Source organism: Aurantimonas sp. DM33-3, from assembly GCF_014334315.1.
GTDB lineage: Bacteria > Pseudomonadota > Alphaproteobacteria > Rhizobiales > Rhizobiaceae > Aurantimonas > Aurantimonas coralicida.
This window is the reverse complement of the sequence record NZ_JACSGS010000012.1, coordinates 57,464-113,228: the sequence shown is the minus strand read 5'-3', so window position 1 is coordinate 113,228 and position 55,765 is coordinate 57,464. Positions and strand designations below refer to the sequence as shown.

The window sequence follows — 55,765 nt, the reverse complement described above, 5'->3', positions numbered from 1 at the left end:
CCGAAGATGAAGCCGAGCGTGCGGTCGAGCGCACCGATGCGGCTGTCGATGATGAAGTCGGCGATGCGCAGGGTGATGAAAGAGACGATGATCAGGACGACGAGGAAGATCGCTGCGGCAGCCGCCACCATGGCGACGGTGTCGGAGGCGATGTACTCGGCTGCATAGGGGGTCAGCGGCTTGTAGAAGAAGAAGGCCGCGGCTGCCGCGACAAGCCACGAGACGACCGACAGGATCTCCCGCGAGAAGCCGCGGACCATGGCGAGCAGCGCCGAGACCAGCATGATCGCGAAGAGAATCGCATCGAGAAGCGTGACGGTCATGAAGGATGGCCCCGTAGGCATATGGATCGTGCGGGCGGGCGCGGGATCGTCCGGGCTGCCCCGCTCGCCCACGCTGTAGCGCTTTTCATGACAGTTTTACACTAGGGACTTGCCGGAAAATCAAGCCTCGCTCCCATTGCCGCCCGCCGCGACCCGCGCGACAAGATCGGGCAGGGCCTCGATCTCGTTGGCAACCATGTCGCGGGTGCGCGGCAGGTCGGGGCTGCCCGACGGCAGGACGGCCTGCCGGAAGCCCAGCTTTTCCGCCTCCTTCAGCCGCTGCGCCGCCTGGCCGACCGGGCGCACCGAGCCGGACAGGCTGATCTCGCCGAAATAGACGCAATCGGCGGGCAGGGGCGCGCCGCTGAGCGAGGAGACCAGCGCCGCGGCGACGGCCAGATCGGCCGCCGGCTCGGAAATGCGGAAACCGCCGGCGACGTTGAGATAGACGTCATGCTGGCCAAGGCGCACGCCACAATGGGCCTCCAGCACCGCCAGCACCATGGCCAGCCGCGGCTGGTCCCAGCCGAGGACGGCACGGCGCGGCGTGCCGAGGGCCGACGGCGCGACGAGGGCCTGGATCTCCACGAGCACCGGCCGGGTGCCCTCCATGCCGGCGAAGACGGCGGCCCCGGCGGCCTTCTCGTTGCGCTCGCCGAGGAACAGCTCGGACGGGTTCTGCACCTCGCGCAGGCCGAGATCGCCCATCTCGAAGACTCCGATCTCGTCGGTCGGGCCGAAGCGGTTCTTGACGGTGCGCAGGATGCGGTAGTGGTGCCCGCCTTCGCCTTCGAAATAGAGGACGGCATCGACCATGTGCTCGACCACCCGCGGGCCGGCGATCTGGCCTTCCTTGGTAACGTGGCCGACGAGGATGACGGCGGCGCCGCTCGCCTTTGCAAAGCGGATCATCGCCTGCACGCCGACCCGCACCTGGGTCACCGTGCCCGGCGCCGATTCGGCGAGGTCGCTCCACAGGGTCTGGATCGAATCGATGATGACGAGGTCAGGACGCCGCGCTTCGGCAAGGGTCGCCAGAATGTCCTCGACATTGGTCTCGGCCATGAGCTGAACGTCGGTATCGGCCGCGTTGAGCCGCTGGGCGCGCAGCCGCACCTGCGCCACCGCTTCCTCGCCCGAGACGTAGACGACGCTGTGCCCGCGCCGTGACAGGGCGGCGGCGGTCTGCATCAGGAGCGTCGACTTGCCGATGCCGGGATCGCCGCCGATCAGGAGGGCCGAGCCGCGCACGATGCCGCCGCCGGTCGCCCGGTCGAGCTCATCGATGCCGGAGACGATGCGCGGCGCCTCTTCGAGTTCGCCCGACAGCGGCAGCAGCGCCGAGGGCGTGCCCTTGCGGCGACCGCGCTGGGGCCCGCCGCCGATGCCGCCGGAGGCGTTCTCCTCGACGACGGTGTTCCATTCGCCGCAGGATTCGCACTTGCCCTGCCAGCGCGTATAGACCGCGCCGCAGCTCTGGCAGATGAAGGAAGGTTTCGCTTTGGCCATGGCGCCTTCTTGGTTTCCAGGCCCCCGTCAGTCAAGAACAAAACAAAAACAAGCCCACGGTCGACCCGGCATCGAGCCGCGATTTTGGTGCCGGCCAGCGATCGTCGGCACGGCAAGGGTTCGGCAATCTCGTGGTGCGATGATGGCCGCAACCTGAGCGCGAGGCGACGATGCTGATCATCGGTTTCTATCTCGTGGCGGTGAATATCGCCGCCTACTGGGCCTTCGTGTTCGACAAGACCAAGGCGCGGGCCGGGGTGCGCCGGACGCCGGAGAGCACGCTTCTGCGCTACGCGCTGATGGGCGGCAGCGTCGGAGCCATCGCGGCGCAGCAGATCATCCGCCACAAGACCCGCAAGGAACCGTTCCGCACGCAGCTCTGGGCGATCGCCGCCATGCAGGTGCTTCTGATCGTGGGGTTCGGCATGGCGGCTCTCACGCTGGGGGCCGATACGGTGCAGCAGTGGATCGTGGGGCAGATCGGCTAGAGCCAGCGGCGCTCGACCCTCGTGCCGAGGCCGGTCAGCAGTTCATAGGCGATCGTACCGGCCGCATTTGCCACCGCGTCGATCGACAGGTTCGGGCCGAAGAACTCGGCCCGATCGCCGGGCGCGAGTGCGTCGTCCGGGACATCGGTGACATCGAGAAGGGTCAGATCCATCGAGACGCGTCCCAGGACGGGCACGCGCTGCCCGGCGACGACGGCCTGGGGTCCGGGCCGCACGTCGCGCACCACCACCCCTGCGCCCGAGGCGGCGCGGTGGTAGCCATCGGCATAGCCGAGGCCGACCGTCGCGATCCGTGTGTCGCGGGGGAGCGGCGCAGCGGCGCCATAGCCGGCGGCCTCGCCGGCATTGGCGGTGCGGATCTGCAGGATGGCCGCGGTGAGGCGCGCGACCGGCCGCAGGACGCCGCGCGAAGCCGGCCCCGCCTCGCCGCCATAAAGGGCGATGCCGGGGCGGGTGAGGTCAAAGCCGAATTCGCTGCCGAGGAACACTGCGGCGGAATTGGCCAGCGATCGCGGCACGCCGGGAAACAGCGCGGCCAGTTCCAGAAACCGGGCCTGCTGCCGCGCGCTCTGGTCCGTCGGCTCGTCGGCCGAGGCGAGGTGGCTCATCACCAGGGCCAGATCGAGTTCACCGGATGCGGCGAGGTCAGCTGCGGCTTCGGCATCGGCGCGGTCGAGCCCCAGCCGGTTCATGCCGGTCTCGAGCTGGATCGCCGCCGGGGCACGCCGGCCGGCCAACTTCAAACCGTCACGCCAGACAGCGATGTCGCCGGGCGTCGAGAGGACCGGGGTCAGACCGGCGTCGAGATGCAAGGGAACGCCGGCGGGTTCGAGCCCCTGCAGGACGAAGATGCGCGTCGGCGCGGTGCCGTCATCGGGACGCGTCAGGGCATCGAGCGCGGCCCGGACGATCCGGCCCTCCTCGGCCCAGGCGACGAAGAAGTCGCGGCAGCCCGCAGCCTGGAGCGTGCGGGCGGTCTCGGCGGCGCCGAGACCATAGCCGTCGGCCTTGACCGCGGCGCCGGTGCGCGCGCCGGGATTGCGTGCGGCCAGCAGGGCCCAGTTGGCGGCCAGCGCCGCGCGGTCGATCTCGACCACGGGCATGCGCCCAAAATGGTGCGGAGCAGTCACGGCCGCACCGGCTATTCGAACCGTTCCGGCAGATAGCTGTCGTCGGCGAGATCGGTGAAGCGGGTGTATTCGGCCTGGAAGGCGAGGGGCACCGTTGCGGTCGGGCCGTGACGCTGCTTGGCGATGATCACCTCGGCCTTGCCGCGGGTCTCGTTCAGCGCCTGCTCCCATTTCAGATGGTCGTCCGTGCCCGGCTTGGGCTCGCGGTTGGCGAGGTAATATTCCTCGCGATACACGAACATCACCACGTCGGCGTCCTGCTCGATCGAGCCCGACTCACGCAGATCGGCGAGCTGCGGTCGCTTGTCGTCGCGGTTTTCCACCTGACGCGAGAGCTGCGACAGGGCGATGATCGGGACGGCCAGCTCCTTTGCCAGCGCCTTGAGGCCGGTGGTGATCTCGGTGATCTCCTGCACGCGGTTACCCTGGGTGCGGCTCGAGCCCTGCATCAGCTGGACATAGTCGATGACCATGACGTCGAGGCCGCGCTGGCGTTTCAGGCGCCGTGCCCGCGCCGAGAGCTGGGCGATCGAGATACCACCGGTCTGGTCGATATAGAGCGGGATCCGCTGCATGGTCTCGGAGCAGCCGACGAGCTTGACCAGTTCCTGATCGTTGATGTTGCCGCGCCGGATCTTCGAGGAGGAGATCTCCGTCTGCTCGGAGATGATGCGGGTGGCGAGCTGCTCGGCCGACATTTCCAGGCTGAAGAAGCCGACGACGCCGCCGTTCTTGGCCTTGAAGGAGCCGTCTGCCTGCTCGGCCGGCTCGTAGGCGGCGGCGATGTTGAAGGCGATGTTGGTGGCAAGCGAGGTCTTGCCCATGGCCGGCCGGCCGGCAAGGATGATCAGATCCGACGCCTGCAGGCCGCCCATGCTGCGGTCGAGGGCGCTGATGCCGGACGAGACGCCCGACAGGCCGCCGTCGCGGTCCTTGGCGGCGGTCGCCATCTCGACGGCGAGGGTCACGGCTTCGGTGAAGGACTGGAAACCGCCATCGTAGCGGCCGGTCTCGGCCAGTTCGAACAGCCGGCGCTCCGCGTCCTCGATCTGCGCCTTGGGCTCCATATCCAGCGGCGCGTCGAAGGCGATGTTGACGACATCCTCGCCGATGCGGATCAGCGAGCGCCGGATGGCGAGGTCGTAGATCGCCCGGCCGTAGTCGGAGGCGTTGATGATCGTCGTCGCTTCGGCGGCCAGACGGGCGAGATACTGCGCCACGGTGAGGTCGCCGACCTTGTCGCCGGCGGCCAGGAACGTCTTGATCGTCACTGGATTGGCGATCTTGCCCATCCGGATCATCTCGGATGTCTTGGCGAAAATCTCCCGGTGCAGGGGCTCGAAGAAATGGTCGGGCTTCAGGAAATCGTGGACGACGTAATAGGCGTCGTTGTTGACCAGCATGGCGCCCAGCAGCGCCTGCTCGGCCTCGATATTGCTCGGAGCCTCGCGATAGAGCGCCGCCGCGTCGTCGTCCATCTTGCGCGCTGCATCCGCCATGCCGCGTCACCTCTGCCATCGCTTCAGGAAGCGTTCTGACTACACCACAGGGCCGTCCGCTGCCAGCGATTCGCACCGCCCGCGACGCCGATCCGGCGGCGAGCGATCCGCATCGGCGAAACCGCCACGATGGGCGGCGTGACGGTGGATAAGATCGGGGATAACCGGCGCAGCTGTTGACGGGTGCGCCGGCTGTCTCTTCGGCGGGGATGGCTATTCCGCGGCCTGCCGGTCCATTTCGGTCCGCTCGGCGGCGATGGGTCGGACGGTGCCCCGCCGCTCCAGTTCGCGCAGCCTGGCTTCGGCTTCCAGCATGTAGTCCCGGGTAATCGGCAGGGTGTCGACCTTCCTCGTCAGCTGGACCTGGAAGACGACGCAATCCTGCCAGCGGAACGCGGTTTCGGAGGCGGCGAGGTAGAACTCCCACATCCGGCAGAAGCGCTCGTCATACAGCGCCTTGGCCTCGTCGCGGCGCGCAGCGAAGCGGTCGCGCCAGTGGCGGATCGTCTCGGCGTAGTGCAGCCGCAGCACCTCGACATCGCTGATGATCAGGCCGGCGCGCTCGACGGAATGGGCGATCTGCGACAGGGACGGCAGATAGCCCCCGGGGAAGATGTACTTGTTGATGAAGGCATTGGTGTTGGCCGGCTCGTCCCAGCGCCCGATCGTGTGCAGCAGTATCACCCCGTCCTCGTCCAGGAGGCGGGCGCACTGGCGGAAATAGTCGTCGTAGAAGTCGACCCCGACATGCTCGAACATGCCCACCGAGACGATCCGGTCGAAGGGGCCGGCGGTGTCGCGGTAATCGGCGATCTCGAAGCGCAGATGGTCGGAGAGCCCGGCCTCGTCGGCCCGCGACCGGGCGATGCCCAATTGCTCGTCGGAAAGGGTGATGCCGGTGACGTCGGCGTCCAGATGGCGCGCGAGATACAGGCCCATGCCGCCCCAGCCGCAGCCGATGTCCAGCGTCTTCAGTCCCGGCCGGTCGAAGGCCAGCTTGGCGGCGATATGGCGCTTCTTGGCGAGCTGGGCCTCGTCGAGCCCGGCGCCGGGCCGGTCGAAATAGGCGCAGGAATATTGCCGGTCCACGTCGAGGAACAGGTCGTAGAGCTCCGACGACAGATCGTAGTGGTGCTTGACGTTCCGGCGCGCGCGCTGCGGGGTGTTGTTCTGGATCACCCGGCGATAGATCAGGCGCAGCCGGGCGATCGCCCGCATCCAGGGCTCGTTCTGGGCCTTGTTGCCGGCGTTGCGGAACACCAGCGCCAGCATGTCGAAGATCGTGCCCTCGGTGATGTCGACGCCGCCGTTCATGTAGGCTTCGCCGAATTTCAGGCCGGGATTGATCGCCACGCCGCGTTCGGCGGCGGCCGTGTTGAAGCGCAGATGCACCGGATCGCCGGTGCCGTCGCCCCAACGGGTCACGCCGCCGTCACTGTCGGTCACGGTGAGATCGCCGAAGACGAGAAGATGCTTCAGATACGTCGCGAGTATGCGGTTCATGTCACCACTCCTGCGTCGGCCTGAGCCTGACGGCTCGCGGCGTCACGGGAACTTATCGCTTGGTATGCACTGCCTTCCTTATCTTATGAGCCTGCAGCGCGATGGGAAGAGGGCCCGATCCCAACGCAAGAGGGGCCTGCAATCAATGCCGGCCCCTCTCGTTACGTGTCGCTGCGAATCGCCGGCGCGGGCAGGGCCCGCCGGCGACTGCCGATCAGTTGGTCTCGTCGGACTCTGCGGTCGCTTCGTCGGTCTCGCCGGCTTCGACTTCCTCGCCGTCCAGCTCGTCCTCGTCCAGCTCTTCCTCTTCCTCGTCGATGCCGTAGATCGCATCGGCGGAGGTCAGGTCTTCACCGCGCGCCTGGCGCTCGGCTTCGTCCTGCGAACGGGCGACATTGATCGAGATGCTGACGTCGACCTCGGGATGCAGCGCGATCGTGATCGGGTGCACGCCGATGGTCTTGATCGGCTGGTTGAGCTGGATGTCGTTGCGGTTGACCTTGAAGTCGGCCGCTGCGAGCAGGTCGGCGATGTCGCGGGTGGAGACCGAACCGTAGAGCTGACCGGTCTCACCGGCCTGGCGCACGACGATGAAGCTCTTGCCGTTGAGCGAGGAGGCTACGCCCTGTGCTTCGGCCTTGCGCTCTTCGTTGCGCGCGATGAGCTGGTCCTTCTGCGCTTCGAAGCGCGCCGCATTGGCTTCGTTGGCGCGCAGCGCACGGCCCGACGGCAGCAGGAAGTTGCGGGCGAAGCCGTCGCGAACCTTCACGGTCTCGCCCATCTGGCCGAGCTTGGCGATGCGTTCGAGAAGAATGACGTCCATTGGTCTGTCCTTTCAGGAGGTTTGGTTCTTGGATCAGTTGCGACCGGTCGGTGCCGGATCGTCCGGGCGCCGCCAGGTTTCGTAGATCCCCATCGCCAGAAACAGGACGATCGGGAAGGAAAGCAGGATCAACGCCGCATAGCTGGAGAACAGGACCAGAAAACGGCCCTGGCGTCCGCGGGTTCGGCGATGCAGTGCCGCGAGCCCGACCAGCGTGAAGGCGGCGGCGAAGCCACCGAGGAGCACGTCGCCGAGGAGGCCGATCGTGCCGCCCGCGAAAGCGGCGCCGGCGGCCACCGCGAAGATGACGAGGCTGATCTGCGGCAGCTGCGCGCTTGTCGGAATGTCGTCCTTCGGCCGCGGCAGGCGGCCCGACACGCGCACGATGGCGGCGCCGAGATACAGCCCGACGATCAGCGAGATCGCCAGGACGGCCGGCTGGACGAAGGGAACGAGGCCGATGATCAGCTGCGCGATGGCGCGGCGCTCGTCGTCGGTCGCCGTGTCCATGGCGCCGCCGCTCTGGCGCAGGGCGTCGACGACAGCCGGGATGAAGTCCTCGGGGTCGAAGCCGAGATACCAGCCGAGAAAGATGCAGGAGCCGACCGCCATCAGCGTGATCGCCATGAGCACGCGCGACAGCGGATACCAGTCGAGGGGCGGGGCGGCGTTCGCGGCACCCAGCGGGCGCGGCGCATCGTCGGCCAGCGGGCGGGCCAGCCCGACGAGATGACCGGCGACGGCCGTCGGCAGCGCCATGGAGGCGAGCAGCGTCAGCGCGCTCGGCACGGACTGGGCGATGGCATAGATCGCCGCGGTGGCGACGGCGGCGGAGACGAAACCGGCGGTCGATCCCCAGCCGAGGCTGGCAATGGCGATGGGAATGGGGGCGGCCAGCGCAAGGCTGACGGCGGAGCTCGACTGCAGCACGATACCGGCGAACAGCAGCGCGCTGGCAAGGCCGGATATGATCGCGATGATGATGGCGGTGGGCTGCATGAACTCGTTCGCTGTCCTGCTCGTGGCAGTTAGAGGCCAGATGCCCCAACTCGGCTTGGCGGACGGTCGCGGCACCATGCCGGCTGTCGTCCCGTCATTCCGGCGCCGCCTGATGCGTCCGGAAAGCCGGCGGCGCCATGAGCGCCGCCGGAGATGTGGTCGGTCCTACTTCAGGACGTAGGGCAGAAGGCCGAGGAAGCGCGCACGCTTGATGGCCTGGGCAAGAGCCCGCTGGTTCTTCTGCGACACGGCCGTGATGCGCGACGGCACGATCTTGCCACGCTCGGAAATGTAGCGCTGCAGGAGACGTACGTCCTTGTAGTCGATCTTCGGCGAATCGGTGCCGGCGAACGGGTCGGACTTGCGACGGCGATGGAAGGGCCGGCGGGTGGGAAGCTGGGCGATATCGACCATCTTGGCTTACTCCGAATCGGTGTCGCGGGGGCGGCGGGGACGGTCGTCGTCGCGGTCGCGGCGCGGGCCGTCTTCGCGGTCACGACGCGGGCGGTCGCCACGATCGCCACGGCGCGGACGATCGTCGCGCTTCTGCATCATGGCCGACTGGCCTTCCTCGTGCTCTTCCACGCGGATCGTCATGTAGCGCAGGATGTCTTCGTTGAAGCGCATCTGGCGCTCCATCTCCTGCACCGCCGCCGACGGGGCGTCGATGTTCATCAGCGTGTAATACGCCTTGCGGTTCTTCTTGATGCGGAAGGTGAGGGTCTTCAGACCCCAGTTTTCCACCTTGCCGATCTTGCCGCCATTGGTCTCGAGAATGCCGCGGAGCTGCTCGACGAGCTGCTCGACCTGCTGGTTCGAGATATCCTGGCGCGCGAGAAATACGTGCTCGTACAGAGCCATGCGCTATCGCCTTTCCGTTTCACGTTCGCATTCGCCCGGGTACAGCGGCTAAGCCTCAACGACTTTCGTGCGAAACCCGCGGGAAGCAGGACGATCGGAAAGGCGTCAGTACAAGAACGGTCGAGAGCGGAGACACGGGAAACCGATACCTTTTGGCATCTGTTGTCGACGACATCGACAGCTTTCCGTTCAGCCCCCAGCTGAGACCCGGACAATGAGGAGGGTGCCACTACCCGCTTGCGCGGCGTTTGGCAAGTCCCGGCGGACATTTGCCACGCGGGCGCCGCGCGTCGGCCGGGCTTTCGCGCCCGGGCTCCAGCACGGATCGGGCCGCCTGCTTGACAGGACGGGCTTGACCAAACCATTGCCTGCACTCGTTTTGCAACCAGCAACACAAGGGAGAGCCGCATGACCACCGCACTGGTCTTTCCGGGACAGGGCAGTCAGAGCGTCGGCATGGGCCGCACTCTCTATGACAGCTTCGAGGCCAGCCGTGCCGTCTTCGACGAGGTCGACGAGGCGCTCGGCGAAAAGCTGTCGGAGCTGATCTTCGAGGGACCCGAGGACCGGCTGACGCTGACCGAGAATGCCCAGCCGGCCCTGATGGCGGTGTCGATGGCGGCGATCCGCGCCCTGGAGGCCGAAGGCTTCTCGGTAGAGACGGCGGCTTATGTCGCCGGCCACTCGCTCGGCGAATATTCGGCACACGCCGCGGTCGGCGCGCTGTCGATCGGACAGACGGCGAAGCTGCTGCGCATCCGCGGCAATGCCATGCAGGAGGCCGTGCCGAGCGGTGCGGGCTCGATGGCGGCGATCATCGGCCTCGACGCCGAGGCGGTCGCCAAGCTCTGCGAGGACGCCGCCGAGGGCGAAGTCTGCGAGCCGGCCAACGACAATGGCGGCGGCCAGATCGTCATTTCCGGCAATGCTGCGGCGATCGACCGTGCGATTGCGCTGGCGCAGGAGCGGGGCGCCAAGCGTGCGCTGCCGCTGTCGGTGTCCGCGCCTTTCCACTGCCGGCTGATGCAGCCGGCGGCCGATCGCATGGCAGAGGCGCTGGCCGATGCCGAGATCCTGGTTCCGCGCGTTCCCGTCGTGACCAACGTGACGGCCGGACCGACTTCCGACCCCGCCGAGATCCGCGAGCGGCTGGTGCGGCAGGTGACGGGCCAGGTGCGCTGGCGCGAAAGCATCGAATGGCTGGCGGCCAACGGCGTGAATTCGCTGGTCGAGATCGGCAGCGGCAAGGTCCTGACCGGGCTCGCGCGCCGAATCGATCGCAGCCTCGAAGGGCGCGCCATCGGCACCGCGGACGATGTCCGCGCTTTCACCGCCGGCTGATCATCCTATCTAGAGAGAGCCGCAGGCGCCTGGCGCTGCGGAGCAGACCATAACGGAGGGAATCCGACATGTTCGATCTGACCGGGCGCAAGGCGCTCGTGACCGGCGCCAGCGGCGGCATCGGCGAGGCGATCGCCCGCGCCCTGCACGGCGCCGGTGCGACCGTGGGCCTGCACGGCACCCGACGCGAGAAGCTGGACAACCTGGCCGCTTCGCTGGGCGAGCGAGCGATGGTGTTTCCCGCCGATCTGTCCGACCGGGCCGAGCAGAAGCGGTTGGCCGAAACCGCCGAGGCCGAGATGCAGGGCGTCGATATCCTGGTCAACAATGCCGGCATCACCCGCGACGGGCTGTTCGTGCGCATGTCGGACGAGGACTGGGACGCGGTGCTGGAGGTCGATCTGACGGCGGCGTTCCGCCTGACGCGCGGCGTGACCCATCCGATGATGCGCCGCCGCTTCGGGCGAATCATCAACATCACCTCGATCGTCGGCGTCACCGGCAATCCCGGCCAGGCGAATTATTGTGCGGCGAAGGCGGGCATGATCGGCCTGTCGAAATCGCTTGCCCAGGAAATCGCCTCGCGCTCGGTGACGGTGAACTGCATCGCGCCGGGCTTCATCGCCAGCGCCATGACCGAGAAGCTGAACGACAAGCAGAAGGACGCGATCATGGGGGCGATCCCGATGAAGCGCATGGGCGAAGCCGACGAAATCGCCGCATCGGCGGTGTATCTGGCGTCCAACGAGGCCGGCTACGTCACCGGCCAGACCCTGCACGTCAACGGCGGCATGGCCATGATCTGAGGGCACGGCTGCCCCGCCGCTGGCCGCTTGGCCACCGCGGCAGGGCATGCTATGCGCCGGCACTTCGAATTTTCCGCTGTCGTTGCCTGCGGACTGGCCGCGACGAGGATGACCACAACGCTTGATAATGCGTCGTGCCACGTCTAACGAAAGCGGCGAAACCAATCGCAATAGAGGACTGACAATGAGCGATACCGCTGAGCGAGTGAAGAAGATCGTCGTCGAACACCTGGGCGTCGAGCAGGAGAAGGTCACGGACAACGCGAGCTTCATCGACGATCTGGGCGCCGACAGCCTCGATACGGTCGAGCTCGTCATGGCTTTCGAGGAAGAGTTTGGCGTCGAGATTCCCGATGATGCCGCCGAGACCATCCTGACGGTCGGCGACGCGGTCAAGTTCATCGAGAAGAACCAGGCCTGACCCAATCGGGCGGCCTAACCGCCTGGGCGAAGAGCGATTGATGAGACGAGTAGTCATTACAGGCGTCGGCATGGTCACGCCCCTCGGGGCGGGTGCCGGCGTCACATGGAAACGTCTGCTGAACGGCGAAAGCGGCCTGAAGCGTGTCGACAACTTCCAGGTCGACGACCTGGCGTGTCAGATCGCCGGGCAGATTCCGCGCGGCGACGGCCAGGACGGCACCTTCGATCCGGACCACTGGATGGAGCCGAAGGAGCAGCGCAAGGTCGATGACTTCATCATCTACGCTGTCGCAGCTGCGTCCGAGGCCCTCGACGATGCCAACTGGCATCCCGAGACCTACGAGGACCAGATCGCTTCCGGCGTTCTGATCGGTTCGGGGATCGGCGGCCTCCAGGGGATCGAGCGCACGTCGCTGATCCTGGCCGAGAAGGGCCCCCGGCGCATCAGCCCGTTCTTCATTCCCGGCAGCCTGATCAACCTGGCCTCAGGCCATGTGTCGATCCGCAATGGATTGAAGGGCCCGAATCATTCGGTGGTCACGGCCTGCTCGACCGGCGCGCATGCGATCGGCGACGCGTCGCGACTGATCGCGCTCGGCGACGCCGACGTGATGGTGGCGGGCGGTGCGGAATCACCGGTCGGCCGCCTCGCAATGGCCGGCTTTGCCGCCTGCAAGGCGCTGTCCACCCACTTCAACGACAACCCGACGGCCGGTTCCCGGCCCTATGACCGCGACCGTGACGGCTTCGTCATGGGCGAGGGTGCCGGTGTGGTCGTTCTGGAAGAATACGAGCACGCCAAGGCGCGCGGCGCGAAAATCTACGCCGAGGTCATTGGCTACGGCATGTCGGGCGACGCCTATCACATCACGGCTCCGGCCTCCGACGGCGACGGCGCGTTCCGCTGCATGTCGGCGGCGATGAAGCGGGCCGGCGTGCAGCCGTCCGAGCTCGACTATGTCAACGCGCACGGCACCTCGACGCCGCTGGGCGACGAGATCGAGCTCAGGGCGATCGAGCGGGTGGTCGGCGATGCCGCCAGCGGCATCACGATGTCGTCCACCAAATCCGCGATCGGGCATCTGCTCGGTGCGGCGGGCTCCGTCGAGGCGATCTTCTCGGCGCTGGCGATCCGCGACAATGTCGCACCGCCGACGCTGAATCTCGACAATCCGTCGGTGGAGACCAAGATCGATCTCGTTCCGCACGAGAAGCGCGAAAAGCGCATCGACGTGGCGCTGTCGAACTCCTTCGGCTTCGGCGGCACCAATGCTTCGCTCGTGCTGCGACGCGTGGCCGACTGACAACGATGGCGGCGGCGCATGATGCCGCCGCTGCCGTTCGGGCTTTCGCCACAATCCGATGGTGCTTCGGCAGCCACGAGGCAATTTCATTCGGGGGTATGCGGTGACCGACGAACGCGGCGAGGGCGCTCGCTCAGGCAAGGGCCGTCGTGGCCGGGGTCCGGCTCCGGCGCGCAAACGCTCGCGGGCTTCCCGCAACCAGCTCGTCATCTTCCTGAATTTCTGCCTGTCGGCCGCGCTCTTCGTGATGCTCGCGGCCGGTGCGCTGATCTATTGGGGCGTCGGCCAGTTCGAGGGCGCCGGCCCGCTGCAGGCCGAGACCACCTATGTCGTGCCGCGCAACAGCGGCTTGCAGACGATTGCCAGCGGGCTCGAGCGGGAAGGCGTCATCAGCGACGCCACCGTCTTCGAATACGGGGTGCGCTTCGCCGGGACTGCGGGTGACCTGAAGGCCGGCGAATACGCCTTCGCCCCGGGCACCTCGATGCGCGAGGTAATGGAGAAGCTCCGCGAGGGACGCTCCATCATGCATTCGGTGACCATTCCGGAAGGTTGGACGGCGGAACGGGCCTTCGAGCGGATTGCCGCCGAGCCGTCCCTGACCGGCGACATGCCGGAGATGGTGCCGGAAGGCACGCTGATGCCCGACACCTACCTGTTCCAGCGCGGCCTGACCCGCAAGGAAATCGTCAGGCGGATGCGCGAGGCGCAGAACAAGCTCGTCGCAGAGATCTGGGAGACCCGGGCCGACGACCTGCCGATCGACGATATCGGCCAGTTCCTGACCCTCGCCTCGATCGTCGAGCGCGAGACCGGCATCGCCGGCGAGCGTCCGCATGTCGCCTCGGTGTTCGTCAACCGGCTGCGCAAGGGCATGCGCCTGCAGTCGGACCCGACATTCCTCTATGGCGTCTATGGCGGCGCGGGCAAACCGTCCGGCAAGCCGGTGACCCAGTCCGACATCGACAGCGACACGCCCTACAACACCTACAAGATCAAGGGTCTGCCACCCGGTCCGATCGCGCTGCCCGGCAGGGCCGCGCTGGAGGCGGTCGCCAATCCGCTGGAGACCAAGGACATCTACTTCGTGGCCGACGGCACCGGCGGCCATGTCTTCGCCGAGACGCTGGACGAGCACAATCGCAACGTCCGCGACTACCGTGCGCTGGAGCGCCAGAACCGGGCCGAGCAGTAGCAACGCCGCCGTTCCCGGCGGCGCGAGGGGGAGAACCGCGATGCCGGTGCAGAGCATGACGGGTTTTGCCCGCCACGAGTCGACGCAGGCCGGCGCCGAGTTCGTCTGGGAGCTGCGTTCGGTCAACGGCAAGGGGCTCGACCTGCGGCTGCGTTTGCCGCAGGGCTTCGAGGCGATCGAGGCGGATCTGAAGCGCGCAGCCGCCACCTGGCTGAGCCGCGGCAACATCCAGGCCAATCTCCAGATCCGGCGCGACGAGACGGCGCCGGCCTTTACCATCAACGATGCGATGCTCGGCCAGCTTCTGGCGCTGTCCAGCCGGCTGGTCGCCGATGGTCACGCCGGCCCGCCGAGCGCCGACGGCATCCTGGCGATCAAGGGGATCGTCGAGGTCGCCGAGAGCCGCCTCGACCCCGAGGAGCGCGAGGCGCAGCTCGCTGCCGCCAGGACGACCTTTGACGCCGCTGTCGAGAGCCTTGTGGCCGCGCGGCAGGCCGAGGGCGCGGCCCTTGCCGATATTCTCTCCGAACGGCTCGCCGAGATCGAACGGCTGGCCAATGCGGCCGAGGCCGACCCGTCCCGCAGCATCGAGGCCTGCCGGGAGCGACTGCGCGCGCAGGTGGCCGAACTGATGGGCGCCGACGAGCGGCTCGACGAACAGCGCCTGCACCAGGAGGCGGCGATGATCGCCGCCCGCGCCGATATCCGCGAGGAGATCGACCGGCTGCAGACCCATGTGGCCGCGGCGCGGGCGCTGCTGTCTGCCGGCGGGCCGATCGGCCGGCGCCTCGATTTTTTGTCGCAGGAATTGAACCGCGAATCGAATACGGTCTGCTCCAAGTCGAATGCGACTTCGCTGACCGCCATCGGACTGGAACTGAAGGTGGCGGTCGATCAATTCCGTGAGCAGGTGCAGAACATAGAATGACGTCGATTTTCGAAACGGAATCGGGGGCGCCGATCGCACGCCGTGGGCTGATGCTGGTGCTGTCGTCACCGTCCGGCGCCGGCAAGTCGACCATCGCGCGCAATCTCCTGGAGTCCGATCCCGGCTTCCAGCTCTCGGTCAGCGTGACCACGCGCAAGCGGCGGGCCAGCGAGATCGACGGCGTGCATTATCGCTTCATCGACCGCGCCGAGTTCGAGCGGCTGCGTGACGGGGGCGCGCTCTTGGAATGGGCCGAGGTCCACGGCAATTTCTACGGCACGCCCCGGGCGGCGGCCGAAAAGGCCATGCGCGACGGTCGCGACATGCTGTTCGACATCGACTATCAGGGCGCGCTGCAACTGCAGGAGCAGGCCAAGGCGGACGTCGTCTCGGTGTTCATCCTGCCGCCGTCCATGACCGAACTGAAGACCCGCCTCCTGCGGCGCGCCGAGGATTCCGGCGAGACCATCGCGGTCCGTCTGAAGAACGCCAAGGTCGAAATCGAGCGCTGGCGCGACTATGACTACGTCGTCGTCAACGAGGATTTGGACAAGGCGTTCTCGGCCGTGCGGTCGATCATCAACGCCGAGCGGCTGCGCCGCGACCGGCGGCCCGGCCTGTTCGACTTCACCGCCGAACTTCTCTCCCAGACCGTCTGCTGAGACCGGCGCTTGCGCCCGTCACCGGCTGACAATCCGAGTCAGCCGGCTAGTCCAACCTGTTGGCAAGGCGAACGAATTCGCTGATCGAAAGGGTTTCGGCCCGGCGCTGCGGATCGATGTCCGCCGCCACGAGAAGCGCTTCGCCGCCAAGGCTCTTCAGGCTCTGACGCAGCATCTTGCGGCGCTGGCCGAAGGCGGCTGCGGTCACGCGTTCGAGGGCTGCCAGGCTCGCCGCCTCCGGCTCGGCGCGCGGCCGGAGCTGGATCACCGAGGAGGTGACCTTGGGCGGCGGCGTGAAGGCTTCCGGCGGCACGTCGAAGAGGATCTTGGCCTGCGTCCGCCACCCGGCGAGCACGCCGAGACGGCCGTAATGCTTCGAGCCGGGCACCGCGACGATGCGTTCGGCCACCTCGCGCTGGAACATTAGGGTCAGGCTCGACCAGATCGGCGGCCATTGCGGCGTCGCGATCCAGTTGAGCAGCAGCTGCGTTCCGACATTGTAGGGCAGGTTCGCGACGATCTTCAGCGCGTCGGCGCCGGCGGGGCGTGCAACCTCCGCCAGATCGAAGTCCAGCGCATCGGCGCGGCGGATCTCCAGCCGGCCGGGATAGTGCGCCGCGATGGCCTCGAGCGCCAGAATGCAGCGGCTGTCCTTCTCGATGACCACGACACGCGACGCACCTTCGGCGAGCAGCGCACGGGTCAGGCCGCCGGGACCGGGGCCGACCTCGACGATTGTCGCCCCCTCCAGCGGCAGTGCCTGGCGAGCGATCCGACCGGTGAGGTTCAGATCGAGAAGGAAGTTCTGGCCGAGGCTGCGCTTGGGATCGAGACCATGCTCTTCCAGGACCGCACGCAGGGGCGGCAGGCTGTCGATGGGGCTCACGCGTTGGCCGTCGCGGCGCTGCCTGCACCCGTGCCGACCTCGGCCATGCGACCGGCCAGCCGGATCGCCGCGAGGAAGCTGTCGGGTCGGGCGTCGCCCGAGCCGGCAATGTCGGCGGCCGTGCCGTGATCGGGAGATGTCCGGATGATCGGCAGGCCGAGGGTGGCGTTCACCGTCTGGTCGAAGGCCAGCGTCTTGGCCGGGATCAGCGCCTGGTCGTGATACATGCAGACGGCGACGTCGTAGCGGGCCCGGGCCTCGGGATGAAACATCGTGTCAGCGGGCAGCGGCCCGACCGCGTCGATGCCGGCGGCGCGCAGGCGCGCGACGGCCGGGCGGATCACCGTCTCGTCCTCGGTGCCGATCGCACCCTTCTCGCCGGCATGCGGGTTCAGACCGGCGATCGCCAGGCGAGGGCGCGCAATGCCGAGGCGGGCGCTGTAGTCCGCGGCGACGATCCGGCAGGTCGTCTCGATCAGCTCCGCAGTGAGCTGTGCCGGCACGTCGGCGATGGGGATATGGATGGTCACGGGGACGCAGGAGAGGTCCGGACCGGTCAGCAGCATGACCGGCGTGAAGGGACGTCCGAGCCGCAACTGGCACAGATGCGCCAGATATTCGGTATGGCCCGGATGGTGGAAGCCGGCGTCGTAGAGCGCCTTCTTGTCGATCGGTCCGGTCACGACCGCAGCGGCGCTCCCCTCCAGCACCAGTGCCGTCGCCCGGTCGATCGCCTCGATCGTTCCGGCGGCATTGGCCGGATCGGTCTTGCCGGGCGCATCGGTCTGGCGGTTGACCAGCGGCAGGACGGGCAGGGCGCCGGCAGGCACATCATGCGCTTCCGCCGGATTGTGGATCATCGCGATGGCCAGCTCCCGGCCGAAACGGCGGGCTCGCGCGGCGAGGACGTCGGGATCGCCGATCACGAAGAAGGGCGGCAGATCGGCCCGGTGGTCGCCATGGATGGCGATCACGATGTCCGGGCCGACGCCCGACGGATCGCCGAGCGTCACCGCGATCGGTGCATCCATCGCAAAATCCCGCATGAGCTGCCCCTTAGCGGCGAACGATCTGAGCCCTGTCGCGCAGCTTCTTCAGATAGGCTGCGTCGGGTTCGGCCTGTTCGCCTAGTTTTTCCATCTCGCGTGCCTGGAAGACGAGAGCCGCGGCCTTGTCGTCGGAGATGTTGCGGGTGTTGCACACGGCGATGAACTCGACACCGCGCTCGGTGGCCTGGGCGGGGGTGGCGCGCCCGACGGAGGTCGCCTGAATGTCCTTTTTCCAGCGCGGCGGCAGTTCCGGCTGGGCGACGCGGCCGAGGTCGCGGACGGTCACGTCACGCAGGCCCTTGGCGAATTCGTAGGTGGAATCGCAGGAGCGGAAGCGCGAACGCATGCTCTCGGCCTCGCGCTTGCGCTGCGCCATGAGGGCCGAACGCTGGGCGTCGGGGATGACGAAGATCACCTGCTGGAGCGTGTATTCGGTGGTGCTCGGCTTTTCGCCGCCCTGGGCCAGCATGCGCTGGACCACGTCCTGCTCGCTCAACCGCTCGGTGCTGCGCATGTTGGCTTGGACGGCCTGGCCCCAGCCCATCTGCACGCGGATGTAGTCCTTGAAGCCATCCGACGAGAAACCGGCGCGCGACAGCACCTGTCCGAGCTGCTCGCGGGTCAGCTTGTTCTCGGCGGCGAAGCGGCCGAAGGCCTCGTCAACCGCCTCGTCCGGAATGGCGATGCCGCGGCGCCCGATCTCCTGCTTCTTCAGCGCCTCGTCGATCAGCTCGTCGGTCGCCTTCTGCGTGGCATTGCCGCCGACGCGGCGCAGCTTCAGGAAGGCGGCCCGCTGGCGGATCTGGTAGCTGGTGATCGGCATGCCGTTCACCACCGCCTTGATCTCGCTGGCGGCCTGTACCGATACGGTGGTGGCGGGCAGCGTGGCCGCGGCCGACCCGGCAAGGACGAATGCGAGGGCCGCGCGTCTGGCGACGTTTCCAACGATCATGACTGCTTCAACTCCCTGAATGGTGGCGCGTCCCGCTCCCGCGCCCTGTCCTTCGCCCGCTCATGGCGACCATCCGCCCGGATGTCGCACAGGGCAAGGCTCCCGCAAAGCCGTTTCGCCTGCAAGTCCGGACTGCTCGTAGCGTGCAGCTTTGGCGAAACCGTGATCTGGTCGGCCGTTCACCCGGCGGCGGGGCGAACGGATGTCAGCCGTCGTCGCCGAGATCGTAGGAATAGCCGAAATCGGAAATCGTGCGGAGCCCGATGGTGAACATCAGCCGCGAGGAATCCGATTCCTGCGAATAGCGGTTCACCGTATCCTGGTAGGAGACGAGCAGGCTGAAGCACTCGTCGGCATAGCCGATGCCGAAGGTCTTCTCGACCACCGACTGGTTCTTGATGTCGTAGCCGACCGAACCGAAGGCGCTCCAGTTCTCTGCGAATTTCAGGGTGCCCGAACCGGTGATCTGGCTGCGATCCTCGATCGAGCCATAGATCGGCTGGGCGTCGATGTTGGTGTAGGTCACCGTCGCGGTGGCGTCGGACGAGCCGTAGGTTCCGAAGACGTCGGTGCGCCGGACCGCGAAGCTCTCTTCGTCGAATCGCGCCTGGGTGCCGAAGGTGATGCCGATCGGCGTGCCGACGGCGATCGAGCCGACATAGTCGGAACGGTCGGTCTCCAGACCGGAATCGTAGCCGACCAGCGCCAGATCGGTCTGCGCGAAGGAGTTCACGCCGCCCAGATGGTAGGACTGGCCGAACACCGCGTTGACCGAGTAGCCGCCGTCGAAACTGCCGGCGTATTTGACGCCGACATTGGCGCGCGAGCCGCCCTCGATCCGGTCGTAGCCGGAGAATTTGTCGAGCGCGAACAGATTGGCGGTGTTGAACACCAGCGTCTGCGCGTCCTCGTTGGGCAGAAGGCCGATCTTCTGCTCGTCCGGCCGCAGGATGACCTGGCCGATCGGCTCGATCACATGCGAGGAATCGGCGGTCTCGATCAGATAGGGGTAGCGCGCTTCCATCGCCGCGGTCGCCATGCCGCGCGTGCCGGTATCGTCCAGCGACAGGACGCCCTGAGGACCGTAGGTATTATTAAAGCCGCTCGCATACATGTCGGCAGCATAAAAATCGCCGCGAGCCGACGCCATTGGAGTCAGTACCAAACCGGATTGCATCGTATATGCGTTACGCCACGCCATATCCGTCGATACCCGTGTGTAATCTCCCTCTAATGCGTTGTAGCGCAGGAGATCCGTCCGATACTGGCTCTGACCGGCGGAAGGTGCCCGGCAGGCCTCGTACATGTCGTTGACGAGGTAGAGCGAGGTCGCACAGATCGGGTTGACGGAACCGTCGTCGCGGTGCAGCGACGCGACGTTCATCTCCAGCTTCACTTCGCCGCCGAGAACGCTTTCCTGCTCGATGCGCTCATAGTCGAAGCTCGGCGCCACCAGCGGTTGGGTGTCGGCGGCATCCGGGTCGACCGACTGGTACTGGAACTTCTGGCCGCGCAGGTCGAAATAGCTCTGGTCGCCGAGACCGGTCAGATAGATCTCCGACGTCTTCACGGTGTCGCCGTAGCCGGGGATCTCGTAGGTCGCGGAGAAGTTCTCGTCCGACTGCACCATGACGTCCCAGCCGAGCGTCCAGCGCTCGCTGAGGGCGAACTGCGCCTTCGAGCCGATCATGCCGCGTTCGGTGTTGTCGAAGTCGGGGGAGGCTCTGGTGAGTTCGCCGGTCGTCGTGTTGTAGACGTTGTCGCCGGCAAAGGCGTCCGGGTCGTTCTGGCTGATGCCGGCGGCCTGCAGCGTGAAGAAGCCGTTCTCGAAGGCCTGGCGGTACTCGGCCTCGGCCAGGAAACCCTGCTTGGTGTAGTAGGTGCCGGACAGGGTCACGTCCTTGTCGTCGGCAATGTCGATGAAATACGGGGTGCGCAGGCCGTAGCCGAGATTGCTCGACGACTTGAAGGTCGGGGTCAGGAAACCGGTCTTGCGCTTGACCGTCGGGTCCGGCGACTGGAAGTACGGCATGTAGGCTATCGGCACGCCGAGCAGCTCGAACTTGGCGCCGTAGTAGCGCACTTCCTTCTCGGTCTGGTCCCAGACGATCCTGCGGGCCTTCACCTGCCAGAGCGGCGCCCGATCCGGGTTTTCGCGGCAGGTTTCGCAGGCCGTGTAGACGCCCTGCTGGAAGGTGGTGACGCTGCCGTCCTGACGCACGGCGTCACGGGCGGCGAAACGGGTGTTGTCCGGGGTCTCGATCCGCAGCGCCTTGACGAAGCCATCGCGGAAATCATCGGTGATGTCGATGCTGTCCGCGTAGACCTTATTTCCGTCGGGCTGTTGCAATTCCACATCGCCCGAAGCCACCAGGCGACGGGTGTTCTGGTCATAGGTGACGTTCCGGGCGACCAGCTTGTAGCTGCCATAGTCGATCCGCACACCGCCGGAAGCGGTGACGATCGAGTTGTCGGTATTGTAGGTGACGGTATCGGCTTCCAGGAACATCTGGGCGTCGTCCGGCACTGACATGTCGGCCGGAATGACCGCCTGTGCCCACGCTGCCTGGCCCCCGAAGCCGAGGCCGCAAATGGCTGTTCCCGCAAGGAGAACCGCCCGTATGCCGGCCTGCGCGTCGCGGCGTTCTGCGCGACTGGCCCCCCTCGCAACCATACTCAACCATCCTCTTGATGGAGCAGGATCGTCACCCCAGACAATCCTGCCGCCAAGACCGGAAACCACGCTGCCATAACCGGTGGTACCACGTCATTGCTTCCGAGAGCTTTCGCCAAGAACGTGACGACGTAAAGCACGAATCCGGCCATTACACCGCCCGCAATCGTCCTACCAGACTGGCCCGTGCGCGAAAACCTCGTGGCGACGGTCGCGGCGAGCAAAGTCATGGCGATGAACAGGGCCGGCTGCGCCACCAGCGTGTGGTACTGCATCCGGAAGGCGTCGGTGTTAAAGCCCAGACTTGCGGCAACGTCGATCTTCGAACCGAGCTGCCAGATGGAGATCGCCTCGGGATCGGCGATCCGCTGTTCGACATATTCGGGGCGCAGGCTGGTGGGAAGCTTGTACTCCTGCGGGAATTCCGGCCGGTAGCCGACCCGCGTCACCCGCGGCTTTTCCAGAAGCCAGTACTCGTCGTTGAGAACCGCGCGCGCCGCGTCGATGCGCTCCTTCACGATGCCCTCGTCGTTCATGACGAAAGCGGTGATGTCGCCGAGAACCGTGCCGCCGCGCGCCACCGTCTTGGCGCCGAGGATCGACTGGACTCCGTCGCCCTCCTGACGAAGCCACGGCACGCGGTCCGAACTCGAGACGTCGCCGCCCGCGGTCATGGTGGTCTGCATGTCCTCGGACAGGGTCTTCGTATAGGCGGTCAGCGGATTGTAGACGAAGGTCGCCACGATCCCGATCAGGAACGAGCCCACCACGAAGGGCAGGAGGATCTGCCAAATCGAGACGCCGGAGGCGCGCGCCACCACCAGCTCCAGACGCCGGTTGAGGGTCAGGAGCGTATAGATCGACGAGAACAGGACGATGAAGGGGAAGGCCTGGCCGATGAAGCTCGGCACCCGCAGCAACGAGAAGAGAGCGGTCGCGCCGAAGCCGAGATCCTCGAAGCGGCTGCGACGGCTCACCTCAATCAGGTCGATCAGGTAGATCAGCGCGAAGACCGTCAGCAGCGTCGACAGGAAGCTGACGACATACAGGCGGAAGAAATAGCGGTTGAGGGTCCAGTTCCTCATCGGGCGGCCCCCGCGGCCCGGCGCCGGCCGAACAGGGCGGCATAGCCGTCCTGCAGGGCGGTCGTCGCCTGTTGCAGCGGCGCCCAGCCGGCGAGGTCGAAATTGCGCCAGATCAGCACGCTGTTCAGGGCTATGGCGGCGAGCGGCAGCAGATAGGAGATCACCACCCAGAAGACGCCCTGCTCGATCTGCGAGAGGGTGACGAAGCCGGCGGCTTTCAGCGCCAGCCCGCCGCACAGGCCCAGCGTCATCGCGGGACCGGTGCCCTGGCGGTTGGTCGAGGGCTGGCCGGCAACGACGATCGCCCACAGGACGAAGGCGATGGCGAAGAGCCAGTTGGTCATGCGGTCGGTCAGTTCCTCGGTGAAGCTGTGCGGTCGCTCCTGGTAGAGGCCGTCATTGGGATCGGGCGAGATCAGCGCGGCGGTGCTGCGCTCGGAGGCGCGCACCCAGCTGTTGTCGGTCGCCGGCCGCAGCGCGGCGAGATCGAAGGCATAGGTTTGGAACTGGATCACCGAGACGCTGTTGTCGGCGGTGTTGCGACGGTGGAGCTGGCCGTCGAACAGGAGCAGCAGCGAATTGGCGTCCTCGTCGATGATCTTCGCCTCGCGGGCGAAATAGGTGAGGTCGCTGGCCGGGTCGCGGGTGTCGGCGATCACGAGGCTCTCGACGGTCGCGCCGTTCACGTCGCCGATGCTGATGACGATGCCGTCCTGCACCTGCTCGAACCGGCCGGGCTTCAGAAACAGGGTGATCATGTCGGCATTGATCGAGCGGATACCGTTCTGGAACGCGCTCATCGAGGCCGGCCCGACGACATTGCCGATCAGGAGCATGATCAGGCCGCCCAGAAGGCCGAGGGCGACGATGGGACGCGCGATGACGGCCTGGGAGGCCCCGGCGGCCGAGATGACGGCGCGTTCGGAATCGGAATTCAGCGAGTTCAGCGCCTGGATCGCGCCGATCAGCAGCGCGAAGGGCAGGACCCCGGCGAACAGGTCCGGCAGCAGCATCAGGGCGATCCAGAAGATGTTGCTCGCGGCCGAGGCGCTGGTCTTGACCACGTCGATGCGCGACAGCGCCTGGACGATCCAGACGATCAGCACCAGCGAGGTCAGCGACGAGGCCGCATACACGAAGGCCCGCTTGAAGATGTAGCGTTCCAGAATCGTCATGCGGTTCCGGTTCCCGCGGCTGCAGATTGGCCCATTGCCTCGCTCGATTTTTCACTTGCGGCCGGCGCGGGCCTGGAGAAACAGCCGGCGGCCGGCTCTCGTCGTGGAAGGAAGATTACACCAGCTTGGCTAAAGAAGGGCGAAGAACGATGGTGAACAGGGCGTATCTTCGGCCGCGGGCCTTGCAATGCGGCCCGTCCCGACCATCATTGCCCGCGTCGCCGCATGCCGCCCCCGGACGGCTGTCCCGCCGCGACACGATTTCATTCGACCCGCAGGAGACGTCATGGCCAGCCTTCCCTCGATCGAGTTCGTCGCAAAGGATGCACCAGCCAAGGGTGTGCTGGTCGTCCTCGCCGGCAAGGATGCCGGCCTGGCAGCGGGCGCGGGCGACGCGGTTCGGTCCCTCGTAACGCGGGCCGCGGGCGTCGCCAGGTTCAAGGGCAAGCACCTTGCGACACTCGACGTCCTGGCACCCGCCGATGTCGATGCCGAGCGGCTGCTGGTCGTCGGCACGCATGCCGACAAGCCGCTGACCGATGAGGACTGGCTGAAGCTCGGGGGCGTCATCGCCGCGAAGACCAAGGGTGCCTCCGAGGTGACGATCCGCTGCGAGCGGGCCGACGGCGACGTCTCGGCCGCCGAAGCGGCGATGCTCGCCGCGGGCGCCAGCCTGCGCGCCTATGATTTCGACCTCTACAAGACGAAATCATCGCGCAAGAACGGCGAGGACGAGCCCAAGGTCGCCTCGAAGATCGCCCTGGCCGTCGCCGATGTCGCCGCTGCAAAGGACGCCTACACGGTCCAGGAAGCGATCGCCGCCGGCACGATGCTTGCCCGCGACCTCGTCAACGAGCCGGCGAATGTTCTCGGGCCGGTCGAGTTCGCCGACCGCATCGCCGCGCTGTCGCAGCAGGGCATCGACGTCGAGATCCTCGGCGAGGCGGAATTGCGGGCGCTGAAGATGGACGCGCTTCTCGGCGTCGCGCAGGGTTCGCCGCGGCCGCCGCGCCTCGCCATCATGCGCTGGAATGGCGGCCCGGACGACGAAGCGCCGATCGCCTTTGTCGGCAAGGGCGTCGTCTTCGACACCGGCGGCATCTCGATCAAGCCGGCGGGCTCGATGGACGAGATGAAGGGCGACATGGGTGGCGCGGCCGCCGTGGTCGGCGTGATGCGCGCACTGGCGGGCCGGTCGGCCAAGGTCAACGCCATTGGCATCGTCGGCCTCGTTGAGAACTCCGTCGACGGCAATGCCCAGCGGCCGGGCGACATCGTCACCGCGATGTCGGGCACGACGATCGAGGTGCTGAACACCGACGCGGAAGGCCGGCTCGTTCTGGCCGACGCGCTCTGGTACTGCCAGGACCGCTTCAATCCGAAATTCATGGTCAATTTGGCGACCCTTACGGGGGCCATCATCGTGGCGCTCGGCAACCAGCATGCCGGCCTGTTCTCCAACAATGACGAATTGTCCGACCGGCTGCTGGCCGCGGGCATCGGCACCGGCGAGAAGGTCTGGCGCCTGCCGCTGGCGCCGGAATACGACAAGATGATCGAGGGCAAGTTCGCCGACATCAAGAATATTGGCGGCGGACGGGCGGCCGGTGCGATCACCGCGGCGCAGTTCCTGCAGCGCTTCGTCAACGACGTGCCTTGGGCGCATCTCGATGTCGCCGGAACGGCGATGGGCTCGCCGGCCAACGAGTACAACCAGTCCTGGGCGTCGGGCTTCGGCGTGCGTCTCCTGGACCGGCTGGTGTCCGACCACTACCAGGCCGGCTAGGACGGGGCCCGATGACCGAGGTCCTGTTCTACCACCTGACCCAGAGCCGACTCGAGGAGGCGCTGCCCGACCTTCTCGAAAGGAGCCTGGGGCGGGGGTGGCGCGTCGTGGTGCAGTTCTCCTCGGAGGAACGCCGCGACGCCCTCGACCATCATCTCTGGGTCTATCGCGACGAGAGCTTCCTGCCGCATGGCAGCGATTCAGACAGCAGCGGCGCGTTGCAGCCGATCCTGCTGACCGTCGAAGCCGAGCAGAAGGCCAACGACCCGCAGGTGCGGTTCCTCGTCGACGGGGCCGTGCCGGCGAGCCTCGAGGGCTATGTGCGGGCAGTCTACCTCTTCGACGGCCACGATGCCGAACAGCTCGATCTGGCGCGCTCGCGCTGGAAGGTGGAGAAGGCCGCCGGGCACGCGGTCACCTACTGGCAGCAGAACGACGACAGCCGCTGGATCAAGAAGGCCTGAGGCGGCGATAGCTCTGCCGGATGTCAGCGTTCGCTGCTGTGACCACCGAGCCAGCGTTCGTCGCGCGCATCGGCCGGTGCGGTCCGCCGCGCCAGATGGGGCGGCACCGTCTTCGCCGCGGTGAGCGTCGCCCGGTACCAGCCTGGTCGCAGATGTACGATCAGGGCGAAGGCGAGGAGATTGGCGAAGCTCGCCAGCTCCAGCGTTTCCTCGATCCAGACGGCGTTGCGAGCCTCGGCCCATTCGGCGCCGACGAGCATCAGCGTGCTGGCACCCACCGGCACGAGCCAGAACAGGGTGACCTCGCGGATGCTACGGGCCAGGGGTACCCGGCGGTACAGCAGCAGCGCCACGGCGCCGAGCGCCAGGGCAAACGGGATGACATCCTTGTATGTGCCGGTCAGGCACGGACCACCCTCGTAGAAGCTGCTGGAGCAGGCCGGCGTCTCGCGCATGCTGGCCATGGCGCAGCCGAAGCTGCCGAGCAGCGTCACGTAGAAGGTTTCGAAGTCGAACCGCAGCGCCGCGATCAGGAAGCCGATGGCGGCCAGCGCGACGGTTGCGACCTGCAGCAGTTCATGCGGGCTGTTCTCGGCGATCGTCGCATCGCCGGCGGAGGTGCCCACCAGCAGGAGGCTGCAGGCGACAGCGAACAGAATCGCCCCCGCTGCGATGGCGGCGAACACCACCAGCTCACGCCAATGCAGGCGTTGTCGAACGACATGCAGGATGTCTCCGGGGAGGCCTGACAGGCCGGCATATGAGATGCGCATGCAAGGTGCTTTCCTGAAGCGCTCTCCATGACTGTCCGAAAGGACTGGCGGCCAGAGGGCGGCTTCGACATGGCGGGGCCGCCCCGCGGGGACAGCCAGCGCCGACCGAACGCCGGCAACGACGTGTTGCAGGCGTGTGCAGCCAAGATGTCATTTTCGTGACGCCCACCGCAAGCCGGGGACGTTGCTTGCGACAACGACTATCCGTTCACCGGCTGGCGTCTCGCGGCGGTCGATGGCGCTATTCGGCGGCCATTGCGGAATCATGTTCCTCGGTCAGGCCGAGCCAGTCTTCCTCGCAGGCGGCGAGCGTCTTGGCGGCCGCGGCGCGCTGCTTGTTGAGCTCGCTCGCCTTGGCCGGATCGCTCGTGTAGAGCGCCGGATCGCCGAGCTTCTCGTCGAAGGCCTCGATGGTCTTCTGCAGCCGGGAGATCTGGATCTCGAGCTGGCTGATCTTCTTCCTTAGTGGCTTCAGGGCCTCACGGCGCTCGGCGGCCTGACGGCGCTGGTCCACCTTGGAGACCGGCGCGGGCGCAGGCGCGGCCTCGCCGGCGCTGCCCACGGCCGGAGCACCGCTGCCCTTGGTCGCGCCGGACAGGACCAGCTTCTTGTAGTCTTCCAGATCGCCGTCATAGCGCGACACCGTGCCGTCGGCGACGATCCACAGGCGGTCCATCGTCGCCTCGACCATGTGGCGGTCATGGCTGATCAGGATGACTGCGCCGGGATAGTCGTTGAGGGCACGCACCAGGCTCTCGCGGGCCTCGATGTCGAGATGGTTGGTCGGCTCGTCGAGGATCAGAAGGTTGGGGGCGTCCAGCGTGGCGAGGCCCATCAGCAGGCGGGCCTTCTCGCCGCCCGACAGCTTCTCGGCGGCGGTGTCCATCTTCTGGGTCGGCAGGCCCATCTGCGCCACCTTGGCGCGTACCTTCGGCTCGGTGGCGTCGGGCATCAGCCGGCGCACATGCTGCACGGCGCTTTCGGCCGGGCGCAGATCGTCGATCTGGTGCTGGGCGAAGAAGGCGATCTTCAGCCCCGGCGCCCGGGTGATGGTGCCGCTCTGCTCGCGCAGGCGCTGGGCCAGGAGCTTGGCGAAGGTGGACTTGCCGTTGCCGTTCTGGCCGAGGAGGGCGATCCGGTCCTCGGTGTCGATCCGCAGATCGAGACCCGACAGGATCGGCCGGCCGGGCTCGTAGCCGACCGTCACATGCTCCATGCGGATGATCGGGGAGGCGGCCTGCTTCTCCGGGCCCTCGAAGACGAAGGGCGTGACGTGCTCCTCGACGATGCCCTGCAGCGGCTGCATGCGTTCCAGCGCCTTCAGGCGCGACTGGGCCTGCCGGGCCTTGGACGCCTTGGCGCGGAAGCGCTCGACGAAGGCCTCCATGTGCTTCTTGGCGGCTTCCTGCTTGACGATCGACTTCTGCAGGAGCTCCAGCTTCTCGGCCCGTTGGCGCTCGAACTGGTCGTAGTCGCCCCGGTAGAAGACCAGCTTCTTCTGGTCGAGATGGACGATTGCATTCACCGCGTTGTTCAGGACGTCGCGGTCATGGCTGATGACGATCACGGTGTAGGGATAGCGCGAGACGAAATTCTCGAGCCAGAGCGTGCCTTCCAGATCGAGATAGTTCGTCGGCTCGTCGAGGAGCAGAAGATCGGGCCGCGAGAACAGCACCGCGGCCAGCGCGACGCGCATCCGCCAGCCGCCCGAGAAGGACGAGGCGGGCCGGGCCTGCGCCGCCATGTCGAAGCCGAGGCCCGACAGGATGGACGAGGCGCGGGCTTCCGCTGAATGCGCCTCGATATCGGCGAGGCGGGTGTGGATGTCGGCGATCCGGCCCGGATCGGTCGCCGTATCGGCCTCGGCCAGGAGATCGACGCGCTCGCGGTCGGCCTTCAGCACGATCTCGATCAGCGACTCCTCGGTGCCGGGGGCTTCCTGGGCGACCTGACCGAGGCGGGTGTTCTTCGGGAGCGACACGCTGCCGGTCTCGGCCGCCAGCTCGCCGGTGATGACCTTGAACAGCGTCGACTTGCCCGCGCCGTTGCGGCCGACGAGGCCGACCTTGCTGCCGGCCGGCAGCGACAGGCTGGCATTGTCGATGAGAAGGCGCCCGGCGACGCGCGCGGAAAGATTGGTGATCTGAAGCATGGCGCAGCTTTTGCCACGCCATGACGCAGTGCGGAAGGGGACGATGGGAGACAGTTGCGCGCCAAGCTGTTCGCGACCGGCGCAGCGATCGCTCCCTCGCTAGGAGTATCCGGTCTCGCGCTGGTAGGTCACGAGGTCGAACCCCGGCGCCGCCCGGCCGAATCCGGTAAGGATCGCATGGGCCTGACCGCGATGGTGGGTCTGATGATTGAACACGTGGAGCAGCGCTGCGCCGAGCTTCTGGGTGAAGTCCCGCGGGTCGGAAAGCGAGCGGTAGGAGATCGGACTGTCGAGGTCGTGATCGGTCAGGCGGTCGATCCAGTGGGCGATCCGAGCGTCCTCGGCCTGTCTCGCCTGCTGCAATTCGGCGAAATCCTCGAACAGGATGGCATCGAGCCGGTCCGGCGCGTCGCCGGTGCCTGTGAAGCGCTGCAGCCAGATCCGGTCGGCGACGAGGAGATGGTTGAGCGTGCCCAGCATGGAGCCGAAGAAGACGCCGCGGTCGGTTCGCAGTTCCGCGGCGGTGAGATCGGCGGCGGCACGGTAGAGCCGTTCGTTGCACCAGCGATTGTAGCCAGCCAGCAGGCGGGCGGTGTCGGTCGAGATCATCGCGGGTCTCCGGTATTGGATAGTGGCCAGGGCACGATGGCCGTCGAGAAAATTCCGCGCCTGACCGAAGCTGGCAAGGCGCAGCTTGCGAAATCGCGCCGGGGACGGGGCGGGTGCGCTGCAACGCCTTGCTCCGGCCAAGGCGCGTCGCTATAGGTCGCCCACTTTCCCCGATCCAATCGAAAAGGACTAGGACATGGCGGTCGAACGCACGTTCTCTATGATCAAACCCGACGCGACCCGTCGCAACGTGACTGGCGCGATCACCGCCATGCTGGAAGAGGCCGGCCTGACGGTCGTGGCATCGCGCCGCGTGTGGATGAGCCGCCGCGAGGCCGAGGGCTTCTACGCCGTCCACAAGGAACGTCCGTTCTTCGGCGAACTCGTCGAGTCGATGTCGTCGGGCCCGACGGTCGTCCAGGTGCTGCAGGGCGAGAACGCCATTGCGCGCAACCGCGAGATCATGGGCGCCACCAACCCGGCCGACGCCGCCGAGGGGACCATCCGCAAGGCCTTCGCCCTGTCGATCGGCGAGAACTCGGTGCACGGCTCCGACGCGCCGGAGACGGCTGCGCAGGAGATCGCCTACTGGTTCTCCGAGACCGAAATCGTCGGCTGATCGCCGACGTTTCAGGTGACCGAATGAAGAAGGGAGGCCGATGGCCTCCCTTTTTTCGTTTCAGGTCAGGATGCGCGCGTTTCGGGCGTCAGATCCGGTGCCAGCGATCGGTTGCGGCATCGTCGGTGTCCTTCGCCTCGATCCAGCCGCCGGTGCTGCCGTCGACCAGATGCTCGCGCTTCCAGAAGGGCGCCTGGGTCTTCAGGAAGTCCATCAGATAGGACGCGGCCTCGAAGGCAGCCTGCCGATGGGCGGAGGAGCAGGCGACGAAGACGATCTCCTCGCCGGGCGCAACGCGGCCGTAGCGATGGATCGCACGGCAGCCGAAGAGCGGCCAGCGGGCCAGAGTCTCGCGGGCGATCCGCCTGATCTCGCGTTCGGCCATGCCGGGGTAATGTTCGAGTTCGAGCGCGGCGAGGCGGCCGCCTTCGTCGCGGCAATAGCCCGAGAAGGTGACGAGGCCGCCGATGGCGCCGCTGCCGGTCATGGCCGCGATCTCGGCCGCGATGTCGATGTTCTCCGCCTGGATGCGGACCACCGGCTCAATGTCGGAGGACGAGGCCGGGATGGCGGTTCCCTCAGTCATTTTCAGCCCCCGGTCATGGGCGGGAACAGCGCGATCTCGCGGGCGCCCGCGACGGGTTCGGAATGGTCCGCATGTTCCTGATCGATGGCGACGCGGATGAATTCCGGCGACTGCAGCGCCGCCGCATAGGTCTCGCCGCGCCCCTTCAGCCAGGCCAGGAGATCGGCGACCGTGACGATCCCCGCCGGCAGTTCGACCTCCTCGTCGGAGACGCCGATGCGTTCGCGCACCCATGCGAAATAGGCGAGTTTCATGGGAGAACCTCCTGCAATGGACATCGGGCTGTCGCGCGCGAGCGGCCGCGACGTGCGCGGCTCCGGCCGTCGTCAGTCCGCGATGTGCTTCAGACCGGCGCGGAAATAATCATAGCCGGTGTAGAGCGTCACGATCGCCGAGATCCACAAGAGCACGATCCCGGTCTCGGTGGCGAGAGGGTAGATATCGTCGGCCGCAGGCCCGGCAAGCAGGAAGCCGATCGCCACCATCTGGATGGTCGTCTTCCATTTGGCGAGCTGGGTGACCGGCACCGAGACCTTCAGTTCGGCCAGATATTCGCGCAGGCCCGAGACGAGGATCTCGCGGCACAGGATGACGATGGCCGCCCACAAGCTCCAGCCGGCGATGGTGCCGTCGGCCGCCAGCAGCAGCAGTGCCGCGGCGACGAGGAGCTTGTCGGCGATCGGGTCCAGCATGCGGCCGATGGTCGAGGTCTGCTGCCAGGCGCGCGCCAGATAGCCGTCGAGGAAATCCGTGACGCTGGCCGCCAGGAAGATGAACAACGCCGACCAGCGCGCATAGTCCGGGCTTCGCAGCGTCCCTTCCAGGAAGAAGCAGAGGACGACGAGCGGCACGCAGACGATGCGCGCATAGGTGAGGAGATTGGGTAGGCTGTAGGCGCGAGATGCCATGGAAAGTCCGCTTCGGCTGTGCGTGTCAGTACAAGCCCGCAAGCCGGGCTTTCGTCAACCGCCATTGTCGGCATGACACATGACGGTCAGTTCATCCACGCTCGTGGAAGTGGTCGTAGATCGATTTCGCCATGGCCGCCGAGATGCCCTCGACCTCGCGCAGATCGCTGAGAGCGGCCCGCGACACGGCTTTGGCCGTTCCAAAATGGTGGAGCAGGGCGCGCTTGCGCGACGGGCCGATGCCGCCGATCTCGTCGAGCGGATTCTTCACCAGCTCCTTCTTGCGCCGCGCACGATGGGTGCCGATGGCGAAGCGGTGGGCCTCGTCACGCAGTCGCTGCAGGAAATAGAGCACCGGATCGCGGGGTGGCAGCGAGAAGGGCTCGCGCTCGCCGGTGACGAAGCGCTCGCGGCCGGCATCGCGGTCGACGCCCTTGGCGACGCCGATCGTGGTGACCCGGTCGGCGATGCCGAGCTCGGCGAGGATTTCGCGGACCGCGGAAATCTGGCCCTTGCCGCCGTCGATCAGGACGAGGTCCGGCCATGCGGGCATGGACGAGTCGGACAGGGCGTCCTGTGGATCCTCGTCGTCTTCGGCCTGTGCGGACAGGTCTACCGGGACGTCGCCGTGCTCCTTGATGAGCCGCGAGAAGCGCCGGCGCATGACTTCCTTCATCATGCCGAAATCGTCGCCCGGCGTGATGTCGTCGCCGCGGATATTGAACTTGCGGTAGTGATTCTTGGCAAAGCCCTGAGGGCCGGCGACGATCATGCCACCGACGGCGGCGGTGCCCATGATGTGGGAGTTGTCGTAGACCTCGATCCGGCGCGGCGTGCGCGCCAGCCCGAAGGTTTCGGCGACGCCCTTGAGGAGCCGCGCCTGCGATGAGGTCTCGGCCAGCCGGCGCCCCAGCGCCTCGCGGGCGTTGGCGGTGGCATGGTCGACAAGGTCGCGCTTCAGGCCGCGGGCCGGCACGCCGATCTGCACCCGGTGCGAGGCCTTCAGACTCAGCGCTTCGGCCAGAAGCGGGCCGTCGTCGACCATCAGCGGCAGCAGGACGAGGCGCGGCACCGGCTTGTCGTCGTAGAACTGGGCGAGGAATGCGCCCAGCACCTCGCTTGGCTCCAGCGAGGAATCGGCCTTCGGGAAATAGGCGCGGTTGCCCCAGTTCTGGCCGGTGCGGAAGAAGAACACCTGGATGCAGGTCATGCCGCCTTCCTGGTGGATGGCGAAAACGTCGGCTTCCTCGATCCCGGTCGGATTGATTCCCTGGTGGCTCTGGACGTGGGAGAGAGCGGCGAGGCGGTCGCGGTAGATCGCGGCGCGCTCGAAATCGAGATCGTCGGAGGCCTCCTGCATGGCCGCCGACATGCCGTTCTTGATCTGGTTGGACCGGCCGGACAGGAACGCCTTGGCCTCGCGCACGAGGCCATCATAGTCGGCGATGGAAATCTCGCCGGTGCAGGGCGCCGAGCAGCGCTTGATCTGGTGCAGCAGGCAGGGCCGGGTTCGGCTCTCGTAGACCGAATCCGTGCAGGTGCGCAGCAGGAAGGCCCGCTGCAGCGAGTTGATCGTGCGCCCGACCGCGCCGGCCGAGGCGAAGGGGCCGAAATAGCTGCCCTTTCGCGAGCGCGCACCGCGATGCTTCATGATCGCTGGCGCCTCGTGATCCTCGCTCACCAGGATGTAGGGAAAGGATTTGTCGTCGCGCAGCAGCACGTTGTAGCGCGGCCGCAGGCGCTTGATGAGGTTGGCCTCGAGCAGCAGTGCCTCGGTCTCCGTGCGCGTCGTCACGAATTCCATCTGCCGCGTCTCGCGGATCATCCGCGCGATGCGCTGGGTGTGGCCGCCCAGCCGCGTGTAATTGGCGACGCGCTTCTTCAGCGAGCGGGCCTTGCCGACATAGAGGACGTCGCCGTCCTTGCCGAACATGCGATAGACGCCCGGCTGGTTCGGCAGCCGCTTGGCGAGCGCGGCGATGAGCTCGGCCCCGGTGAGGTCGCCCGCCAGCTGCTGGCCGGCATCGTCCCAGTCGATCGAGGCCAGCAGCGCGGCACTCGCCGCGGCGGCCTCGCCGTCCGGGGCTTCGCTGCTCTCGTCCAGCGGATCGGACTCGGCGGCGTCGATCAAATCGTCGTCTGTCGCTTCAGGCTCGTCGATCATTTTATCCTGGCCGGAGAGGGGCTTGGCGCCGCTTCCGGATATCTAGAATCAGGGTCCGCCATGCGTCGGCCAAGGGATGCCGGTGCGGTTGCGCCCCTTCTATATGATTCCGCACCGGCGAGAATGCAGGGGGGCGCGATCACTTCCGCGCGTCTGGCGAGAGCGCATCATGGCAGGTGTCGCGATTCGGCAACTATCGCTGGAAAACGCGCCGAAACGATGCAGCCAATCGCGATGTCGGCTGTTTCCTTTTGGAACGATCCCCACATCGGATCGAGAGCCATGTGGTTGCCGCGCGCCGAACGGGCGCGCAGGCGCCACGATCGCCGGCCGGGACATCTGCCGGCGGGATCGGGAAGGAGAAGGCGCATGCTGAACCTGCTTCGCAGTCTCGCGGTCGGAACCGCGGCGGCCGTTGCCCTGGTGCCTGCCGCGCGCGCAGCCGACGTGATCTATGAAGAGCCGCAGCCGCCGGTGGTGGCGCCGCTCGCTCCTTCCACGCCGGTCTATGTCTGGTCGGGACCCTATGCGGGCGCCTTCGTCGGCTACAACACGTCGAATTTCGACCAGTCGGCCGGTGCGAGCTTTGACGGCGACGGCTTCGTCGGCGGCGTCTACACCGGCTACAACTGGCAGACCGATCAGTTTGTCTACGGTCTGGAAGCCGATCTCGGCGGGTCGAACGTCGATGCCAGCGGAACGAATGCGACCACCGGTGCGCAGATCGACGCTGACAGCAACATCTTCGGCTCGTTCCGGGCACGGGCCGGCGTCGCGGTCGATCCGTTTCTGGTGTTCGCGACGGGTGGCGTGGCCGCAGCACGCAACGAGCTGTCGCTCAACGGCTTTTCCGACAGCCAGACGAGCATCGGCTACACGCTTGGCGCCGGTGTCGAAGCGCGCGTCAGCGACGATGTGACGACGCGTCTCGAATATCGTTATTCGGATTTCGGCAGCGAGACCTACGATCTCGGTAATACCAGTATCTCGTCGGGCTTTGACGAGCATTCGATCCGGGCCGGCATCGCGCTGAAATTCTAGCGGCCGGCCCGGTCGGAATCAGCTGGCCGGCATGGACGGCTTGAGATCGGCATAGGCCGGGAACTGCTGCTCGAAGCGCTGCAGCCAGGCAGCCAGCTGTGGCCGTTCGCCCTCGATCTTGCCCGGGAAGCGCATGGTGGCCCAGCCGAGCAGCGCCGCGACGGCGAAGTGGCCGATGGTCAGGTCTTCGGGAAGCGCCAGAATCTGCTCTTCCAGCGATGCCAGGCCTCGATCGGCCTTGCGCAGCTGCTTGTCCACCCAGGGCTGGTGGCGCTTGTCCTCGGGCCGGTAGCGGACCTCGTAAACCGACAGGATCAGGGCATCGACGATGCCGTCGGCCGTCGCCTCGACGGTGGCGGCGATGCGCCAGGGCTCGATCGCCTGCGGCACCATCTGGTTGCCACTCATGCGGTCGAACAGGGCGCAGATCACGCAGCTGTCATAGACCGTCGCGCCATCGTCCATGACCAGCACGGGGATCTTGCCGAGCGGATTGGCCTTGAGCAGCTCATCGGGCTCGGCGGTGGTGTCGACCGGCACGGTCTCGACGGCGATGCCGCAATGGCTGGCGGCCATGCGGACCTTGGCGGCAAAGGGGGACGGGGCGGAATAATAGAGACGCATGCTGTTCGACGATCCTATTTGGAGACGTAGCCATACCCGGTGCGTCCCTCCTCCGGGAAGCGGCGCAGCGATTCGCAATTGGCACCATAGACGTGCCACTCGTCGAGACCCAGAACGCAGCCCTCGGCCCGCCAGGACGCGACCGGCGAGAAACCGCCGAGATATTCGCCGGCTGCCGCAAAGCCCATCGGATGCTCGATGACGTAGTAGACCGTGCGGCTGACATGGTCGGACAGAAGGGCGGTCGCCTGGCAGTAGCGGCGCTCGATCGGCTCTGCCGGCAGCGGCTCGCCGGTGCGTTGCGGGAAATAGGCCTTCTCGAACATGCCGCTGAATTCGAGGATCTCCAGCTTCACGCCGACCATGGTCGGCGCGCCGTATTCGAACTGGTCCTCGACCTGCCCGAGGACGTCGGCATCGTCGCAGGCCGGGATCAGCGCGGCGCGCAAGGGGGCAGGCTCCCCGTAGCGCAGATCGGCCGCCTGGGCGGGCAGGGCCGCCACACCGGCGACGAACAGGGCAAGGGCGGCAGCGATGGCACGATACATGGGACAGCCTTCCACGTCGGATCCGTTTGGGTTTCGGTAGCACGAAATCACTGCGGGCGACCTCACGGGCGCGGCGACGACGACGTAAAAACCGAAAATGTTGCCGCGGCGCCGCTTCCCAGCAGCGGCGCGAGGGTCGTCAGCACCTTTTCGGCCTCGGCGGCGAAGACGAAAGGCGGATTGATGACGGTCAGGCCGGTGCCGACGAAGCGTTCGTCGGTCGAATAGGGCTCGCGGAAGAATTCCGCCGTCACGCGCTCGCTGACAGGCAGGGCATCGAGACGCTCGTGCAGGGCCGCGACCAGGGCCGGGCGCTTCAGCGGATACCAGACGGCATAGATGCCGCCGGCCCAGCGCTGCAGCGCCTTGGCAAGTCCTTCAGCGATGGCGTCGACCTCGTCGGTGCGCTCGAAGGGCGGGTCGATCAGGACGAGGCCGCGCTTCTCCTTCGGCGGCACATGGGAGCCGAGCGCCAGCCAGCCGTCGAGGGCGATCGCCTTGGTCTGGACGTCACCGGCAAAGAGCGTCTTCAGCGCCGCGGCATCGGCGGGATGCAGCTCATAGGCGGAGAGGCGGTCCTGCGGCCGCAGCAGGCGCCGCGCGATGAGCGGCGAGCCGGGATAGCGGTCTTCGGAGAGATCGGAAGCCAGCGCCTCGCAGTATTCGGCCAGGAGCGGATCGTCCATGACGTCGGCCGCGGCCTGGACCAGTCGGCCGACGCCATCCGCATGCTCGCCGGTCCGCTGCGCTTCGTCGGATGTGAGCGAATAGCTGCCGCGGCCCGCATGGGTGTCGAAGACGCGGAACGGCTTCTCCTTGCGCTTCAGATAGGCGATCAGCCGGGTCAGCAGGGCGTGCTTGACCACGTCGGCGAAATTGCCCGCGTGATAGGCGTGGCGATAGTTCATCGGGCGTCGTGTTCCTTCGGTGCAGGTGCCCGCGCGCGAACACTCTCCAGCGGCGTGGGGCGATGCCGGATCGCGGCTGGCGAACGCAGTGTTCATCCGCCTTACCGCGCTGCGGCAAGTCCCCATCTCTCGCGGCAACGCCGGCACATGCCGGCCGTCTTTGCATCCGGAAGAGGACACCGCAATGGCTGACGAGAAACTGTTCGAGCCGCTCGATCTCGGCCCCACCCATCTGGCCAATCGCGTCGTCATGGCGCCACTGACCCGCAGCCGCGCCACCGACGAGGGTGATCTGCGCGACATCCATGTCGAATATTACCGCCAGCGGGCCGGCGCCGGCCTGATCATCACCGAGGCGACGAACATCTCGGCGGAAGCGCGCGGCTATGCCTATACGCCGGGCATCTTCACCGACCGCCAGGTGGCGGACTGGAAGAAGGTGACCGATGCCGTCCACGCGAAGGGCGGCAAGATGTTCCTGCAGCTCTGGCATGTCGGCCGCATTTCGCACCCCGATTTGCAGCCGGGCGGCGCGCTGCCGGTGGCTCCTTCTGCGGTGAAGCCTGACATGAAGGCCTTCACGGTCGACGGCTTCAAGGACATTCCGGCGCCGCGGCCGCTCAACAAGGACGAGCTGCCGCGTGTCGTCGCCGACTACGTGAAGGCCGCCGAGAACGCCAAGGCCGCCGGCTTCGACGGCGTCGAGGTGCATTCGGCGAATGGCTATCTTCTCGACCAGTTCCTGCGGGACGGCGCCAACCAGCGCACGGACGAATATGGCGGCTCCATCGAGAACCGCATCCGCTTCCCGCTCGAGGTCGTCGATGCCGTGGTCGGCGTCTGGGGTCCGGAGCGCGTCGGCATCCGCATCTCGCCGGTCAGCCCGGCCAACGACCTGACCGACAGCGATCCCGAGCCGCTGTTCACCCGCTATGTCGAGGAGCTGTCGAAGCGCAAGCTGGTCTATCTCCACGTCGTCGAGGGCGAGACCGGCGGGGCCCGCGATCCGCAGGAGTTCAAGGCCTGGTCGCTGAAGGACAAGTTCGACGGTCTCTACATGGGCAACAACGCCTATGACCGCACGATGGCGATCGAGCGCGTGGCGAATGGCGAGACCGATCTCGCCTGCTTCGGCCGGCCGTTCATCTCCAACCCGGACCTCGTCGAGCGGCTGAAGCTCGACGCGCCGCTGGCCGAATGGGACCAGGCGACGATGTATGGCGGCGACGAGAAGGGGTTCATCGACTACCCGGCCTTGAGCGACGACGAGCGTTCGCGACTGGCAAAGGCAGCGTAGTCGAAGTCGAACACGACGCAGCCAATCTGGACAAGAGAAGGGTCGGGCCGTCGGGTCCGGCCCTTCTTCGCGTCCGGGCTACAGCCGATCGCCGGGGACGATGGTCTTGATCGTGAAAATGAATTGGGGCCCGACCCGCTCTTGCGGTATCGTCGCGCCATGAACAAACCGCTTCCCGTCGCCATCGGACATTCCGCCTGTCCGCATGATTGCCCCTCCACCTGTGCGCTCGACGTCGAAATCCTCGAAAACCGGACGATCGGCCGGGTGCGCGGGGCGGCGGCGAACGACTATACGGCCGGCGTCATCTGCGCCAAGGTCGCGCGCTATGCCGAGCGCATCCATCATCCCGACCGGCTGATGACACCGCGGCAGCGGGTCGGTGCGAAGGGCGAGGGCGGCTGGCGCGAGATCGCCTGGGACGACGCGCTCGACCTCGTCGCCGAGCAGTTCGTGAAGGCCGAGGCGAGGCATGGCTCGGAGGCGGTCTGGCCCTACCAGTATGCCGGCACGATGGGGCTGGTGCAACGCGACGGCATTCACCGGCTGCGCCATGCCAAGCGCTATTCCGGCCAGTTCGATTCGATCTGCACCAACATGGCCTGGACCGGCTGGTTCGTCGGTGCCGGCGCCATGCGCGGCGCCGATCCGCGCGAATTGTCGAAATCGGATTGCATCGTCATCTGGGGCACCAATGCGGTCGCCACCCAGGTCAATGTGATGACCCACGCTGCCAGGGCCCGCAAGGAGCGCGGCGCGAAGATCGTCGTCATCGACATCTATGACAACGCCACGATGAAGCAGGCCGACATGGCCCTGAAGTTGCGGCCGGGGACCGACGCGGCGCTCGCCTGCGCGCTGATGCACATCGCGTTCCGAGACGGCACGGCGGACCGGGACTATCTCGCCCGCTACACCGACGATCCCGCCGGGCTGGAGGCGCATCTGGCCACCCGGACGCCGGAATGGGCGGCCGCGATCACCGGACTCGACGTCGCCGACATCGAAGCCTTCGCCGCGCTGGTCGGCCGGACGCCGCGCAGCTATTTCCGCCTCGGCTACGGGTTCACCCGCCAGCGCAACGGCGCGGTGGCGATGCACGCCGCCATGTCGGTGCCTGCGGTCTACGGCCATTGGCGCCACGAAGGGGGCGGGGCGTTCCACTCCAATTCCGACATCTTCGGCCTCGACAAGTCCGAGATCATGGGGGCAGCCGATCGCGACCCGTCGATCCGCTATCTCGACCAGTCACGCATCGGCGCCGTCCTGACCGGCGACGCCGACGCGCTCGCCGGCGGTCCGCCGGTCGCGGCCATGCTGATCCAGAACACCAATCCGGCCAATGTCTGCCCCGAGCAGCGGCTGGTGCGGCAGGGGCTGCTGCGGGAGGACCTGTTCACCTGCGTCCACGAGCAGTTCATGACCGACACGGCGCAGATCGCCGATCTGGTGCTGCCGGCGACGATGTTCCTGGAGCATGACGACATCTATCGCGGCGGCGGGCAGAACCACATCGTTCTCGGCCCCAAGCTGGTCGATCCGCCGGAGACGGTGCGCACCAATCATTTCGTCATCGAGGAACTGGCCAAGCGCCTCGGCGTCGCCGATCATCCGGGCTTCGGCCTCGACGAGAGGACGCTGATCGACAACATGCTGAAGGCCGCGGGCGATACGGAGGGGTTCGACGGCCTGCAGCGCGAGCGCTGGATCGACCGGCAGCCACCTTTCAAGCAGGCGCATTTCCTGAACGGCTTCGCCTGGCCGGACGGCAGGTTCCGCTTCAGCCCGGACTGGACCGGGGGGCAGGCGCCGAACCGGCCGCCGGACAGCATGGGCCCGCAGGGGCCGGTTGCCGGTCTGCCGGAGTTTCCTGACCACGTCGCGCTGATCGAAACGGTGGACGAGGCGCATCCCTACCGGCTGGCGACGTCGCCGGCGCGGCAGTTCCTCAACTCGACCTTCGCGGAAACCCGCGGATCGCGTTCGCGCGAGGGGGCGCCGGAGCTGCTCGTCCATCCCGAGGATGCGCTGCGCGAGAGCCTTGGGGACGGCGAGATCGTCACCATCGGCAACAGCCGCGGCAGCGTCCGGCTGCCGGTCAAGGTCAGCGATACGGTCAAACCCGGGGTGCTGATCCACGAGGGCCTGTGGGCCAATACGGACTTTCTCGACGGCGAGGGCATCAACGTCCTGACCGGAGCCGATCCCGTCGCCCCCTTCGGCGGCGCGGCGTTCCACGACAACCGGGTCTGGCTGCGGACCGCCCGGGCATAGCCGGCCGGGTAGGCGCGCGGCGTCGAGGCCAGAGTCTCGCGCCGTCTTCAGTGGCTTGGGCAGTGAAGCTGAGGTTCTGAATCAGAGTCCGTTCATGCCGGTAACGCGCTGAAAATACAGACCATACTTGCGTTCTCGATGCCACCCAGTTTCATCTGGACACAAAAAAGCCGGCGCGAAGAGCGCCGGCTTTCCTGTTCGTACGGACCGGACGGTCCGCCGGGATCAGTTGAACTTGTAGGAGACCTTGGCGGTCACGGTGTGGAAGTCGAAATCGTCGTCGACGGCGAAATCGGTCGAGCCACCGACGCCACCGGCGAACGGGCCGCCGTTCAGGCGCGTGTAACCCGAACCACCGAGGTTGGTGTAGAGATACTCGGCACCGAAGGACATGTTGTCGGTGAACTTCACTTCCATGCCGCCGCCGACGGTGTAGCCGAAGCTGTCCTCGTCCTCGGAGACGACGGCCGGCGTCGCGCCGGTCACGGCCGGGGAGTTCGTCGAGAACGAATAGTCGACGTCACCATAGGCCAGACCACCGGTGACATAGGCGAGGGCGCCCGGGGTCACGAGGTAACCGACGCGGGCGCGCACGGTGCCCAGATAGTTCAGCTCGCGGTCGGTCCGGTAATAGGCCGGCGTGGAGGAATCGGCGTTGGACGAGCGGGTGATGTCGATGGCGTTGATGTCGGCGAGGACACCGAAGACGACGCTGTCCATCTGGTAGTCGTAACCGATATGCGCGCCGCCGAGGAAGCTGGAGTCGACATTCGAGTCGAAGTTCGAGCCGAAGGCGGTCTGCACGGCCGAACCGCCGAAGGCGAAGCCGTTGGTGCGCAGGTCGACATTGTCGGGATCCTGCGGGTTGAACGCGCCGCCGCCCTGGACGCCGAGATAGATGCCGGTCCAGCCGGACGCGACCGGGCTGATCTCCATCGGCGCCGGAGCCATCGGCTCTTCGTAGATCACGTCGGCGGCCTGGGCGTAGGTTGCGAAGGTCAGGGCGGTGGAGGCGGTCAGGATCGAGAGAAGGTAGGTGCGCATGGAATTCCTCATTTGTTGATGTCCATGCTTATGCGGCGTTGTACTTGGTTCGCTATGCCCGCTCTGCCACACCTGTGTATTCGCGATCTGGAAATTCATCACTGATGTGTGATGAGGAAATAAATCACTCGAATTCCGAGCTGTGCGCTAAGGCGTAAGACCGAAAAGAAAAGTAAAGCGGCGATCACATTCTTGCTACCGAGCGGTGAGCCGAAGTGTTCCTGCCTAAGCAATATTTGTAACGGCGCATAGCGAAGGCCGCGCGGCCCAAGGCGTGAACTGCGAGGCCAGCCGTATGCTCAGGCCGTCGTCGCGCGGCGGGAACTCAGAGAATAGTCGGGACTGACGGATGTGCCGGGGCAATTCCGCCTCGCGGTCGCACGGACGATCCGCGGGCGAATGGTCCGACGCGCGGTCCGCGGCTCTCAGCCTTCGGCCGCCGCCTCCCGCCATTCAGGAAGCGGGAAGATCCGGTCATAGGCCCAGTTGAAGGCGAAGGCGTAGACCGCATAGAACGCCGCGAAGCTCGCATCCATCAGGAACGCCTGAACGATGCCGATCTCCAGATAGAGCGCGATCACCGGCAGCAGGAAGGCGAGCAGGCAGGCCTCGAACACGATCGCGTGGACGACCCGGATCAGCGGTGTCTTGCGGGTCGTGCCCCGCACGCGCTGCATCAGATGGTCGAAGCCCAGATTGTAGACGTAGTTCCACAGCGTCGCGATGGTCGCGCCGATGACCGTGACGACGCCGATGTCGGCGAACGGCACGTGGAAGAGCCATGCCCCGGCCGGGGTGACGAGGGCCAGCCCGACGATCTCGAAGCTGACGGCGTGACGGATACGGTCGGGAGTTGAGCGCATGGCGACCCTGCTTGTCCTGTGCCGGGTCGTCCCGGCGATATGATGGGAGGAAAGGAAGGTCGTCCTTCACGGCGCATATGGCACCGCGGAGCGTCGATCGCAACGGGCATGCCCCGGCGCAAGCCGGGTCAGGCCGTCATCGGCACGGCGTTGCGTCGCGACGGATCAACCGTTGCGGCGGGCATCCGGCGACACGAGGATCGGGTCGCCGTCGCCGAGGCGCATGGTCTCGTCCTCCACCGGCGGCGCCGGCTTGACGATGGCGCGTCCGTTGGACATGCGCACCGCGCCGTCCAGAACGAGCCTCAGTGCGTGCGGGTAGAGCCGGTGCTCGGCCCGCAACAGCCGCTCGGCGACGGTCTCCGGCGTGTCGCCGGGCACGAGGGCGATGGCCGCCTGGGCGATGATCGGACCCTCGTCCATGCGGTCGGTGACGAAGTGCACCGTGCAGCCATGGATACGCATGCCGGCATTGATGGCGCGCTTGTGGGTGTCGAGGCCGGGAAACAGGGGAAGCAGGGACGGGTGGATGTTGATCAGCCGGCCCTCGAAGCGTCGCACGAAATCCGCCGACAGCAGTCGCATGTAGCCGGCGAGGCACACCACGTCCGGCGCCATCTCGTCGAGTGCCCGGATCAGCGCCGCCTCGTGGGCGGCGCGGTCCGCATAGGCGGTCTGGTCGATGGCGACGGCCGGGATGTCGTAGCGCCGCGCGGTGTCGAGCCCGGGCGCGTCCGGCCGGTTCGACACGACGCCGGCGATCTGGCCGGGGTAGCCCGGGTCCATGCAGGCGGCGATCAGCGCACTCATGTTCGAGCCGCGGCCCGAAATGAGGACCGCGATCTTCTTGCGCCGCACCGCGTTCATGCCAGCGCCAGTGCGCCGTTGAAGGTCACCGCGGCGTCCTGGCGCGGGCGGATGCGGCCGAGCGGCACGACCGTCTCGCCGGCGCTCTGGAGGATGGCGCTGACGGCCGCGGCGTCCGCATCGGAGACCACCACGATCATCCCGATGCCGCAGTTGAAGGTGCGCAGCATCTCGGCCTCGGCGACGCCGCCCGCCTGGGCGAGCCAGCCGAAGACTGGCGGCACGGGAACCGCGAAGAGGTCGATGTCGGCGCGCATCGTGTCGGGCAGGACGCGCGGAATGTTTTCCACGAAGCCGCCGCCGGTGATGTGGGCGAGGGCCTTGATGCCGCGGGTTTCGGCGAAGGCGGCGAGCAGCGGCTTCACATAGATGCGGGTCGGCGCGATCAGCGTTTCTCCGAGGCTGCGATCGGCATCGAAGGGCGCCGGGTCGGAATAGCCGCTACCGGAGCGCTCGACGATGCGGCGGACCAGCGAGTAGCCGTTGGAATGGACGCCCGACGAGGTGAGGCCGAGGATCATGTCGCCGGACTCGATATTGCCGGCCGGCAGGAGGCGGTCGCGCTCGACCGCGCCGACGGCAAAGCCGGCCAGATCGTAGTCCTTGTCGGCGTAGAGCCCCGGCATCTCGGCGGTCTCGCCGCCGATCAGCGCGCAGCCGGCCTGCCGGCAGCCCTCGGCAATGCCCTTGACGATGGCCTCGCCCTCGCTCGGATCGAGCTTTCCGGTGGCGTAATAGTCGAGGAAGAAGAGCGGTTCGGCGCCCTGCACGACGAGATCGTTGACGCACATGGCGACGAGGTCGACGCCGATCGTGTCGTGCAGCCCGGTCTCGATGGCGATCCGCAGCTTGGTCCCGACGCCGTCATTGGCAGCGACCAGCAGCGGATCGTCAAAGCCGGCGGCCTTCAGGTCGAACAGGCCGCCAAACCCGCCGATCTCGCCATCGGCACCGCGCCGCGCTGTGGAGCGCACATGCGGCTTGATGCGTTGCACGAGATCGTTGCCCGCGTCGATGTCGACGCCCGCGTCGCGATAGGTCAGTGGAGTCGTTTCGGCCATGGTCCCCGCACCGTTTTGGTCGAGTTGACATGATCGCCGGCTGTGAGCAAGACCCGGCTTCCAATGCTAAGGATTGTCGCCATGGTACGACAATGACCGGCGACGGACCAAAACACGACCCCGGGCACCCGCTGACCCTGCCGAACATCATCACGATTGCCCGGCTTTGCGGCGTGCCGGTGCTGATCTGGGCACTGATCGAACGCGACTGGACGCTGGCCTTCGCGATCTTCGTCGTGGCCGGCCTCTCCGACGCGGTCGACGGCGTGATCGCCCGGCGCTGGAACCAGCAATCCGAACTCGGCCTCTATCTCGACCCCATTGCCGACAAGGTGCTGCTGGTCTCGGTCTTCGTCGGCCTGGCGCTGCTCGACCGCTTGCCGGGCTGGCTGGCGATCGCCGTGGTCAGCCGCGACCTCCTGATCGTTGCCGCGGTGCTCCTGTCCTACGTCATGGGGCGGCCGGTCACGGTGCGGCCGCTGCTCGTCTCCAAGCTCAATACCGTGTCGCAGATCGTGCTGGCCGGCGTGGCCCTCGGCGAGCCGGCCTTCGGCCTGTCGCTGGCCGCCGAAATCGAATTTCTGGTGGCGGTCACCGTGGTCTTGACCGGTGTGTCGGCCGCCGCCTATCTCGTTGATTGGCTTCGACACATGAACCCCAACGACGATCCGTCCGACCGCAGAGGCGACCCCCAATGACCGATCGAAGCGCGCTCATCCGGCGGCAGGTCCTGTTCTGGAGCGTGGCGGCGCTGGTCTCCATTCTCCTGCTGTGGGTGTTCTCCGGAATCCTCCTGCCGTTCCTGGTCGGCATGGTGATCGCCTATTTCCTCGATCCGGTCGCCGACTGGTTCGAGCGGCGCGGCTTCTCGCGGCTGATGGCGACCATCGTCATCCTGATCCTGTTCGTCCTGTTCTTCGCCGCGGCGATCCTCGTCGTCGTGCCGGTGGTCGGTTCGCAGATCGCCAGCTTCGTCGAGCGCATCCCCGATTATCTCGATCGCCTGCAGGCGATCGCGGTCTCGGCCCGCAGCGGGCCGCTGGCCTTCCTGTTCACCGGGGAGGAGATGAACTTCAAGCAGGACTTCGCCCAGTTCGCCAGCGAAGGCACCGGCATCGTCACGACCTTCCTCGGCGGCCTGTGGTCGTCGTCGCTCGCCGTCGTCAATTTCGTCTCGCTGTTCATCGTCGCGCCGGTGGTCGCCTTTTATCTGTTGCTCGACTGGGACCGGATGGTCGACAAGATCGACGCCTGGACGCCGCGCCAGCATGTCGACACGGTCCGGCGGCTGGCGCGGGAGATCGATCGGTCGGTGGCCGGCTTCGTGCGCGGGCAGGGCAGCGTCTGCCTGATCCTCGGCACGATCTATGGCGTCGGCCTGACCCTGACGGGACTGAATTTCGGGCTGCTGATCGGCCTGTTCGCCGGGTTGATCTCGTTCATTCCCTATGTCGGCTCGGCGATCGGCCTGATCCTCGCGCTGGGCGTGGCGCTGGTGCAGTTCTGGCCGGACTGGGTCTCGATCCTGATGGTCGCGGTGGTGTTCTTCGTCGGCCAGTTCTTCGAGGGCAACATCCTGCAGCCCAAGCTGGTCGGAGCGTCGGTCGGCCTGCATCCGGTCTGGCTGATGTTCGCCCTGTTTGCCTTCGGCGCCCTGTTCGGCTTCGTCGGCCTGCTGATTGCCGTGCCGGCCGCCGCGGCGGTCGGGGTGCTGGTGCGTTTTGCCCTGTCGCAATATCTGCAGAGCGAAATGTATTACGGCCGTACGCAGCCGCAGCAGCCCGCCGTCCAGATCGAGACGCAATCGGCGCCGCCCGCCGTCGGCACCGTGCCGCGCGGCGAGGCGGGCGAGTAGGACGCGATCGCGATGCCGACCCAGATCCCGCTCGAACTGCCGCATGCGGCCTCGCTCGCCCGCGAGGACCTGATCATGTCGCCGTCGAACCGGCTTGCCGTGGAGGCGATCGATTCCTGGCCGCATTGGCGGCATTCGGTGCTTCTGATCGTCGGGCCGCCGGGATCGGGCAAGACCCATCTTGCCAATGCGTGGAGCGAACGGGCAGGAGCGACGGTGGCCCGGCCCGACGCGACCGAGGCGAGCCTTGCGGCCGACGATTTTCGCGTGGTGGTGGACGATGCCGACCGGACGGCCCTGTCCGAGGCCGAACTGTTCGGCCTCGTCAATGCGGCGCGGCTGGGCGGCGGCAGCCTTTTGTTGACCTCGCGGGTGATGCCGCAGGCAATGAATGTCGCGACGGCCGATCTGCGCTCGCGCCTCGCCGCAGCGACCATCGCCGAGCTCGGCGCGCCCGACGACGCGCTGCTGACCGGCGTGTTGATCAAGCTCTTCGCCGATCGCCAGATCGCCGTGTCGCCGAGGGCGGTCAACTATCTCGTGCAGCGCATGGAGCGCTCGCTGGATGCGGCGGGTTTCCTGGTGGCGGAGATCGACCGGGAGGCGCTGGCGACGCGCGAGCGGATCGGCACGCGATTGATCAAACGGGTGCTTGACCGCGGCACCACCGCGATGCGTCATGCGACTGTCGCATCCGGCCGCTAACCGGCGGCGACGGAGGAGTTTGCATGGACGACACCACACCGCCCCGACCGGAACGCAAGCCGCGCGCACCGCGGCGCCGTACGGCGACCCCGCGCAGCAATACCAGGGCATCCGCTGCGGCGGCGCCCGCTGAAAACAACGCGCCCGGCAACGGTGAGGCGAAGGATCTGGCGCGCACGCCGATCCGCCGCAGGCCTGCGAAGGCCCCGGCCAAGTCCGCGCCGACAGAGCAGCGGGCCGCCGACGGCGTGAAGCCGGCGGATGCCGGCTCTGGTCCGCGCAGGCCGGAGGAGGGCGCCCCGGCCGCCGCGTCGACCGACACACGGGTCAGTGAGGCCTCGGTCATCCTCGAGGCCCCGACGGCCGAGGTCGAGGCGCGCACGGCGGCGCAGAACCTGGCGGCCGAGACCGAGCTGCCGGCCGACCGCTTCGTCAACCGCGAGATTTCCTGGCTGCAGTTCAATCGCCGGGTTCTGGAGGAATCGCTCAATCCGGCGCATCCGCTCCTGGAGCGCGTGCGCTTCCTGTCGATCTCGGCCGACAATCTCGACGAGTTCTTCATGGTCCGGGTCGCCGGCCTCGCCGGTCAGGTGCGCGAGAAGATCTCGGTGCGCAGCATCGACGGGCTGACGCCGCAGGAACAGCTCAACCAGATCCTGGTCGACGTTCACAATCTGCAGGAAGAGCAGCAGGCCTCGCTCGCCGAGCTGGTGAAGACGCTGCGCGAGGAGCGCATCCAGATCGTCGGCGCCGGCGATCTCAAGCGCGAGGACCGCGCCTGGCTGGAGAACCATTTCAACGAGACGATCTTCCCGGTGCTGACGCCGCTGTCGGTCGATCCGGCGCATCCGTTCCCGTTCATCCCCAATCTCGGCTTCTCGATCGCGCTGGCGCTGGTGCGCGAGCGCGATTCGCAGAAGATGAACGCCCTGTTGCGGCTGCCCGTGGCGCTGCAGCGCTTCATCCAGATGGAGCCGAACGCGGCGGGCATGACGCGCTTCGTGCCGCTGGAGAGCGTCGTCGCCCTGTTCATCGGCAAGCTGTTCCCCGGCTACCGGGTCAGCGGCGCCGGCACGTTCCGGATCATCCGCGACTCCGATATCGAGGTCGAGGAAGAGGCCGAGGATCTGGTGCGGCTGTTCGAAAGCGCGCTGAAGCGCCGCCGGCGCGGCTCGGTGATCCGCATCGAGTTCGATTCGGTGATGCCGGAATCGCTGCGCAACTTCGTCGCCAACGAACTCGAGGTCCCCGATTCCCGCGTCTCGGTGCTCGACGGCATGCTGGCGCTCGATTCGGTGTCGCAGCTCTGCAAGCTGCCGCGCGACGATCTGAAGTTCACGCCTTACATCCCGCGCTTTCCCGAGCGCATCCGCGAACACAATGGGGACTGTTTCGCGGCGATCCGTGAGAAGGACATCATCGTCCACCACCCGTATGAATCCTTCGACGTGGTGGTGCAGTTCCTGCGCCAGGCGGCGCAGGACCCCAATGTCATCGCCATCAAGCAGACGCTCTACCGGACCTCGAACGATTCCCCGATCGTGCGGGCGCTCATCGACGCGGCGGAATCCGGCAAGTCGGTGACGGCGCTGGTCGAGCTGAAGGCCCGCTTCGACGAGGAGGCCAACATCCGCTGGGCGCGCGACCTGGAACGGGCCGGTGTGCAGGTGGTGTTCGGCTTCATCGAGAAGAAGACCCACGCCAAGCTGTCGCTGGTGGTGCGGCGCGAAGAGGGCAAGCTCGTCAACTTCGTCCATATCGGCACGGGCAACTACCACCCGATCACCGCGCGCATCTACACCGACCTGTCCTACTTCACGGCGGACCCGGCGATCGCCCACGACGTGCAGCTCGTGTTCAACTACATCACCGGCTACGCCGAGCCGACCGAGGTCAAGAAGCTGGCGATCTCGCCGCTGACGATGCGCAACCGGATCGTCGACCTGATCCGCGCCGAGGCCGAGCATGCCAAGGCGGGGCGGCCTGGCCAGATCTGGATGAAGATGAACTCGCTGGTCGATCCGGCGATCATCGACGCCCTGTACCGCGCCAGCCAGGTGGGCGTGGAGATCGACCTCATCGTGCGCGGCATCTGCTGCCTGCGCCCGCGGGTCACCGGCCTGTCCGACAACATCCGGGTGAAATCCATCGTTGGCCGTTTCCTCGAGCACAGCCGCATTTTCTGCTTCGGCAACGGCCAGGGGCTGCCCTCGGAGGGCGCGATCGTGTATCTGGGCTCGGCCGACATGATGCCGCGCAATCTCGACCGGCGGGTCGAGACGCTGGTGCCGATTTCCACGCCGACGGTCCACAGTCAGATCCTGTCCCAGATCATGCTGGGCAACATTCTGGACAATCAGCAGAGCTGGTCGGTAGCCGCGGACGGTACATCGCGCCATATCGTACCCTCGCCGGGCGAACAGCCGTTCAATGCCCAACGCTATTTCATGACAAATCCGAGTCTGTCGGGGCGCGGTAAAGCACTGAAGACGGATGCTCCAAAACTCATTGCAAGACAACGGGCAGAACATTCCCGGTTCGACTGAGCCGATCGCGCAGGGACGGCTGCAGGACCGTCAGCCGGTCGCGGTCGTCGATATCGGGTCGAACTCGGTTCGCCTGGTCATCTACGAAGGCAATTGCCGCTCGCTGACGGTGCTCTTCAACGAGAAGGTCCTGAGCGGTCTCGGCAAGGGGCTGGCGCGGACCAACCGGCTCGACCCGAAGGCCATCGACAGTGCGCTCGCCGCGCTGTCGCGCTTTCGCCGGCTCGCCGCGCAGGCCAATGTGCGCGAGATCCATCCCATCGCGACGGCCGCCGCCCGCGAGGCCCAGAACGGGCCGGATTTCATCGCGGCGGCGGAAGCTGCCATCGGCTGCGAGATCGTCATCCTGTCGGGCGAGGACGAGGCCCGCTACGCGGCCGAGGGCGTCTTGTCGGGGTTCCACAATCCGAGCGGGATCGGCGGCGATCTCGGCGGCGGCAGCCTGGAACTGGTGGACATCGACGCAGGCGGCTTCCAGGGCGGGCTGACCCTGCCGTTGGGCGGGCTGCGACTGCGCGACTTGTCGGAAGGCGATCTGACGCGCGCCCAGGCGGTGGCCGAGAGTCATCTGTCGGCCTGCGCTCTGGCCGGCAAGGGCGAGGGGCGGCCGTTCTTCGCCGTCGGCGGCACCTGGCGCAATCTCGCCAAGCTGCACATGGAGCAGGAGAAATATCCCCTGCATGTGATGCATGGCTACGAGATCGACGCCGCCGGCATCGACGGTTTCCTCGACATGGTCGTACGCACGCCGGCCGACAAGCTGCCGGGCATTGGCGCGGTCTCCAAGTCGCGCCGGCCGTTGCTGGCCTATGGCGCGGTGACGCTGAAGAGCATCATCCGGCACCTGAAGCCGTCGAAGATCGTCCTGTCGGCGCTGGGGGTACGCGAGGGCTATCTGCACTCGCTGCTGTCGCCGGAAGAGCGGGCGAAGGACCCGCTGCTGGAATCGGCCCGCGAATTGTCGATCCTGCGCTCGCGCTCGCCCGATCATGCCCGGGAGCTGGTGGAGTGGAGCCGGCGCACCTTCGAGGCCTTCGGCATCGACGAGACGCCGGCGGAGGAACGGCTGCGGCAGGCCGCCTGCCTTCTCGCCGATATCGGCTGGCGGGCGCATCCCGACTATCGCGGCAAGCAGTCGCTCTCGATCATCGCCCATGCCGCGTTCCCGGCGGTCGACCATCGCGGGCGCGTCTATCTCGGACTGACCAATTACTATCGCCACGAAGGCAGCTTCGAGCAGGTGCACCTGCCGGAGATCGAACGGCTCGTGGACGACCGCCTGATGCGCCGGGCGCGCATTCTCGGCTCGCTGTTCCGGGTGGCCTATCTCTTGACCGCCTCGATGCCCGGCGTCCTCGACCAGATCAAATGGGCGCAAGACCCGCGCGGCGGCTTCACGCTGGTGATCCCGCAGCATCTGGCCGATCTCGTCGGCGAGCGCCCGGAAGGGCGCCTGCAGCAATTTGCCAAGGTCGTGGAGAAGACCCTGCGCATGGAAGTGCGCTGAGGGCCCGATCGCCGCGTCAGAGCGCGACGATCTCCACCTTGCGGTTGCGATAGACGAGGGCGGTTTCGCCCTTCAGAAGGTTCAGCGCGCGGTCGCCGAAGATTTCGCGGCGCCAGCCATCCATCGCGGCGATCGGGGCCTCCTCGCCCTTCCAGGCGAGCTTCTCTAGGTCGTCGCCCGAGGCGATCATCTTGGCGGCGACGCCGTTCTCCTCGACGACGATCTTCAGCAGCACCTTGAGGAACTCAACGGCTGCCGCCGTGCCCTCGGGGAGCTGCGGCGGGCGCGGAATCGACGGCAGGTCGGCGCGCGGCACGGCCTGCGCACGCTGCACGGCGGCGACGATCTCGCGGCCAGCATTGCTGCGCTCGAAGCCCCGCGGGATCGTTCGCAGCCGCGACAGCGACTGTTCGTCGGTCGGGGCCTGCTGGGCGATCTCGTAGATCGCGTCGTCCTTGAGGATGCGGCCGCGCGGCTTGTCGGCCTCGCGCGCCTCGCGCTCGCGCCAAGCGGCGACTTCCTTGAGGATCTGCAGCTCGATCGGCTTGCGCACCCGCAGCTTCAGGCGCCGCCAGGCGTCGTCGGGATGCAGATCGTAGGTCGCCGGATCGGTGAGGACCGCCATCTCCTCGTCCACCCAGCGCGTGCGACCCTTTTCGGAGAGCTGTGCGGAGAGGAAGCGGTAGACGTCGCGCAGATAAGTGACGTCGGCCAGTGCGTAGGCGAGCTGCTGGTCGCTCAGCGGACGCCGGCGCCAGTCGGTGAAGCGCGAGGTCTTGTCGATGCGGCCGTCGGTGGTGCGCGCCACGAGCTGGTCGTAGGCGATCGACTCGCCGAAGCCGCAGACCATGGCGGCGACCTGGGTGTCGAACAGCGGCACCGGGATGATGTTGCCGAGCTTGTGAATGATCTCGACGTCCTGCCGGGCGGCGTGGAAGACCTTCACGATGCGCTCGTCGCGCATCAGATCGAAGAAGGGCGCCAGGTCGAGGCCGTCCGCCAGCGGATCGACCAGCACGGCCAGATCGTCCGACGCCATCTGGATGAGGCAGAGCTCGGGCCAGAAGGTGGTCTCGCGGATGAATTCGGTGTCCACGGTGACGAATTCGGCGGCGGCGAGCCGCGAACAGGCTTCGGACAATTCGGCGGTGGTGGTGATCGTATGCATGGCCATCCTTTAGACCGATCCGCGGCGCGGGCGAAACCCGGAAGCGTCGCGCGCGGACGGAATCTTGACATGGGGCATGACGCATGCGCTTGTCCGCGGCGATTCCGCCGATCGAGAACGACCCGCCTGCGCGCGCATCGACGCAGCGTCGGCGCGGACCAGCCATTAGGAAGAACGCCATGCATCGCTATCGCAGTCACAGCTGCGCCGCCCTTCGCAAGGAGGATGTCGGCAACACGGTTCGCCTGTCGGGCTGGGCCCACCGCATTCGTGACCACGGCGGCCTTCTGTTCATCGATCTGCGTGACCATTACGGCCTGACCCAGGTCGTCGTGGATCCCGATTCCCCGGCCTTCGCCATTGCCGAGACGGTGCGCGGCGAGTGGGTGATCCGGGTCGATGGCGAGGTGAAGGCGCGCTCGGCCGAAACGGTCAACCCGAAGCTGCCGACCGGCGCGATCGAGGTCTTCGCCAAGGAGATCGAGGTGCTGTCGGCCGCCAAGGAGCTGCCGCTGCCGGTCTTCGGCGAGCCGGACTATCCGGAGGACATCCGTCTCAAGTACCGCTTCCTCGATCTGCGCCGCGAAACGCTGCACAAGAACATGATGCGGCGCACGCAGATCGTTTCGAAGATGCGCACGCTGATGGGCGATGCCGGCTTCTTCGAGTTCCAGACGCCGATCCTGACCGCGTCGTCGCCCGAGGGCGCCCGCGACTTCCTGGTGCCGTCGCGGCTGCACAACGGCATGTTCTACGCGCTGCCGCAGGCCCCGCAGCAGTACAAGCAGCTGATCATGATGTCCGGCTTCGACCGGTACTTCCAGATCGCGCCGTGCTTCCGCGACGAGGACCCGCGCGCCGACCGTTTCTATGGCGAGTTCTACCAGCTCGACGTAGAGATGAGCTTCGTCGAGCAGGAGGACATCCTGTCGACCATGGAGCCGGTGATCCGCGACGTGTTCGAGGCGTTTGCCGACGGCAAGCCGGTGAGCCAGACCTTCCGCCGCATCCCTTACGCCGAATCCATGCGCAAATACGGCTCCGACAAGCCCGACCTGCGCAACCCGATCGAGATGCAGGCCGTGACCGAGCATTTCGCCGGTTCGGGCTTCAAGGTCTTCGCCAACATGATCGCCGGCGATCCGACGGTCGAGGTCTGGGCGATCCCGGCCAAGACCGGCGGCAGCCGCGCCTTCTGCGACCGGATGAATTCCTGGGCGCAGGGCGAGGGCCAGCCGGGCCTCGGCTATATCTTCTGGCGCGAAGAGGCAGGTGCCGTCTCCGGCGCCGGGCCGCTGGCCAAGAACATCGGCGAGGAGCGCACCGAGGCGGTCCGCACCCAGCTCGGCCTCGAGGCGGGCGATGCCTGCTTCTTCGTCGCCGGGCGTCCGGAGGCCTTCACGGCCTTTGCCGGCGCGGCCCGCACCCGGGTCGGCGAGGAGTTGAACCTCGTCGATCGCGACCGGTTCGAGCTGGCCTGGGTCATCGATTTCCCCTTCTACGAATGGCAGGAAGAGGAAAAGAAGATCGACTTCGCCCACAATCCGTTCTCGATGCCGCAGGGCGGCATGGAGGCGTTGCAGAACGAAGAGCCGCTGAAGCTCAAGGCGTTCCAGTACGACATCGTCTGCAACGGCTTCGAGATCGCGTCGGGCGGCATCCGCAACCATCTTCCCGAGACGATGGTGAAGGCGTTCGAGATTGCCGGCTATTCGAAGGAGACGGTCGAGGAGCGCTTCGGCGGGCTCTACCGCGCCTTCCAGTACGGCGCGCCCCCGCATGGCGGCATGGCCGCCGGCGTCGATCGCATCGTCATGCTGCTGTGCGGCGCGAAGAACCTGCGCGAGATCGCCATGTTCCCGATGAACCAGCAGGCGCACGACCTTCTGATGGGCGCGCCGAACGAGGCCTCCCCGGCGCAGCTGCGCGACCTCGGCCTGCGCATCGCGCCGCAGGCGAAGAGCTGAGGAGGCTGCCGGGCGGGCACTCCGTCCGGCGCCTCTTCGAACGGCCATGAAAAAAGGCCCCGTGCGTCCAGCACGGGGCCTTTGTCGTTCGAACCGCCGGGATCGGCGGGTTACTTCGCGTCGGCGTTGGCATCGACGGTGAGCGACAGGACCTTGGGCAGGGTCTGCGGAGCGCCCATCGCGGCGCCCATGATCTGGGTGGCGGCGATCGGGTTCTCAGGCGCAATGGTGATCGACAGCGCCTGCGGATCGTTGAGGAACGTCGTCACGGCACCGGTGACCTCTTCCTGGAACTGCGGGTTCTGCAGATAGCCGAGCACCGCCGGCAGCATCGCCGTCAGGTTCTGCACCAGTTCCTCGCGGCTCTGGCCGTTCTCCTTGGCGTAGTAGTCGAGCAGCTTGCCGGTGAGGGATTCGTCGGTGAAGGTGATGTCGGCCGAGTTCAGCGAAAGCTGCGAGATCAGCCCCATCACCGCCATGCCGGTGGCCTGCTGGTTGTCGGGATTGCTCGCCATCTGCTCCTGCAGCTGTGACAGCGAATCCGCGAAGGCCGTCGTGTAGCCGGAGATCGCGTAGGTGAAGGACAGCTCGCCCGCGTCCTCGACCGACAGCAGGAAGGGATCGAGCTCCAGCAGACCGCTCTCGGGCTCCCAGTTCGCTGAGCCGTTCAGCGAGCCGCTGATGGTCTCGTAGCCGACGTCGCGGATGGCCTGGGTCGCCTCGGGCGAGTCGCCCGTCGTCAGGTCGGCGGTGAAGGCGCCGACATTGACCTCGGTGGCCAGGCTGCCGCTGTCGCCGACCTCGTTTTCCATCGACGCGTCGGACAGTTCGAAGACGGTCTTGCCGTCCCTCGCGAGGTTGATGCTGCCGATCGTCGCCTTGTCGAAAAAGAAGCTGGAGAGCTTCATGGCGGCGGGGGCGTTGGCCGTATCGGTGCCGGCGAGCATCAGGCCCTCGATGCTGACATCGCTGATCTGGGCGCGCTTGCCGTCTTCCGTCTGGTCGAGCTCGGGAAAGGCGAGGCGCTCGACCGTCCAGCCCTCGGGCGTCGAACCGGCGACGTTCTCGAAGGTCAGGTCGCCGACATCGGAATCCTCGCCGAAGGAGACGTCCTTCAGGATGACGTTCTCGCCGTCGGCTTCGGCGCTCGAATAGGACATCGAATGCTCGCCGTTCTGCACGAGCGTCTTCAGGCGCTCGCCGAAGGCCTGCGCATCGACCGCGAAGGCCGAGGTCGAGGAGAGGAGCAGCACGGCTGTCGCGGCTGCGGAAATGCCTGTCGTGGCGCGCATGGGAAAACCTTTCGCTGGAAGCCGGTGAGCCGATCCGTCCGGTGCCCGGTCGTCGTGCCCTGCGCGACACATATGGCCAAGTCGCTTCGCCGTTAAAGGGGGGCGCGGCGGCATGCGGCATTTGCCCGTCTGGCCAGCGCCGACAAAGTTCGGGATAAGCCCGTTCCGGTGTTGTTCCCATCCGGTGCATGGCCTAGAGGAAACCGCATGGGCAAGGCTACCGAACCGCCGGCTGGTGGCGGCGACATCGAACCGATCGATCTGAAGGCAGCGCTGGAAGAGCGCTACCTTGCCTATGCGCTGTCGACCATCATGGGCCGGGCGCTGCCGGACGTGCGCGACGGCCTGAAGCCGGTGCATCGGCGCATCGTCCATGCCATGCGCATTCTGCGGCTCGATCCCGGCCAGGGCTACAAGAAATGCGCCCGCATCGTCGGCGACGTGATGGGCAAGTTCCATCCGCATGGCGACGCGTCGATCTACGACGCCCTGGTCCGGCTC

General features: G+C 66.8%; 52 protein-coding genes (2 of these 52 cut by a window edge). 21 read left to right on the top strand and 31 right to left on the bottom strand.

The features are described 5' to 3' along the window. Both H9Q09_RS16120 and radA read right to left on the bottom strand, forming a co-directional pair. Positions 1-323, bottom strand: the 5' portion of a protein-coding gene (locus tag H9Q09_RS16120) for a CvpA family protein (RefSeq protein WP_009209369.1). It extends 292 nt beyond the left edge of the window; only the first 323 of its 615 coding nucleotides appear in the window; it begins with the start codon at positions 321-323; its stop codon lies beyond the left edge, outside the window. Between the two features lie 120 nt (positions 324-443). Then, entirely contained in the window at positions 444-1,832 is a 1,389-nt protein-coding gene (gene radA / locus H9Q09_RS16115; RefSeq protein WP_024350493.1) for a DNA repair protein RadA, read from the bottom strand. Between the two features lie 170 nt (positions 1,833-2,002). Here radA and H9Q09_RS16110 point away from each other — a divergent pair, with 170 nt between their 5' ends. Next, positions 2,003-2,320: a DUF1294 domain-containing protein gene (locus tag H9Q09_RS16110; RefSeq protein ID WP_187391866.1), complete on the top strand. Its 318-nt coding sequence runs from the start codon at positions 2,003-2,005 to the stop codon at positions 2,318-2,320. On the opposite strand, the gene alr is transcribed toward H9Q09_RS16110, so the two are convergent. The 7 genes from alr to rpsF form a co-directional block, all read right to left on the bottom strand. Continuing rightward, positions 2,317-3,444, bottom strand: a complete 1,128-nt coding sequence (alr, locus tag H9Q09_RS16105; RefSeq protein ID WP_210315394.1) for an alanine racemase — start codon at positions 3,442-3,444, stop codon at positions 2,317-2,319. The genes H9Q09_RS16110 and alr overlap by 4 nt on opposite strands. A gap of 38 nt (positions 3,445-3,482) precedes the next feature. Then, positions 3,483-4,970, bottom strand: coding sequence for a replicative DNA helicase (locus H9Q09_RS16100; protein ID WP_024350496.1), 1,488 nt, complete (start codon positions 4,968-4,970; stop codon positions 3,483-3,485). 213 nt (positions 4,971-5,183) lie between these two features. Beyond that, positions 5,184-6,473, bottom strand: a complete 1,290-nt coding sequence (locus H9Q09_RS16095; RefSeq protein ID WP_187391864.1) for a cyclopropane-fatty-acyl-phospholipid synthase family protein — start codon at positions 6,471-6,473, stop codon at positions 5,184-5,186. A 214-nt stretch (positions 6,474-6,687) separates the two neighbouring features. After that, positions 6,688-7,296: a 50S ribosomal protein L9 gene (gene rplI / locus H9Q09_RS16090; protein WP_024350498.1), complete on the bottom strand. Its 609-nt coding sequence runs from the start codon at positions 7,294-7,296 to the stop codon at positions 6,688-6,690. A gap of 33 nt (positions 7,297-7,329) precedes the next feature. Then, positions 7,330-8,295 (bottom strand): hypothetical protein, encoded by a 966-nt coding sequence (locus H9Q09_RS16085; protein WP_187391863.1) that lies wholly within the window; start codon positions 8,293-8,295, stop codon positions 7,330-7,332. A 165-nt stretch (positions 8,296-8,460) separates the two neighbouring features. Further along, entirely contained in the window at positions 8,461-8,709 is a 249-nt protein-coding gene (gene rpsR / locus H9Q09_RS16080) for a 30S ribosomal protein S18 (RefSeq protein ID WP_024350500.1), read from the bottom strand. A gap of 6 nt (positions 8,710-8,715) precedes the next feature. Further along, positions 8,716-9,156: a 30S ribosomal protein S6 gene (gene rpsF / locus H9Q09_RS16075; RefSeq protein ID WP_009209377.1), complete on the bottom strand. Its 441-nt coding sequence runs from the start codon at positions 9,154-9,156 to the stop codon at positions 8,716-8,718. A gap of 408 nt (positions 9,157-9,564) precedes the next feature. Here rpsF and fabD point away from each other — a divergent pair, with 408 nt between their 5' ends. The 7 genes from fabD to gmk all read left to right on the top strand — a co-directional run bounded on the left by fabD (position 9,565) and on the right by gmk (position 15,815). Next, positions 9,565-10,497, top strand: coding sequence for an ACP S-malonyltransferase (gene fabD / locus H9Q09_RS16070; RefSeq protein ID WP_187391862.1), 933 nt, complete (start codon positions 9,565-9,567; stop codon positions 10,495-10,497). A 68-nt stretch (positions 10,498-10,565) separates the two neighbouring features. Further along, positions 10,566-11,303, top strand: a complete 738-nt coding sequence (fabG, locus tag H9Q09_RS16065; RefSeq protein ID WP_187391861.1) for a 3-oxoacyl-[acyl-carrier-protein] reductase — start codon at positions 10,566-10,568, stop codon at positions 11,301-11,303. A gap of 184 nt (positions 11,304-11,487) precedes the next feature. Continuing rightward, positions 11,488-11,724 (top strand): acyl carrier protein, encoded by a 237-nt coding sequence (locus tag H9Q09_RS16060; RefSeq protein ID WP_009209380.1) that lies wholly within the window; start codon positions 11,488-11,490, stop codon positions 11,722-11,724. A 40-nt stretch (positions 11,725-11,764) separates the two neighbouring features. Then, complete coding sequence (fabF, locus tag H9Q09_RS16055) at positions 11,765-13,030, top strand: beta-ketoacyl-ACP synthase II (RefSeq protein WP_187391860.1); 1,266 nt, start codon at positions 11,765-11,767, stop codon at positions 13,028-13,030. Between the two features lie 103 nt (positions 13,031-13,133). After that, positions 13,134-14,225, top strand: a complete 1,092-nt coding sequence (gene mltG, locus H9Q09_RS16050) for an endolytic transglycosylase MltG (RefSeq protein WP_187391859.1) — start codon at positions 13,134-13,136, stop codon at positions 14,223-14,225. A 40-nt stretch (positions 14,226-14,265) separates the two neighbouring features. Further along, positions 14,266-15,153, top strand: a complete 888-nt coding sequence (locus H9Q09_RS16045) for a YicC/YloC family endoribonuclease (protein WP_187391858.1) — start codon at positions 14,266-14,268, stop codon at positions 15,151-15,153. Next, on the top strand, positions 15,150-15,815 hold the full coding sequence (gene gmk, locus H9Q09_RS16040) for a guanylate kinase (RefSeq protein ID WP_024350505.1): 666 nt from the start codon (positions 15,150-15,152) through the stop codon (positions 15,813-15,815). Before H9Q09_RS16045 ends, gmk begins: the two co-directional genes overlap by 4 nt. 46 nt (positions 15,816-15,861) lie before the next feature. On the opposite strand, the gene rsmA is transcribed toward gmk, so the two are convergent. From rsmA to H9Q09_RS16010, 6 genes are all read right to left on the bottom strand, one after another. Continuing rightward, positions 15,862-16,701: a 16S rRNA (adenine(1518)-N(6)/adenine(1519)-N(6))-dimethyltransferase RsmA gene (gene rsmA, locus H9Q09_RS16035; RefSeq protein ID WP_187391857.1), complete on the bottom strand. Its 840-nt coding sequence runs from the start codon at positions 16,699-16,701 to the stop codon at positions 15,862-15,864. Then, complete coding sequence (gene pdxA / locus H9Q09_RS16030; RefSeq protein ID WP_187391856.1) at positions 16,698-17,747, bottom strand: 4-hydroxythreonine-4-phosphate dehydrogenase PdxA; 1,050 nt, start codon at positions 17,745-17,747, stop codon at positions 16,698-16,700. Before pdxA ends, rsmA begins: the two co-directional genes overlap by 4 nt. Before the next feature lie 10 nt (positions 17,748-17,757). Then, on the bottom strand, positions 17,758-18,702 hold the full coding sequence (locus H9Q09_RS16025; RefSeq protein ID WP_024350508.1) for a SurA N-terminal domain-containing protein: 945 nt from the start codon (positions 18,700-18,702) through the stop codon (positions 17,758-17,760). A 205-nt stretch (positions 18,703-18,907) separates the two neighbouring features. Beyond that, the gene (locus tag H9Q09_RS16020) at positions 18,908-21,235 is read right to left on the bottom strand and encodes an LPS-assembly protein LptD (protein WP_246716181.1); all 2,328 of its coding nucleotides are present in this window, start codon (positions 21,233-21,235) and stop codon (positions 18,908-18,910) included. Positions 21,236-21,378: 143 nt separating this feature from the next. Then, complete coding sequence (gene lptG / locus H9Q09_RS16015; RefSeq protein ID WP_187391854.1) at positions 21,379-22,461, bottom strand: LPS export ABC transporter permease LptG; 1,083 nt, start codon at positions 22,459-22,461, stop codon at positions 21,379-21,381. After that, a complete protein-coding gene (locus tag H9Q09_RS16010) occupies positions 22,458-23,636 on the bottom strand; it encodes an LptF/LptG family permease (protein WP_187391853.1) in 1,179 nt (392 codons plus the stop codon). Before H9Q09_RS16010 ends, lptG begins: the two co-directional genes overlap by 4 nt. 286 nt (positions 23,637-23,922) lie before the next feature. Here H9Q09_RS16010 and H9Q09_RS16005 point away from each other — a divergent pair, with 286 nt between their 5' ends. Together H9Q09_RS16005 and H9Q09_RS16000 are read left to right on the top strand one after the other, a co-directional pair. Then, entirely contained in the window at positions 23,923-25,422 is a 1,500-nt protein-coding gene (locus tag H9Q09_RS16005; RefSeq protein ID WP_187391852.1) for a leucyl aminopeptidase, read from the top strand. A gap of 11 nt (positions 25,423-25,433) precedes the next feature. Next, entirely contained in the window at positions 25,434-25,886 is a 453-nt protein-coding gene (locus H9Q09_RS16000) for a DNA polymerase III subunit chi (protein ID WP_187391851.1), read from the top strand. A 23-nt stretch (positions 25,887-25,909) separates the two neighbouring features. Here the strand turns inward: H9Q09_RS16000 and H9Q09_RS15995 are convergent, their stop codons facing one another. The 3 genes from H9Q09_RS15995 to H9Q09_RS15985 form a co-directional block, all read right to left on the bottom strand. Continuing rightward, positions 25,910-26,659, bottom strand: coding sequence for a hypothetical protein (locus tag H9Q09_RS15995; RefSeq protein WP_187391850.1), 750 nt, complete (start codon positions 26,657-26,659; stop codon positions 25,910-25,912). A 241-nt stretch (positions 26,660-26,900) separates the two neighbouring features. Continuing rightward, complete coding sequence (locus H9Q09_RS15990) at positions 26,901-28,811, bottom strand: ABC-F family ATP-binding cassette domain-containing protein (protein WP_187391849.1); 1,911 nt, start codon at positions 28,809-28,811, stop codon at positions 26,901-26,903. Positions 28,812-28,910: 99 nt separating this feature from the next. Continuing rightward, positions 28,911-29,420: a DinB family protein gene (locus H9Q09_RS15985; protein WP_187391848.1), complete on the bottom strand. Its 510-nt coding sequence runs from the start codon at positions 29,418-29,420 to the stop codon at positions 28,911-28,913. A 196-nt stretch (positions 29,421-29,616) separates the two neighbouring features. Here H9Q09_RS15985 and ndk point away from each other — a divergent pair, with 196 nt between their 5' ends. After that, positions 29,617-30,039, top strand: coding sequence for a nucleoside-diphosphate kinase (ndk, locus tag H9Q09_RS15980; protein ID WP_009209396.1), 423 nt, complete (start codon positions 29,617-29,619; stop codon positions 30,037-30,039). A gap of 88 nt (positions 30,040-30,127) precedes the next feature. On the opposite strand, the gene H9Q09_RS15975 is transcribed toward ndk, so the two are convergent. The 4 genes from H9Q09_RS15975 to uvrC all read right to left on the bottom strand — a co-directional run bounded on the left by H9Q09_RS15975 (position 30,128) and on the right by uvrC (position 33,697). Further along, on the bottom strand, positions 30,128-30,625 hold the full coding sequence (locus H9Q09_RS15975; protein WP_187391847.1) for a molybdenum cofactor biosynthesis protein MoaE: 498 nt from the start codon (positions 30,623-30,625) through the stop codon (positions 30,128-30,130). Between the two features lie 2 nt (positions 30,626-30,627). Then, entirely contained in the window at positions 30,628-30,879 is a 252-nt protein-coding gene (moaD, locus tag H9Q09_RS15970; RefSeq protein WP_024350517.1) for a molybdopterin converting factor subunit 1, read from the bottom strand. Positions 30,880-30,951: 72 nt separating this feature from the next. Further along, a complete protein-coding gene (gene pgsA / locus H9Q09_RS15965; protein ID WP_024350518.1) occupies positions 30,952-31,533 on the bottom strand; it encodes a CDP-diacylglycerol--glycerol-3-phosphate 3-phosphatidyltransferase in 582 nt (193 codons plus the stop codon). Positions 31,534-31,624: 91 nt separating this feature from the next. Beyond that, positions 31,625-33,697: an excinuclease ABC subunit UvrC gene (uvrC, locus tag H9Q09_RS15960; RefSeq protein WP_187391846.1), complete on the bottom strand. Its 2,073-nt coding sequence runs from the start codon at positions 33,695-33,697 to the stop codon at positions 31,625-31,627. Positions 33,698-33,820: 123 nt separating this feature from the next. On the opposite strand from uvrC, the gene H9Q09_RS15955 reads away from it, so the two are divergent. After that, complete coding sequence (locus tag H9Q09_RS15955; RefSeq protein ID WP_246716180.1) at positions 33,821-34,738, top strand: outer membrane protein; 918 nt, start codon at positions 33,821-33,823, stop codon at positions 34,736-34,738. An 18-nt stretch (positions 34,739-34,756) separates the two neighbouring features. Here H9Q09_RS15955 and H9Q09_RS15950 read toward each other — a convergent pair whose 3' ends face one another. The 3 genes from H9Q09_RS15950 to rlmJ form a co-directional block, all read right to left on the bottom strand. Further along, the gene (locus tag H9Q09_RS15950; RefSeq protein WP_187391845.1) at positions 34,757-35,362 is read right to left on the bottom strand and encodes a glutathione S-transferase family protein; all 606 of its coding nucleotides are present in this window, start codon (positions 35,360-35,362) and stop codon (positions 34,757-34,759) included. A gap of 14 nt (positions 35,363-35,376) precedes the next feature. Next, the gene (locus H9Q09_RS15945) at positions 35,377-35,910 is read right to left on the bottom strand and encodes a hypothetical protein (protein ID WP_187391844.1); all 534 of its coding nucleotides are present in this window, start codon (positions 35,908-35,910) and stop codon (positions 35,377-35,379) included. 62 nt (positions 35,911-35,972) lie between these two features. Further along, entirely contained in the window at positions 35,973-36,818 is an 846-nt protein-coding gene (gene rlmJ / locus H9Q09_RS15940; protein WP_187391843.1) for a 23S rRNA (adenine(2030)-N(6))-methyltransferase RlmJ, read from the bottom strand. Positions 36,819-37,002: 184 nt separating this feature from the next. Between rlmJ and H9Q09_RS15935 the strand changes: the two genes are divergently transcribed. Next, positions 37,003-38,115: an alkene reductase gene (locus tag H9Q09_RS15935; RefSeq protein ID WP_187391842.1), complete on the top strand. Its 1,113-nt coding sequence runs from the start codon at positions 37,003-37,005 to the stop codon at positions 38,113-38,115. 159 nt (positions 38,116-38,274) lie between these two features. Then, positions 38,275-40,389: a molybdopterin oxidoreductase family protein gene (locus tag H9Q09_RS15930; protein ID WP_246716179.1), complete on the top strand. Its 2,115-nt coding sequence runs from the start codon at positions 38,275-38,277 to the stop codon at positions 40,387-40,389. A gap of 225 nt (positions 40,390-40,614) precedes the next feature. Here H9Q09_RS15930 and H9Q09_RS15925 read toward each other — a convergent pair whose 3' ends face one another. The 4 genes from H9Q09_RS15925 to purM form a co-directional block, all read right to left on the bottom strand. Then, positions 40,615-41,433 (bottom strand): outer membrane beta-barrel protein, encoded by an 819-nt coding sequence (locus H9Q09_RS15925; protein ID WP_024350526.1) that lies wholly within the window; start codon positions 41,431-41,433, stop codon positions 40,615-40,617. Positions 41,434-41,858: 425 nt separating this feature from the next. Continuing rightward, positions 41,859-42,296, bottom strand: a complete 438-nt coding sequence (locus H9Q09_RS15920) for a PACE efflux transporter (protein WP_024350527.1) — start codon at positions 42,294-42,296, stop codon at positions 41,859-41,861. Positions 42,297-42,461: 165 nt separating this feature from the next. Further along, entirely contained in the window at positions 42,462-43,163 is a 702-nt protein-coding gene (gene purN, locus H9Q09_RS15915) for a phosphoribosylglycinamide formyltransferase (RefSeq protein WP_009209408.1), read from the bottom strand. Beyond that, positions 43,160-44,224: a phosphoribosylformylglycinamidine cyclo-ligase gene (gene purM, locus H9Q09_RS15910; RefSeq protein ID WP_187391840.1), complete on the bottom strand. Its 1,065-nt coding sequence runs from the start codon at positions 44,222-44,224 to the stop codon at positions 43,160-43,162. The genes purN and purM overlap by 4 nt, the downstream gene beginning before the upstream one ends. A gap of 92 nt (positions 44,225-44,316) precedes the next feature. Between purM and H9Q09_RS15905 the strand changes: the two genes are divergently transcribed. Genes H9Q09_RS15905 through H9Q09_RS15885 form a run of 5 tightly spaced genes read left to right on the top strand, consistent with a single transcriptional unit; the run spans position 44,317 to position 50,837 of the window. Continuing rightward, the gene (locus tag H9Q09_RS15905) at positions 44,317-44,922 is read left to right on the top strand and encodes a CDP-alcohol phosphatidyltransferase family protein (RefSeq protein WP_187391839.1); all 606 of its coding nucleotides are present in this window, start codon (positions 44,317-44,319) and stop codon (positions 44,920-44,922) included. Beyond that, positions 44,919-46,079: an AI-2E family transporter gene (locus H9Q09_RS15900; RefSeq protein ID WP_187391838.1), complete on the top strand. Its 1,161-nt coding sequence runs from the start codon at positions 44,919-44,921 to the stop codon at positions 46,077-46,079. The genes H9Q09_RS15905 and H9Q09_RS15900 overlap by 4 nt, the downstream gene beginning before the upstream one ends. A 12-nt stretch (positions 46,080-46,091) precedes the next feature. Continuing rightward, positions 46,092-46,784: a DnaA/Hda family protein gene (locus H9Q09_RS15895; protein ID WP_187391837.1), complete on the top strand. Its 693-nt coding sequence runs from the start codon at positions 46,092-46,094 to the stop codon at positions 46,782-46,784. A gap of 23 nt (positions 46,785-46,807) precedes the next feature. Further along, positions 46,808-49,330: an RNA degradosome polyphosphate kinase gene (locus H9Q09_RS15890; RefSeq protein WP_187391836.1), complete on the top strand. Its 2,523-nt coding sequence runs from the start codon at positions 46,808-46,810 to the stop codon at positions 49,328-49,330. After that, entirely contained in the window at positions 49,293-50,837 is a 1,545-nt protein-coding gene (locus H9Q09_RS15885; RefSeq protein ID WP_246716178.1) for a Ppx/GppA phosphatase family protein, read from the top strand. The genes H9Q09_RS15890 and H9Q09_RS15885 overlap by 38 nt, the downstream gene beginning before the upstream one ends. 16 nt (positions 50,838-50,853) lie before the next feature. Here H9Q09_RS15885 and rnd read toward each other — a convergent pair whose 3' ends face one another. Continuing rightward, complete coding sequence (rnd, locus tag H9Q09_RS15880) at positions 50,854-52,005, bottom strand: ribonuclease D (RefSeq protein WP_187391834.1); 1,152 nt, start codon at positions 52,003-52,005, stop codon at positions 50,854-50,856. 179 nt (positions 52,006-52,184) lie between these two features. Between rnd and aspS the strand changes: the two genes are divergently transcribed. Beyond that, entirely contained in the window at positions 52,185-53,972 is a 1,788-nt protein-coding gene (aspS, locus tag H9Q09_RS15875; protein WP_187391833.1) for an aspartate--tRNA ligase, read from the top strand. Between the two features lie 110 nt (positions 53,973-54,082). Here the strand turns inward: aspS and H9Q09_RS15870 are convergent, their stop codons facing one another. Then, positions 54,083-55,264, bottom strand: coding sequence for a hypothetical protein (locus H9Q09_RS15870; RefSeq protein WP_187391832.1), 1,182 nt, complete (start codon positions 55,262-55,264; stop codon positions 54,083-54,085). A 207-nt stretch (positions 55,265-55,471) separates the two neighbouring features. On the opposite strand from H9Q09_RS15870, the gene parC reads away from it, so the two are divergent. Beyond that, positions 55,472-55,765, top strand: partial view of a DNA topoisomerase IV subunit A gene (parC, locus tag H9Q09_RS15865; protein WP_187391831.1) — the beginning only. The gene runs 1,959 nt beyond the window's last position; only the first 294 of its 2,253 coding nucleotides appear in the window; its start codon is at positions 55,472-55,474; its stop codon lies off the right edge, out of view.

What these genes read in the sequence shown, in the direction of transcription:
- H9Q09_RS15995 (WP_187391850.1), bottom strand. Translation starts at nt 26,659, where the DNA reads ATGCGCATCTCATATGCCGGCCTGTCAGGCCTCCCCGGAGACATCCTG.
- purM (WP_187391840.1), bottom strand. Translation starts at nt 44,224, where the DNA reads ATGGCCGAAACGACTCCACTGACCTATCGCGACGCGGGCGTCGACATC.
- H9Q09_RS16025 (WP_024350508.1), bottom strand. Translation starts at nt 18,702, where the DNA reads ATGATCGTTGGAAACGTCGCCAGACGCGCGGCCCTCGCATTCGTCCTT.
- H9Q09_RS15905 (WP_187391839.1), top strand. Translation starts at nt 44,317, where the DNA reads ATGACCGGCGACGGACCAAAACACGACCCCGGGCACCCGCTGACCCTG.
- H9Q09_RS15895 (WP_187391837.1), top strand. Translation starts at nt 46,092, where the DNA reads ATGCCGACCCAGATCCCGCTCGAACTGCCGCATGCGGCCTCGCTCGCC.
- H9Q09_RS15890 (WP_187391836.1), top strand. Translation starts at nt 46,808, where the DNA reads ATGGACGACACCACACCGCCCCGACCGGAACGCAAGCCGCGCGCACCG.
- H9Q09_RS16095 (WP_187391864.1), bottom strand. Translation starts at nt 6,473, where the DNA reads ATGAACCGCATACTCGCGACGTATCTGAAGCATCTTCTCGTCTTCGGC.
- H9Q09_RS15925 (WP_024350526.1), bottom strand. Translation starts at nt 41,433, where the DNA reads ATGCGCACCTACCTTCTCTCGATCCTGACCGCCTCCACCGCCCTGACC.
- aspS (WP_187391833.1), top strand. Translation starts at nt 52,185, where the DNA reads ATGCATCGCTATCGCAGTCACAGCTGCGCCGCCCTTCGCAAGGAGGAT.
- H9Q09_RS16010 (WP_187391853.1), bottom strand. Translation starts at nt 23,636, where the DNA reads ATGACGATTCTGGAACGCTACATCTTCAAGCGGGCCTTCGTGTATGCG.
- H9Q09_RS15870 (WP_187391832.1), bottom strand. Translation starts at nt 55,264, where the DNA reads ATGCGCGCCACGACAGGCATTTCCGCAGCCGCGACAGCCGTGCTGCTC.
- H9Q09_RS15900 (WP_187391838.1), top strand. Translation starts at nt 44,919, where the DNA reads ATGACCGATCGAAGCGCGCTCATCCGGCGGCAGGTCCTGTTCTGGAGC.
- H9Q09_RS15990 (WP_187391849.1), bottom strand. Translation starts at nt 28,811, where the DNA reads ATGCTTCAGATCACCAATCTTTCCGCGCGCGTCGCCGGGCGCCTTCTC.
- lptG (WP_187391854.1), bottom strand. Translation starts at nt 22,461, where the DNA reads ATGAGGAACTGGACCCTCAACCGCTATTTCTTCCGCCTGTATGTCGTC.
- H9Q09_RS15945 (WP_187391844.1), bottom strand. Translation starts at nt 35,910, where the DNA reads ATGTATCGTGCCATCGCTGCCGCCCTTGCCCTGTTCGTCGCCGGTGTG.
- pgsA (WP_024350518.1), bottom strand. Translation starts at nt 31,533, where the DNA reads ATGGCATCTCGCGCCTACAGCCTACCCAATCTCCTCACCTATGCGCGC.
- rpsF (WP_009209377.1), bottom strand. Translation starts at nt 9,156, where the DNA reads ATGGCTCTGTACGAGCACGTATTTCTCGCGCGCCAGGATATCTCGAAC.
- H9Q09_RS16085 (WP_187391863.1), bottom strand. Translation starts at nt 8,295, where the DNA reads ATGCAGCCCACCGCCATCATCATCGCGATCATATCCGGCCTTGCCAGC.
- H9Q09_RS16060 (WP_009209380.1), top strand. Translation starts at nt 11,488, where the DNA reads ATGAGCGATACCGCTGAGCGAGTGAAGAAGATCGTCGTCGAACACCTG.
- H9Q09_RS16005 (WP_187391852.1), top strand. Translation starts at nt 23,923, where the DNA reads ATGGCCAGCCTTCCCTCGATCGAGTTCGTCGCAAAGGATGCACCAGCC.
- H9Q09_RS15985 (WP_187391848.1), bottom strand. Translation starts at nt 29,420, where the DNA reads ATGATCTCGACCGACACCGCCCGCCTGCTGGCTGGCTACAATCGCTGG.
- purN (WP_009209408.1), bottom strand. Translation starts at nt 43,163, where the DNA reads ATGAACGCGGTGCGGCGCAAGAAGATCGCGGTCCTCATTTCGGGCCGC.
- rpsR (WP_024350500.1), bottom strand. Translation starts at nt 8,709, where the DNA reads ATGGTCGATATCGCCCAGCTTCCCACCCGCCGGCCCTTCCATCGCCGT.
- uvrC (WP_187391846.1), bottom strand. Translation starts at nt 33,697, where the DNA reads ATGATCGACGAGCCTGAAGCGACAGACGACGATTTGATCGACGCCGCC.
- ndk (WP_009209396.1), top strand. Translation starts at nt 29,617, where the DNA reads ATGGCGGTCGAACGCACGTTCTCTATGATCAAACCCGACGCGACCCGT.
- H9Q09_RS15920 (WP_024350527.1), bottom strand. Translation starts at nt 42,296, where the DNA reads ATGCGCTCAACTCCCGACCGTATCCGTCACGCCGTCAGCTTCGAGATC.
- H9Q09_RS15950 (WP_187391845.1), bottom strand. Translation starts at nt 35,362, where the DNA reads ATGCGTCTCTATTATTCCGCCCCGTCCCCCTTTGCCGCCAAGGTCCGC.
- rlmJ (WP_187391843.1), bottom strand. Translation starts at nt 36,818, where the DNA reads ATGAACTATCGCCACGCCTATCACGCGGGCAATTTCGCCGACGTGGTC.
- rnd (WP_187391834.1), bottom strand. Translation starts at nt 52,005, where the DNA reads ATGCATACGATCACCACCACCGCCGAATTGTCCGAAGCCTGTTCGCGG.
- H9Q09_RS16020 (WP_246716181.1), bottom strand. Translation starts at nt 21,235, where the DNA reads ATGTCAGTGCCGGACGACGCCCAGATGTTCCTGGAAGCCGATACCGTC.
- H9Q09_RS15955 (WP_246716180.1), top strand. Translation starts at nt 33,821, where the DNA reads ATGCAGGGGGGCGCGATCACTTCCGCGCGTCTGGCGAGAGCGCATCAT.
- gmk (WP_024350505.1), top strand. Translation starts at nt 15,150, where the DNA reads ATGACGTCGATTTTCGAAACGGAATCGGGGGCGCCGATCGCACGCCGT.
- H9Q09_RS16000 (WP_187391851.1), top strand. Translation starts at nt 25,434, where the DNA reads ATGACCGAGGTCCTGTTCTACCACCTGACCCAGAGCCGACTCGAGGAG.
- H9Q09_RS16100 (WP_024350496.1), bottom strand. Translation starts at nt 4,970, where the DNA reads ATGGCGGATGCAGCGCGCAAGATGGACGACGACGCGGCGGCGCTCTAT.
- radA (WP_024350493.1), bottom strand. Translation starts at nt 1,832, where the DNA reads ATGGCCAAAGCGAAACCTTCCTTCATCTGCCAGAGCTGCGGCGCGGTC.
- fabG (WP_187391861.1), top strand. Translation starts at nt 10,566, where the DNA reads ATGTTCGATCTGACCGGGCGCAAGGCGCTCGTGACCGGCGCCAGCGGC.
- H9Q09_RS15930 (WP_246716179.1), top strand. Translation starts at nt 38,275, where the DNA reads ATGAACAAACCGCTTCCCGTCGCCATCGGACATTCCGCCTGTCCGCAT.
- H9Q09_RS15975 (WP_187391847.1), bottom strand. Translation starts at nt 30,625, where the DNA reads ATGACTGAGGGAACCGCCATCCCGGCCTCGTCCTCCGACATTGAGCCG.
- alr (WP_210315394.1), bottom strand. Translation starts at nt 3,444, where the DNA reads ATGCCCGTGGTCGAGATCGACCGCGCGGCGCTGGCCGCCAACTGGGCC.
- moaD (WP_024350517.1), bottom strand. Translation starts at nt 30,879, where the DNA reads ATGAAACTCGCCTATTTCGCATGGGTGCGCGAACGCATCGGCGTCTCC.
- pdxA (WP_187391856.1), bottom strand. Translation starts at nt 17,747, where the DNA reads ATGCGGGATTTTGCGATGGATGCACCGATCGCGGTGACGCTCGGCGAT.
- rplI (WP_024350498.1), bottom strand. Translation starts at nt 7,296, where the DNA reads ATGGACGTCATTCTTCTCGAACGCATCGCCAAGCTCGGCCAGATGGGC.
- fabF (WP_187391860.1), top strand. Translation starts at nt 11,765, where the DNA reads ATGAGACGAGTAGTCATTACAGGCGTCGGCATGGTCACGCCCCTCGGG.
- H9Q09_RS16045 (WP_187391858.1), top strand. Translation starts at nt 14,266, where the DNA reads ATGCCGGTGCAGAGCATGACGGGTTTTGCCCGCCACGAGTCGACGCAG.
- H9Q09_RS15935 (WP_187391842.1), top strand. Translation starts at nt 37,003, where the DNA reads ATGGCTGACGAGAAACTGTTCGAGCCGCTCGATCTCGGCCCCACCCAT.
- H9Q09_RS16110 (WP_187391866.1), top strand. Translation starts at nt 2,003, where the DNA reads ATGCTGATCATCGGTTTCTATCTCGTGGCGGTGAATATCGCCGCCTAC.
- fabD (WP_187391862.1), top strand. Translation starts at nt 9,565, where the DNA reads ATGACCACCGCACTGGTCTTTCCGGGACAGGGCAGTCAGAGCGTCGGC.